Origin of the sequence: Nonomuraea coxensis DSM 45129 (genome assembly GCF_019397265.1) — a bacterium.
Classification (GTDB): Bacteria; Actinomycetota; Actinomycetes; order Streptosporangiales; family Streptosporangiaceae; genus Nonomuraea; species Nonomuraea coxensis.
The window spans coordinates 5820001-5876777 of record NZ_CP068985.1 but is presented as its reverse complement, the minus strand read 5'-3'; the positions used below and the strand labels follow the sequence as shown (position 1 = coordinate 5876777).

Here is a 56777-nt window from a genome sequence, read left to right as displayed (position 1 = left end):
GCCACCTACGAGTTCCAGCCCAAGGCCACGCCGAAGCAGATGCTCGCGCAGATGGTCCAGCGGTTCAACCAGACCGCCGAGCGCATCGACCTGGAAGGCGGCGCCAAGGCTCTCGGCCGCAAGCCGCAGGAGATCATGGTCATCGCCAGCATCATCCAGGCCGAGGCCGGGCGCGCCGAGGACATGCCGAAGATCGCCCGCGTCATCTACAACCGCCTCGCGCACAACCCGCCGATGACCCTGTCGATGGACAGCACGGTGATGTACGCGCTCGGCAAGTACCGCACCTACGCGACCCACGCCGAGCTGGAGACCAAGTCCCCGTACAACACCTACAAGCACCTGGGGCTGCCGCCGGGCCCGATCTCCAACCCCGGCGACCACGCGATCGAGGCCGCGCTCAACCCCGCCAAGGGCTCGTGGCTGTACTTCGTGGCCACCGACCCCAAGAGCTCGGTCACCAAGTTCGCCACCACCGACGCCGAGCGGCAGGCGCTGCTCGCCGAGTGCACCGCCAACGGCGGCTGCGGCGGCTGACCGGGCCTCCCGCCCGCCGACCCCGCCCACCTGCGACGACGTCCCGCAGGTGGGCGGCGTCGTACGGGGAGGCGCGCGGCCCGCGATAGGGTCGTGCTGTTCGTGAGGGGAAGGAGCAGCGGATGCGCGCCGCCGTCATGGGGTCGCCCATCGCCCATTCGCTCTCGCCGTTCCTGCACCGGGCCGCCTACCGCGAGATGGGGCTGTCCGGCTGGAGCTACGAGGCGTTCGAGTGCGACGAGGCCCGCCTGCCCGAGCTGCTGGCCGGGCTGACCCCGGTGCGCGGGCAGGGCTCCGCCGACGAGGACGCGTGGGCGGGGCTGTCGCTGACGATGCCGCTCAAGCGGGCCGTGCTGCCGTTGCTCGACACCGTCTCCGAGCTCGCCGTCGAGGTCGGCGGGGCCAACACGGTGGTCTTCAGCGACGGCCGCCGCCACGGCGACAACACCGACGTCCACGGCATCGTGCGCGCGCTGGAGGAGGCGGGCGTGCGCGCCCCGCGCTCGGCCGTCGTGCTGGGCGGGGGCGCGACGGCGGCCTCCACGCTCGCCGCGCTGCGCGCCCTCGGCCTGCACGCCGTCACCCTCCTGGTCCGCGAACCGGCCCGTGCGGCCGGGACGGCCGAGGTGGCCGAGCGGCTGGGCGTGGCGCTGGCCGTGGAGACGCTCGACAAGCTCGACGTGTTCACCGGAGCCGACCTGGTGGTCTCCACGCTGCCGGGCGGGGCGGCCGACGTCTTCGCCGACCGCCTGGCCCGGGTGCCCGCGCTGTTCGACGTGGTCTACTCACCCTGGCCGACGAGGACGGCCGCGGCCGTCGCGGCGGCGGGCGGCACGGTGGTCGGCGGCTTCGCGATGCTGCTGCACCAGGCGGTGCGGCAGGTGGAGCTGATGACCGGGCGGGCCGACGTGCCGGTGGAGGCGATGCGGGCGGCCGGCGAGGCCGAGATCCGCAGGCGCGCCACCGCTCGGGCCTGACGTTCCCGCACGGCGGCGGAAAGATTCGTGACCGGCGGGAAGATTCGAGCGAGCTCCGTGGTTGTGGTAATGTAGCTCTCTGATCGGTCCGGCATGTTTGCTGGACGCGCAAGCGGAGGTCTCCCTCCCACCTGAGTCGCCGAAAGGTGGCCGGGTCCAGGATCACGCCGGACTACTCCGGGGAGCTCGAGGCCACGAAAGCCGTAGAGCTCAGTGGCCCCGCATGCGCGACGTGCGGGGCTTTTCGCGTTAGGGGTAATGCGAAGGGCCTTGGGCACGACGAGCACGTAGGGATCGCAAACCTAGGAGGCCCCATCAGCACTGAGCCCCGCATCAACGAGCGTATCCGAGTTCCCGAGGTCCGCCTCGTGGGCCCGAACGGCGAGCAGGTTGGCATCGTCTCGATTCACGACGCCCTGAAGCTCGCCCAGGAAGCCGACCTTGACCTCGTCGAGGTCGCGGCCACGGCTCGACCGCCCGTGTGCAAGCTCATGGACTACGGCAAGTTCAAGTACGAGTCCGCGATGAAGGCGCGCGAGGCGCGCAAGAATCAGGCGCACACGATCATCAAGGAGATCAAGCTCCGGCCGAAGATCGACCCGCACGACTACGAGACCAAGAAGGGTCACGTGGTGCGGTTCCTCAAGGCGGGGGACAAGGTCAAAGTCACGATCATGTTCCGCGGACGCGAGCAGTCCCGGCCGGAGCTCGGGTTCCGGCTGCTGCAGAGGCTGGCGGACGACGTCCAGGAGCTCGGCTTCGTGGAGTCCCACGCCAAGCAGGACGGCCGTAACATGATCATGGTGATCGGTCCGCACAAGAAGAAGGCCGAGGCCAAGGCCGAGAAGGCAGCGGCCAAGGCACAGCGTGACGGCGAGGACGATTCCCCAGGGGAAGCGTGATCTCCGGCAGGGGTTAGCCTTACAGAGCGCCCCGAGCCAGCCGCCGGCAGACGAAAGACGCCGTGACCGGGTCGGCCGACCACCGGCCCGGCTACCGGCACGACCGAAACGAGGAGAGACGGCGACATGCCGAAGATGAAGACGCACAGTGGTGCGAAGAAGCGGTTCCGGTTGACCGGTTCCGGCAAGATCAAGCGTCGCCGTGCCAACCGCGCGCACTACAACGAGTGGAAGTCGTCCACGCTGACGCGCCGTCTCAAGAACGAGGTCGTCCTTTCCGACGCCGACACCAAGAAGATCAAGAAGCTTCTCGCCAAGTAGCGCGATTCCCCGGGGAGAAAAAACATGGCACGCGTGAAGCGGGCGCTCAACGCCAAGAAGAAGCGCAGGGTCGTCCTCGAGAGGGCCAGCGGCTACCGTGGCCAGCGGTCGAGGCTGTACCGCAAGGCCAAGGAGCAGATGCTCCACTCGATGACCTACGCCTACCGTGACCGCAAGGACCGCAAGGGCGCTTTCCGCCGCCTGTGGATCCAGCGGATCAACGCCGCGGCTAGGCAGAACGGCATGACGTACAACCGCCTGATCCAGGGCCTGCGCCTGGCCGGCATCGAGGTCGACCGTAAGATCCTCGCCGACCTGGCGGTGAACGACGGCCAGACTTTCGCCACGCTCGTCGAGGCCGCCAAGAAGGCGCTGCCGGCGAACGTGAACGCGCCGGCCGCGAGCTGAACACTTTTGACGAGGGCCCACCGTTGACGGTGGGCCCTTTGCTGTATCCGCACCACCGCCGTACGTGAACGTGGACGACCCAGGGGGAGACGCATGGCCGGGTCCGAGCTGACCAACGTGAAGTCGCCGCGGGTGAAGGCCGCCAGGCGGCTCACCAAGCGCGCCTTCCGCGACCAGGACCGCAAGTTCCTGGCCGAAGGGCCCCAGGCGGTGCGCGAGGCGCTGCGGCTGGCGGACGTCACCCTGGAGCTGTTCACCACGGCGGAGGCCGAGCTGCGCCACGCCGAGCTGATCACCGAGGCCACCCTCCAGGGCGTGCCGGTGCACCGGGCCAGCGGCGAGGTCATGGCCGAACTCACCCAGACCGTCACCCCGCAGGGCCTGGTCGCGGTCTGCCGGCTCGTGCACGTGCCGCTGGAGCGGGCGCTGGAGGGCACGCCGCGGCTGGTCGCCGTGCTCGCCCACGTACGCGACCCGGGCAACGCCGGCACCGTCATGCGGGCGGCCGACGCCGCCGGGGCGGACGCGGTCGTGTTCACCGACGCCTCCGTGGACCCGTACAACGGCAAGTGCGTACGCGCCAGCGCCGGAAGTCTTTTTCATCTGCCCGTCGTCATCGGTGCACCGGTGAGCCCCTCCGTGCGTCAACTCAAGGAGCGAGGCTTGCGCGTGCTGGCGGCCGACGGCGCGGGCAAGCACACGCTCGACGACGTCGATCTGTCGGGTCCCACCGCGTGGATCTTCGGCAACGAGGCCTGGGGACTGCCGGAGGAGATACGCGCCGAAGCGGATGATGTGGTCAGAGTGCCCATCTACGGACAGGCTGAAAGTCTCAACCTGGCCACCGCCGCGGCGGTATGCCTTTACTCCTCCGCCAGGGCTCAGCGAGTGCCCTAGGCGGCCGGAAACCCGCTATTGTCGGCGTTGTAGGCGGAGGAGGCGAGGTCGTGCACGGCGCAGAAACCGACGGGCAAGTAGTGGCCGCCGCGTGCACGATAGCCATCGACGACCTTCCTGACGGCCTCGTCGTGGCCGACCGATATGGGCGGGTGCTGGCCGTCAACCGCGCCGCCGCCCGGCTCACCGGCGTCCGCATGGAGCGCGCGGTCGGCCGCCACATGAGCGACGTCTTCCCCTTCCGCGACCACGACGGGCGCGACTGGTGGAAGGCGCTCGACCCCGAGGGCGGGCTGCGCAGCCGCGTCCGGGTGCCGGAGCGGCCGCTGCACCTGCCCGGCGGGCAGGAGCTCTACGTCGCCGCCCGGCTGGTCCGCGAGCCCGAGCGCGGCGGCGAGGTCGAGCGCGTCGCGATCACCCTGCGCGACGGCGGCGCCCGCGCCCGGCTGGAGCGCAGCCGGGCCGACCTGGTCTCGACCGTCGCCCACGAGCTGCGCTCGCCGCTGACCAGCGTCAAGGGCTTCACCGCGACCCTGCTGTCCAAGTGGAGCCGCTTCACCGAAGAGCAGAAGCTCGTCATGCTGGAGACGGTCAACAACGACGCCGACCGCGTCACCCGGCTCATCACCGAGCTGCTCGACGTCTCCCGCATCGAGTCCGGGCGGCTGGAGGTGCGCCGCCAGGTCGTCGACCTGCCGGCCCGCGCCCGCCGGATCGTCGCCGGGCGGGTCGCGGCGGGCGAGCCCGAGGACCGGTTCCGGCTCGTCGTCCACGACGACCTGCCCGAGACCTGGCTCGACCAGGACAAAGTTGACCAGATTCTGAGTAACCTGGTGGAAAACGCGCTGCGCCATGGCCGCGGCACCGTGACAATGGAGATCGAGTCCGTCGGATGGGGAGTTGCCGTGTCGGTCCGCGATGAGGGCGAGGGCATCGAGCCTGAGCTGGCCCCGCGCGTCTTCCGGCAGTTCTGGCGGGGCGGCAACAGCCGCCGCCGCGGCGGCACCGGGCTCGGCCTGTTCATCGTGAAGGGCCTGGTCGAGGCGCACGGCGGCACGATCACCGTGCAGCGGGCGCCCGAGGGCGGGGCGGAGTTCCGATTTACCGTGCCCACCGGCACCCCCGATTTCGCGACGTCCGCCTGACCGGCCCGGCAAGCGGGATTCGGGGCCGGTGGGCCGGCCCCACTAGACTCTTTTCCGCTCAAGCCCTGGATACGGAGCTCACTCTTGTCTGACTACGACCCCGTCGAGGTGACACCGTTGCATGCCGACGAGGTGTCCCGCATGGAGGCCGACGCCCTCGCGGCGATCAAGGCGGCCGACAGCCTCGACGCACTCAAGCAGGCCAGGCTGGCGCACGCGGGCGACCGCTCGCCCATCGCCCTGGCCAACCGCGAGATCGGCGCGCTGCCGCCGGCCGCCCGCGCCGAGGCGGGCAAGCGCGTCGGCGGCGCACGCCGAGCGATCAACGAGGCGCTGGCCGCGCGCCAGGCCGAGCTGGAGGCCGAGCGCGACGCGCGGGTGCTCGTCGAGGAGACCGTCGACGTTACCCTGCCGTGGGACCGCCGGCCGCGCGGCGCCCGCCACCCGCTCACCACGCTGCAGGAGCGCATCGCCGACGCCTTCGTCGCCATGGGCTACGAGGTGGCAGAGGGGCCCGAGCTCGAAGGCGAATGGTTCAACTTCGACGCGCTCAACATCGCCCAGGACCATCCGGCCCGCTCCGACCACGACACGTTCTTCGTCGGCTCCACCGGCTCCGGCATGGTGCTGCGCACGCAGACCTCGCCGGTGCAGATCCGCGCGCTGCTCCAGCGCGAGCTGCCGGTCTACGTCATCTCGCCGGGCAAGACGTTCCGCACCGACGAGCTCGACGCCACCCACACCCCGGTCTTCCACCAGACGGAGGGCCTCGCCGTGGACGAGGGCCTGACCATGGCCCACCTCAAGGGCACGCTCGACCGGTTCGCCGAGGTCATGTTCGGCAAGGGCATCACCACCCGGTTCCGGCCCAACTACTTCCCGTTCACCGAGCCGTCCGCCGAGATGGACCTCAAGTGCTTCGTCTGCCGCGGCGCCTCGGCCGTCCCCGGCAACCCGCCCTGCCGCACCTGCAAGTCGGAGGGCTGGATCGAGTGGGGCGGCTGCGGCATGGTCAACCCGCGGGTGCTGGTCGCCTGCGGCGTCGACCCCTCGCGTTACTCCGGGTTCGCCTTCGGCATGGGCATCGAGCGGACCCTGATGTTCCGGCACAACGCCGAGGACATGCGTGACATGGTCGAAGGAGACGTGCGCTTCACGCTCCCGTTCGGAATGGAGATCTGATGAAGGTCCCGCTCTCCTGGCTGCGGGAGTATGTCGATCTCCCGGCGGTCACCGCTCACGAGGTGGCCGACAAGCTCACCGCGGCCGGGCTCAAGCTCGAGGCCATCACCTCCCACGGCCACGACGTCAAGAACGTCGTCGTCGGCGAGGTGCTGGAGATCGAGGAGCTGACCGGGTTCAAGAAGCCGATCAGGCACTGCCGGGTCGAGGTGGGGGAGGCGACGCCGCGCGAGATCGTCTGCGGCGCCACCAACTTCGCCGCCGGCGACCGCGTGCCCGTCGTCCTGCCCGGCGGGGTGCTGCCCGGTGGGTTCGAGGTCGGGGCGCGCAAGACGTACGGGCGCATGTCCGAGGGCATGATCTGCTCCGAGCGCGAGCTCGGGCTGAGCGACGAGCACGGCGGCATCATGGTGCTGCCGCCCGACACGCCGGTCGGCGCCGACGTGGTCGAGCTGCTCGGCCTGCGCGACGACGTGATCGAGCTGGAGATCACCCCCGACATCGGCTACGCGCTGTCGATCCGCGGCGTGGCGCGCGAGGCGGCCACCGCGTTCGGGGTGGCCTTCCGCGACCCCGCCGACGTCGAGGTGCCCGCCACGGGCGAGCCGTCGTGGCCGGCCTCGATCGCCGACCCGACCGCCTGCGACCGGTTCGTGCTGCGCGAGGTGACCGGGTTCGACCCGGCCGCCACGAGCCCGCTGTGGATGCGCACCCGGCTGTCGCGCGCCGGCATGCGGCCGGTGTCGCTGGCCGTCGACGTCACCAACTACCTGATGCTGGAGCTCGGGCAGCCGCTGCACGCCTTCGACCGGGCCAGGCTGCAGGGCGAGATCGTCGTACGCCGGGCCCGGCCGGGCGAGCGGCTGGAGACCCTCGACCACGTCGTACGCGAGCTCGACCCCGACGACATCCTCATCACCGACCGGTCCGGCCCGATCTCGATGGCGGGCACCATGGGCGGGCTGGAGACCGAGATCTCCGAGGGCTCGACCGACATCGTCATCGAGGCCGCCCACTTCTCCGCCACCGGCATCTCCCGCGAGTCGCGGCGGCACGGGCTCGTGTCGGAGGCGTCCAAGCGGTTCGAACGCGGCGTCGACCGCGAGCTGCCGCTGGTCGCGTCCTGGAAGGCCGTGCGCATGCTGGCCGAGCTGGGCGGCGCCGAGGTCAGGCCCGGGGTCACGCACGCCGAGGTCGAGGTCACGCCCGCGCGCATCGCGATCCCCGCGAGCTACCCGGGCCGGGTCGCCGGCGTCCCCTACTCCAAGGACACCGTGATCGCCCGGCTGCGGCAGGTCGGCTGCGCCGTCGCCGAGGGCGACGACCCGGCGGTGCGCAAGGGCGGCGTCGCGCCGACCGGCGTCGTGACCGGCGGCGCGCTGGCGGCCAGGCTGGCCATCACCGGCGAGGACATGATCACCGTCACCCCGCCGTCCTGGCGGCCCGACCTCACCGACCCCAACGACCTGGCCGAAGAGGTCATTAGGCTGGAGGGCTACGAGAGCCTGCCGTCGGTGCTGCCCAGCGCCCCCGCGGGAGCCGGGCTCACCGAGGGGCAGCGGCTGCGCCGGCGGGCCGGGCGGGCGCTGGCCGAGGGCGGCTACGTCGAGGTGCTGAGCTACCCGTTCATCAGCCCCGACGACTTCGACCGGCTGCTGCTGCCGGCGGAGGACGCGCGGCGCGCGGCCGTACGGCTGGCCAACCCGCTGTCGGAGGACGAGCCGCTGATGCGCACCACGCTGCTGCCGGGGCTGCTGAAGACCCTGGTCCGCAACGTCGGGCGCGGCTTCGCCGACGTGGCGCTGTTCGAGACTGGGCCGGTCTACCGGCCGCGGCCCAACGCGCCCGAGGCCGCGCCGGTGCTCGGCGTCGAGCGGCGGCCCACGCCTGAGGAACTGGCCTCGATCGAGGCGGCGCTGCCCGACCAGCCGGTGCGGGTCGCGGTGGTGCTGGCCGGCGAGTTCGAGCGCTCCGGCTGGTGGGGCGGCGGACGCCAGGCGTCCTGGGCCGACGCCGTGCAGGCCGCGCGGCTGGTGGCCGAGGAGGCCCGGCTGGAGCTGTCCATCAGCGCCGACCAGCACGAGCCGTGGCACCCCGGCCGGTGCGCCGCGCTCTACGTCGGCGACACGCTCGTGGGACACGCCGGCGAGCTGCACCCGCGGGTCGTCGAGGCGTACGGGCTGCCGCCGCGCACCGCGGCCATGGAGCTGGAGCTGACCCGGCTGGAGCAGGCCATGCCGGGGCCGGTGCAGACGCCCGCGGTGTCGGCCTACCCGGTCGCCACGCAGGACGTCGCGCTGATCGTGCCCGACTTCACGCCGGTGGCCGACGTCGAGGCGGCGCTGCGCGACGGCGCCGGGGAACTGCTGGAGTCGATCCGGCTGTTCGACGTCTACGCCGGGGAGCAGGTGGGCGAGGGCAACAAGTCGCTCGCGTACACGATGCGCTTCCGGGCGCCGGACCGGACGCTGACGGTCGAGGAGACGACGGCGGCCAGGGACGCCGCGGTGGCGCTGGCCGCCGACCGCGTCGGCGCCCAGCTCCGCAGCTCCTGACCCGCTCGTGAAGGGCCGGCCCGGCGAGGACCCGGGCCGGCCCTTCACATGCGCTCGACCTCGCCGAGGTCGATGTCGAGATCGAAGGGGACGGTGAGCTTCAGCCGGTCGTGATGCAGGCCGGTGAGGGTGTAGAGGCCGGTCGCGGGGTCGAGCTCGTACACGTAGGCGACCGGCTTGCCGGCCTGCTCCTCGATCCGCCAGAAGTGCGGGATGCCGGCCTCCGCGTAGAGCACCGGCTTGCGCTTGCGATCCCGTACGCGCGACTCCGGCGAGACCACCTCGACCGCCAGAACCACGTCCTGTCCCCGGAAGAAGGTCTGCCTCCCACCCGTGACGGCGTCGGCCCGGACGACGCAGAGGTCCGGCTCGGGCCGCTGGGCAGGGTCGAGGATCACGCTCATCTCCCGCCGGACGCGGAGCTCCTCCGGGGCGGCGCGACGCAACTCGCCCTCCAGCAGCGACACCACGCACATGTGGAAGGAGGCTTGGGGACTCACGAAAACCAAGCTTCCATCAATCAACTCTGTGTGCGCGGGCAAATCCGGAATGTGATCAAGATCTTCTGCTGTGAAGCCGCGCGCAGGCGGAAACACCCAGTCGGGCAGTGAAGGAGAACTCATCTCAACGGTCACCGCTTCGGGAGTCATGACTCAACGCTACCAACCTATTCCCCTCACGCCGCGTGAACGGTCGGATACGGTGCCCCGGCTGGGAGAATGGGCGCATGACGGTGCTGCTGGTGTTCGGTGAGCGGGAGGACGCCGAGGAGGTGGCCGAGACGCTGGGGGAGTGGTTTCCCGGGCTCGGGGTGCCTCGGGTGGTGCGTGAGACGCTGGCGGGGGAGGACGACGCCGAGGACGCCCAGTGGCTCGTGGTGGCGGAAGGGCTGGGGGAAGGGCTGGACGAGGCGGCGCTGGCCGGGCTGGACGAGCTGGCCGAGCGTCACGACGGGTGGCGCGAGACGGGCTGAAGGTCTCCCCGAGGCCGGGGCGGGCGCGGGTCAGGTGGGCTGGGTGGCGACCTGGCGGCGGGCCTTCTCGGCCAGGGCGTGCTCGTCGGTGCGGGCGTCGTAGCGGCGGAACGACGGCAGCGCGGCCGACAGGGCGAGCACCGCGCCGACGCAGAGCAGGCCGCCCGCGCCGAGCGAGAAGCGGGCGCCGCCGAGGTTGGCCATGAGGCTCGACCGGGCGTTGCCCAGCATGGGGCCGCTGGCGTAGGAGAGCAGTTCGATGCCGGCCAGCCGGCCGCGCAGCTCGCTCGGGATCGTCTGGTTCCACATGGTCGTACGGAAGATGCCGCTGACCATGTCGGCGGCGCCGGCGAGGGCCATGCAGACGATGACGAGCCAGATGTTCGGCGCCAGCGCGGCGAGCGCCACGGCCGCGCCCCACAGGGCCGCCGCGATGATCACGCCGAGGCCGTGGCGGTGCACGCGGGCCGCCCACGCCCCGGTGAGCGAGGCGACCAGCGCGCCGATCGCGCCCGCCGAGTACAGCAGCCCGAGCGCCTGCGGCGCGCGCAACTGGTCGGCGAGGAACGGGAACAGCGCCGTCGACATGGCGAACACCATGGCCGCCATGTCCACCAGGTAGGTGCCCATGAGATCGCGGCGCCCCACCGCGTAGCGGACGCCCTCGACGAGGGAGCGCAGCGACGCGGGCGCGGCGTCCTCGGCGGGCGGCAGCGACCGGATCCGCCACAGCAGCGCCAGCGAGCCGAGGAACGTCAGCGCGTCCAGCCCGTACGCCGCCGCGACCCCCGCCGAGGTCACCAGCAGGCCGCCGAGCGCCGGGGCCACGATGGCGCCGAAGTTCCAGCGCAGGCTGGACAGCACCGCGGCCGCCCCCTGCTGCTCGTGCTTGACGACCTGCTGGAAGAACGCCTCCATGCTGGGCCGCTGGAGGCAGGCGATGCCGGTGGAGACGGCGCCCATCACGTAGAGGACCCAGATCTGGGGCGCCGGCAGCAGGGCGTTGACCATGAGCGCGAGCGAGGTGACCAGCAGGCCCAGCTCGCTCAGCACGATGATCCTGCGGCGGTCGAGGGCGTCGGCGATGGCGCCGCCCCAGAGCCCGCACACCACCATCGGCACGAACTCGGCCAGGCTGACCAGCCCGACCGCGAGGTAGGAGCCGGTGAGCTCCTTCATCTGGTACGGCACGGCCACCAGGGAGATGAACGTGCCGAACATCGTGATGACCCCGGAGGCGAACATCAGCCGGTAGTCCCGGGAGTCGCGCAGCGGGCTCACGTCGATGCGGAAGTGACGAAGGAAGCGTTTGACGAGGCCAGGCACGATCTCACATTGTCCGGGGCGGGGAAGGACTACCGCAAATCGTTTTCGGATCCCGGATCCGGGGCCCACCGGGCGAGGGCCCCCGGGAACGTTCCCGGGGCCCTCGCCGGACGTGCGGCGCGGGTCAGGCGGCCGGCACCCGGTCCAGGAAGCCCAGCACCCGCCGGATCCGCCCGTCCTCGGCCAGCTCGACCACGTCGAAGCCGACCGCGACCGGCTCCCCGCCCGCCGGGCCGAGGTGCCAGGTGAACCGGGCGATGTGGTGGTGGGCGTCGTACACCTCACCGGGGGTGAACACCAGGCCGGGGAACATGCCCTGCGCGCCCTCGATCACGGCGGCGATGCCGGCGTGCCCGGCCACGTCGGCCAGCGGGTCGGTGTAGGTGGCGTCCTCGGTCCACAGTTCGGCCACGGCCTTGGCGCGGGCCTCGGCGCCGGTCTCGTTCCAGGCGGCGACGTAGCGCTCGACCAGGGTGTTGTCCATGATCGTCATCTCCTCAAGGGGTTGCTTCAGCTGACGCGGGTCTTGCGCAGGCCCATGACCTGCAGTTCGGCGAAGCCGGCCACGGTGACGGCCTGGGCGATGACCCAGATCGCGCCCACGGTGGTGAGGTCCAGGACGCCGGTCACCACGGCGGCGAGGCTGCCGAGGGTCCAGACGGCGTTCATGGCGATCACGGTCCGGGGGCCGGCCTGTCCGAGGTCGCGGCGGGCGGCCAGCAGGCCGACGGCCACGCCGTAGACCAGGAGGAAGGCGCCGATCCCGCGCAGCAGGCCGGCGTCGGGACCGAGCAGGTCGGCGACGGGGCCGGCGAAGGCGAGGTAGACCAGGCCGTTGCCGCCGGTGACGACGGCGTCGGCGGCCAGGGCGAGGCGCAGGAACCTGGCCTTGTCGGCGGTGACGGTTACGGCGGTCATATCGGGCCCTCCTTGGGGTGGCTGTCCTTGCGACATCTCGACGATGTCAGCCACGGGGTAGGGGGCGCGATTACGCGTCAGGTAAGCGAAGGCGCGGGAACGGGGGTTGAGCTGGGAAGATGCGGGCGGAAATCACCACGAAGGCGCGGTCGCCCCCCACGGAGCGACTGCGCCCGCGGCAGGGAGGCGGGTCAGGACCGGCCGGCGCCGAGGACCTCGCGGCGCAGGTGCGTCTTGAGGACCTTGCCGCCCGGGTTGCGCGGCAGCTCGCCCTCGCGGAACCACACGTGTGCCGGGATCTTGAACTTGGCGAGCCGCCCGGCCAGGAACTCCCGCAGCTCCTCCGCCGTGGCCGAGGCGCCCGGCGCGAGGCGGACGACGGCGCCGACCTCCTCGCCCAGCTCGTCGTGCGGCACCCCGATCACGGCCACGTCGTCCACCGCGGGGTGTTCGAACAGGGCCGCCTCGACCTCGGCGCAGTAGACGTTCTCGCCGCCGCGGATGACCATGTCCTTGGCGCGGTCCACGATGTAGACGAAGCCGTCCTCGTCGATCCTCGCCAGGTCGCCGGTGTGCACCCAGCCGTCGACGAACGTCTCGGCCGTGGCCTCGGGCTTGTTCCAGTAGCCGAGGATGACATTCGGGCCGCGGATGCACAGCTCGCCGACCTCGCCGGGAGCGAGCTGGGCGCCCATCGGGTCCACGACGCGCACGTCCACGACGGGGGAGGGCAGGCCGATGCTGTCCGGCTTGGCGTGGTAGTCGGCGCCGCCGTTGCCGATCGCGAGCGCGCTGGTCTCGGTCATGCCGTAGCCGTTGGAGGGGGCGCGGTCGGGCAGGTTGGTGGTGATGCGCTCCAGCAGCTTGGGCGGGGCGGGGGCGCCGCCGTAGCCGAGCGTGGAGAGGGACGACAGGTCGTGCTTGCCGAAGTCGGGGTGCGACATGAGCTGCCAGGCGTTGGTCGGCACGCCGATCATGGCGCTGACCCGCTCCCGCTCGATGAGGCGCAGCGCCTGCCCGGCGTCCCACTTGTACATGAGCACCAGGCCGCCGCCGCTGAACATCGTCGTCGTCATGGCCGAGAAGCAGCCGGTGACGTGGAACAGCGGCACGGTCAGCAGCGTGATCCTGCGGGTCCCCGCCGCGGCGGCCGGGTCCTTGCCGGCCAGCGCCACCGATCGCATGAGGCCGTAGGCGACGGTCATGGGGGACTGGCCGATGTTGCGGTGGCTGCCGAGCGCGCCCTTGGGGTTGCCGGTGGTGCCGGAGGTGTAGAAGATCGTCGCCGGGTCGTCGGGGGACAGCTCGACCCCGGGCAGCGTCACGTCGGCGGTGACCTCGCCCAGGACCTCGTCGAACGCCCGCGCGCCGCCGGTGGCCGCGCCACGGGTGACGATCATGGGCACGCCGGTGGAGGCCAGCCGTTCGGCGCGCTCGCCGTCGGCGATGAGCACCTTCGCGCCGGAGTCGCGCACGCCGTAGGCCAGCTCGCTCTCGGTCCACCAGGCGTTGAGCGGCACGGCGACGGCGCCGGCGGCGAGCGCGGCGGAGAAGGAGATGACCCATTCCGGGTAGTTGCGCATGGCCACGGCCACGCGGTCGCCCTTGCGCACGCCGTACTCGTCGACGAGGCGGTTGGCCAGCGTCGCGGCGCGGCGGAAATGGTCCTCGAACGTGATGTGCTCGTCCTCGTAGACGAGGAAGACCTTCTCGCCGTGGAACCTGCTCATCTCCAGCAGCGCCCGGAAATGAGCGGGTGCGTGCTTCCACGTCCGTACCCCGGTGTCGCCTATCTCCTCCATCTCGAAGAGCTGGCCGGGGCCGGTGAGCTGGGCCTGGACCTGGGCGTGCGTGAGGGTCATCTGCAGAACGCTCCCCGCTGTGGACGATTATTCTGGATTAGCCACAGTACCGACCGGTCAGTACGTTGCGCTAGGGTCAACCGGCTCGTGAAACTTTCACGACTTCACCGATACTTTCACCCTCCCAACTGCTGCTTTAGTTGCCGGTGAGTTACGGCATTGACCCCGAACAGCCATGTCAATACCGTCTGCGATGCGATCCACAAGGGATCGAAACTTTCGGATCGAGTGCCCGCCCCCCGGAGGTCGATGTCCGTGCTTTCGTCCGCGCTCGTCAGAGTCCTCACCCTGCTGGGGATCGTCGCAGCCTTCCTGCTGCCCACCACCTCGGCCCAAGCGTCCGCGCCGCTGCGCACGCACGCCGCCGCCAAGGGCAAGTTCATCGGCACGGCGCTCGCCACCGGCCCGCTCGGCAGTGAGACCACCTACCGCACCATCGCGGGCAGCGAGTTCAACCAGATCACCGCCGAGAACGCGATGAAGTGGGAGTCCACCGAGCCCAGCCAGGGCCAGTTCACCTTCAGCGGCGCCGACCAGATCGTCAACTTCGCCACCCAGAACAACCAGCAGGTCCACGGCCACACCCTGGTCTGGCACCAGCAGACGCCCGGCTGGGTGCAGGGTCTCGGCGCCACCGCCATGCGCTCGGCGATGCAGAACCACATCGCCCAGGTCGTCGGCCACTACGCCGACAACCCGGCCGTGGTCTCCTGGGACGTCGTCAACGAGGTCTTCGACGAGAACGGCGGCTGGCGCTCGTCGTTCTGGTACAACACGCTGGGCCAGAGCTTCGTCGCCGACGCCTTCCGCGCCGCCCGAGCCGCCGACCCCGACGCCCGGCTGTGCATCAACGACTACAACGTCGAGGGCATCAACGCCAAGAGCACCGCGATGTACAACCTGGTCTCGTCGCTGCGCCAGCAGGGCGTCCCGGTCGACTGCGTCGGCTTCCAGAGCCACCTCGCCATCCAGTACGGCTTCCCGAGCGACATGCAGCAGAACATGCAGCGCTTCGCCGCCCTCGGCGTGCAGGTCCGGGTGACCGAGCTGGACGTGCGCATGCAGACGCCGCGCGACAGCTCCAAGGACGCCACCCAGGCCACCTACTACCGCAACGTCGTCAACGCCTGCCTGGCGGTGACCGCCTGCGCCGGCGTCACCATCTGGGGCTTCACCGACAAGCACTCCTGGGTGCCTGACACCTTCCCCAACGAGGGCTTCGCGCTGCCGTGGGACGCCAACTACCAGCAGAAGCCCGCGTACACGGCCGTGCACGACGCGCTGGCGGGCGGCACGAGCGGCGACACCACCGCGCCGAGCACCCCGGGCACGCCGGCGGTCGGCACCGTCACCTCCAACTCCGCCGCCCTGACCTGGAGCGCCTCCACCGACACCGGCGGCAGCGGCCTGGCCGGCTACAACGTCTACCGCGAGCAGGGCGCCACCGACACGCTGCTCGGCCAGAGCACCACGGCCTCGATCACGCTGACCGGGCTGAGCCCCAGCACGCAGTACCAGGTGTACGTGCGCGCCAGGGACGGCGCGGGCAACCTGTCGGGCAACTCCGCGCTCGCCACGTTCACCACCCAGTCCGGGCCTGGCGGGGGCGGCGGCTGCACCGCGGCCGGCACCGTGCAGACCCAGTGGGGCGGCGGCTACGTGATCCAGCCCGTGACCGTCACCAACACCGGCACCTCCGCCATCTCCGGCTGGACCGTCACCTTCACCCTGCCCGCCGGGCACACCCTGACCGGCTCGTGGAACGCCACGCTGACGGTGAGCGGCCAGACCGTGACCGCGAAGAACGCCGCCTACAACGGCAACCTGGCGCCGAACGCCAGCACCTCCTTCGGCTTCCAGGTGGCCCGCCCGAGCGGGGACACGCAGACCCCCTCCGCCTACACCTGCGCCTGACGGCCAGGCAGACCGGGCACCCCTGGACCGCGCTCCGGGGGTGCCCGTCCCGTTCAGCGCTCCAGCGTGATGCCCTCGCGGCGCAGGTCCTCGATGACGCCGTCGACCAGGCGGGTCGCCACCGTGTGGCGCAGCCGGCCCTCCTCGCGCAGCTCGCGCACGGCCGGCACCGGGTCGGGGTCGGCGAACAGCCGCTCGTCGGAGTGGTCGGCCGGGCGGCCGGTCGGGTCGAGCGTCCACCAGGACGCCTCCAGGGCGATCCCGTTGGGGTCGCTGAAGTAGATCGAGCGCAGGAAACCGTGGTCGATGACGTCGGTGACCTCGCAGCCGTGCGCCTTCAGCCGGTCGCGCATGCGGTGCAGCGCCTCCTCGTCCGGCAGGTGCAGCGCCAGGTGGTCGAACTGGGCGGCGCGCGCGTACGGGACGCCCGCGGGTTTGGCGAAGCTGTCGAGCGGCTGGTCGGCGTACTCGAAGAAGGCGACCGTGTTGCCGGGCGCGACGTCGAAGAAGTAGTGCTTGAACGCGGGGACGGCCAGGGTGGCGACGAGGCGGGCGCCGAGGACGTCGTGCCAGAAGCGCACGGTGGCGTCCATGTCCGCGGTCACCAGGGCGAGATGGTGCACGCCACGCCAGTGCACCTGATCGGGGGTCTCAGCCATACCCCAACCGTACGCCTTTCAACTATTGCCGGTAAGCCCCCTGGCCGTGGTGGCGAGTTCACGACAAGTCGTGATCTGGCCAGGCCATCGCATGGACATCCCCTCTTAGGGATCACTAGGAATTCGGTATTCGTGCTTACCGATTCTCGGGGAGGTCGTCCATGCCGGGCAGATTGGGGCGGGCGGGCCGCCGGCGGCGGGGGGCGGTGACGGCCGCGGTCCTGGCCGTGGCCGCCTCGCTGCTCACGGCGCCCGCCGCGCGTGCGGGCGCCGCGGCGCCGGTGGAGTTCACCGGGACATTCACGGGGACGTTCACCGGCCTGCCGCAGGGCGAGGAGATCACGCTCGTCACCGGCGACCGGGTCCGGGTGCGGGCCGTGGACGGCGGGCACAGCACCGTGACCGTCACGCCCGCGCCGCGCGCCGACGGCTCGGTGCCCGCCTTCCAGGTGCTGGAGTCGGACGGCGCGGTGAGCGTCATCCCCGACGACGTCGCCGCGCTGGTGCCCGGCCGGCTCGACGCCGCGCTGTTCGACGTGACCGCGCTGGCCGAGCAGGGGTACGGCGACGCCGTCCCGCTCATCCTCACCTACGCCGCCGACGCCCCCAAGGCCGTGCTGCCGGCCCTCAAGCAGGTGCGCACGCTGGAGAGCATCGGCGGCGCGGGCGTCACCCTGGCCGCCGCCGACGCGGCCGGGCTCGGCGCGGAGCTGACCAGGCTCGCCGCCGCCCCGCGGGCGCGTACGGCCGGGCCGCTGTCCGGCGTCACCAAGATCTGGCTCGACCGCAGGATCCGGCCGGACCTCGCCGCCAGTGTCCCGCGCATCGGCGCGCCGCAGGCGTGGGCCGCCGGGTTCGACGGGACCGGCGCCACCGTCGCCGTCCTCGACACCGGCGTGGACGCCACCCACCCCGACCTGGCCGGCCGCGTCGCCGACCGGCGCGACCTGACCGGCGGGGAGACCGCCGGCGACCCGCACGGCCACGGCACGCACGTGGCGAGCACGGTGGCCGGGGCCAAGGGCGTCGCGCCCGGCGCGAAGCTGCTCGACGGCCGGGTGCTGGACGCCGACGGCTACGGCCTGTCGTCGTGGATCATCGACGGCATGGAGTGGGCGGCCGCCGAGAAGCACGCCGACATCGTCAACCTCAGCCTCGGCTCGCCGGAGCCCGGCGGCCCGCTCACCGACGCGCTCTCCCGGCTCAGCGCCGCGCACGGCACGCTGTTCGTCGTGGCCGCCGGCAACGACGGCTGCGAACGCTGCGTGGGCGCGCCCGGCGACGCTCCAGAGGCGCTGACCGTCGGCGCCGTGGACGACGCCGACCGGCTGGCCGACTTCTCCAGCCGCGGCCCGGCCGGCGCCGGCGACGACGTCAAGCCCGACGTGACCGCCCCCGGCGTGGACATCACCGCCGCCAAGGCGGGCGGCGGCGAGCTCACGATGTCCGGCACCTCGATGGCCACCCCGCACGTGGCGGGCGCGGCGGCGCTGCTGCGCCAGGCCCGGCCCGGCGTCACCGCCGCCGAGCTGAAGGCGCTGCTCATGGCCTCCGCCGTGCCCGGCGCGGACATCCCGGCGGACGCCCAGGGCGCGGGCCGCATCGACGTGGCCGCCGCGCTGAAGGCGGGCGTGGTGGCCTCCTCCGGAGGCTCGGCCGCGTTCGGCCGGGTCGCGCCGGGCGAGCGGCCGGCCAGGACCGTGACCTACCGCAACCTCGGGCAGACCCCCGCCGAGCTGGACCTGAGCGCGGGGAACGGCTTCGCCGTCGAGCCCGCCGCGCTGACGGTCCCCGCAGGAGGGACCGCCCAGGCCACGGTCACCGTCGAGGCCGCCGGGCCGGGCGCGCTGCGGGAGGAGCTGACCGCCGCCGTCGCGGGCGGCCCGCCCGTACGCACCCTGCTGACCGCCACCGTCGACGAGAAGCGGGTCGAGCTGCGCGTCCGCGGCATCGCCAGGGACGGCCGCCCGGCCCGCGGCGGCTTCACCGTGCTCGACCTGGACGAGGGCACCCTGGCCGGCCGCCTGCTGCCGGGCGACCCCGCCGAGCCGTGCACCGACCAGAAGTACGGCAGCGGCACCTGCCTGCTCGTCCGGCCCGGCACGTACTCGGTGCTCGGCCACGTCTTCACCATGCCCGCCGACCAGGACAGCACCGCGAGCGGCAAGCCGCTCAACGAGAGCCTGCTCGGCGACCCCGAGCTGCGGATCACCGAGGACACCGAGGTCGTGCTGGACGCCCGCGAGGCCGTCGAGGTGCTGGTCGACACCCCCGACCACGAGACCAAGCGCAACACCGGCGCCGCCGCCGCGCTCATGTGGTACCGCAGCGGCGGCCAGGGGACGGCGCTGCGCGGCGGCACGACCATCACGCCCGGCTCGCAGATCGAGGAGCGGCTGTTCGTGCAGCCGACGCGGAAGGTCACCAAGGGCACGTTCGTCGTCGCCACCCGCTGGCGGCTGCAGGCCCCCGCGATCGCCTTCACCGCGCCCGGGCTGAGACTGACCCCCGAGTACGTCGATCCCGTCCACTTCAGCGACTTCGCCGCCGAGTACCCCCGCCTGGACGGCACCCGCGCGCTCCTCGCCGTGGACGCCGGCCGGGGCAGCGCGAAGGAGATCGAGGCCCGTGACCTGCGCGGCCGGCTCGCGGTCATCCGCCGCACGGCGGACGTGCCGGTCGCCACGCAGGCCAACGCCGCCGCCGCGGCGGGCGCGGCGATGGTGGCCGTCTGGGCCGACCGGCCCGGCGCCGACGCCGGCGCCGGCGGCAGCGGGGTGAAGCTGGCCGTGCCGACCGTGCGGCTCAGCCACGAGGAGGGGCTGGCGCTGACCGCGCGGCTGCGCCTGCTGCCGCTGCCCGTCGTCGCCAAGGGCGTGACCGCAAGCCCGTACGCCTACGACCTGTACCTGCGCGAGCAGGGCCGGGTGCCGGACCGGCTCCGCTACACCGTCCGCGCCCGCTCCCTGGCCAGGATCGACACCGCCTACCACAGCCAGCTCGCCGGCGACGTGACCGCGAACGAGGCCCGCTTCGCCTTCGAGCCCTGGGACGCCGTCTCCGTCGCGACGAACCTGCCCCTGGCGAAGGTGCCGCGCACCCGGGCCGACTACGTCACGCCCGATCCCGGAGTGCGCTGGACCACCTCGGCGATCAGCCCGGAGCGTCCCTACAACACCATGTGGCCGCATCCGCAGACGCCGCGCCTGTCGATGGCCTCGCCCGAGTTCCGCGCGTACGAGGCGGGGGAGCGCGGCGAGCGGAGCGTGTTCCGGCAGCCGCTGCTGCCCGGCGTCAACCCGCGCAACCCGGTCCGCCGGGAGGGCGACCTGCTGCGGATCTCCATGCAGGGCTTCGTCGACGCCGGGGGCAACTTCGGCGAGGCCTACACCAGCGACTTCGAGCACGGGCTGAAGACCGACTTCCGGGTCTACCGCGACGACACGCTGATGTGGCGGACGAACTACCTGCCGGCGGGGTCGGGCGTGGTGCCGGCCGGGCGGGCGCGCTACCGCATCGAGTACGACGTGGCCAACGAGGCCGTGTGGGCGAGGATGTCCACCAGGACCAGGGCGGTGTGGACGTTCGCCTCCGCGCACGCGGCGCAGGCCGAGGTGCTGCCGCTGCTCATGGCCCGCTTCGACGCGCCGGTCGACCTGCGCAACCAGGCCGGGTCGCGAACGCTGCGGCTGACGGTGTCCCACCAGGAGGGGGCCGAGGCGAGCGCGGTCAAGGACGTGGCGCTGGAGGTGTCGTACGACGACGGCGCCACGTGGAGCGCCGCCCGCCTGCGGAGCACCGGCGGGGGCGGCTACACGACGACGCTCGGCCACGCCCGCCCCGGTTTCGTCTCGCTCCGGCTCACGGCCGCCGACGCCGCCGGCGGCACGCTGTCCCAGGAGGTGATCCGCGCCTACGCCCTGCGCTGAGCGGGTCAGCGGGCCGCCGTCCAGAGCGCCGGGTCGTAGGAGGAGGAGACCCGCTCCGGCTCGGGGGCGCGGGTGAGCAGCGCCTGGGAGACGCCGGCCTTCATCAGGGCGGCGAGCCGCAGCACCGGCATCAGCGTCAGCGCGAACAGCACGCCGATGCCGGTGTTGACGAGCACGACGGCCAGATCGCCCGCGACCAGCCACTCGGGCAGCCCCAGCCAGGAGGGCAGCGGCGACTCGACGCCGGGGATGCGGGCGATGATCCAGCCGTACAGCGGGAAGGTGAGGCCGGCGATCGTCCCGGCCCACCAGGTCACGCCCAGCACGAACGAGACCAGCGCGAACGGGAAGGCGACGATCCCGTGCAGCAGGTCCATCCACGCCTGCCCGGAGGCGAGCGGGTTGAGCAGCCGGCGCAGCCGCCCCGCCTCCGGCGGCACCGGCGTGTAGCGGGGGCGGCCGACCGGGTGGCCGAGGACGGCGGGCAGCGCGGCCCGCTCGGCGTCGGCGAGGCCGCGGGCCGCGAAGGCGGCCCCGGCCAGCAGAGGCAGCCCGACGAAGGCGACGGCCGCGCCGAGCCCGGCCGACAGCCCGGCGACGGCGACGACGAAGTGGACCACGGCCACGGGCAGGCCCAGCAGGACGTAGCGGGTGTCGGCGGCGACACGGCGCAGGAAGGAGGTCATGCCGCTCACGCTACGGGCGGCGGCCCCGCCCGCTCGATCCCGCGCACGCCCCAACCCTTGGTAGGGCCAGCCCTACCGGAAGCCGCGCTCGGACCGGTCCTGGCGGAAGGCGTCCAGACGGCCGAAGTCCAGCTCGTGGACCGAGACGGCGGCGTCCGGCGGACCGGTGAAGAACTCGGTGTGGGTGCGCGGGCAGGGGTTGGCCAGGCCGGTCACGCCCGCGCACGGATGCCCGTGGTAGGTGGTCTCGTGGTGCCAGTCGCTCACCGCCACGTACGTCGTGAACTCGTAGGCGCGGGCGACGCTCATGTGCTGCCAGAGCTGCCGGGCGGGGGCGGGCCCGTCCCAGCGGGTCACCGAGAAGGCGGGCACCAGCACGGCGTCCGGTTCGTCCGCGCCGGCCAGGCTGGAGGAGTACCACAGGTCGGCGCAGAGCAGTACGTGCAGGCGGCGGCCGTTCAGCTCGAAGCCGCCGCCGGGACGGCCGGGGACGACGCCCGAGCGCAGCTCCAGCCCGTACGGGTGGGCCTTGTCGTACGCGGCCAGCAGGGTGCCGTCCTGGCCGGCCGCCACGCCCCTGTTGACCCGGCCGCCCGGGCCGGAGTCGTCGTAGTGGGAACCGCCGACCACGGCCATCCCCGAGCCCCTGGCCAGCTCGCGCACCCGGGTTAAGTAGTCGGCGCGCGGCAGGGTGGCGCCGGCCAGCTCGGGCAGGATCATCAGGTCGGCGGAGCCGGGGGTGACCAGCGACTCGACGGCGTCGAAGTTGGCGTGGCCGTCGGAGGAGTAGCGCGGCGGCTGCACAAGGAGGATCTTCACCTCTCCTACTCTGTCCCCCTGGGGATGGCGGCCAGCAGTTCGCGGGTGTAGCCGTCGGCCGGCCGGTCGAAGATCTCCTCCGTCGTGCCGCTCTCCACGATCCGCCCGCGCCGCATCACGTGCACCTGGTGCGAGATCATCCGGACCACCGCCAGGTCGTGGCTGATGAACAGGTAGCTGAGGCCCAGCTCGCGCTGCAGCTCGCCGAGCAGCTCCAGGATCTGGGCCTGGACCAGCACGTCGAGCGCGGAGACCGCCTCGTCGAGCACCACCAGCTCGGGCGACAGGGCGAGGGCCCGCGCGATGGCCACCCGCTGGCGCTGGCCGCCGGACAGCTCGTGCGGCAGCCGCTCGCCCATCGAGGCCGGCAGCGACACCTGCTCCAGCAGGCGGGCGGCGGCCGCGCGGCGCTCGGCGGCGGTGCCGACGCCGTGCACGCGCAGCGGCTCGGTGATCGACTTCTCGACGGTGTAGCGGGGGTCGAGCGAGGCGTACGGGTTCTGGAAGACCGGCTGCACCCGGCGGCGGAAGGCGAACAGCTCGCGCCGCCCCAGCCCGGCCAGGTCGGTGCCGTCGAAGCGGATGCGGCCGGCCGTGGCCGCCTCCAGCCCGAGCACCAGGTTGGCGGTCGTGGACTTGCCCGAGCCGGACTCGCCGACGATCGCCACCGTACGGCCGCGCGGGATCCGGAAGGAGACCTCGTCCACCGCGACCAGCTCCTCGCCCGTGCCGCGCAGCGGGAAGACCTTGCGCAGCCCCTCGACGACGACCAGGTCCTCCGGCGGCGGCCCCGGCGGCTCGGCCACCCGCACCGACGACAGGCTCGGCGCCGCGCGCAGCAGCCGCCTGGTGTAGTCGTGACCGGGCGCGGCCAGGATCTCCGCCGCCGGCCCCGTCTCCACGATCTCGCCCTGGTACATCACGGCCACCACGTCCGCCCGCTCGGCCGCGAGCGCCAGGTCGTGCGTGATGAGGAGCACCGCCGTGCCCATCTCCGCCGTGAGCGCGGCGAGCTGGTCGAGGATGCGCCGCTGCACGGTCACGTCCAGCGCGGAGGTGGGCTCGTCGGCGATGAGCAGCCGCGGCCGGCAGGCCAGCCCCATGGCGATCAGCGCCCGCTGGCGCATGCCGCCGGAGAACTCGTGCGGGTACTGCCTGACCCGCCGCTCCGGATCCGGGATGCCGACCAGGTCCAGCAGCTCCAGCACCCGCGCGCGGGCCGCTCTGCCGGTGGCCGTGCCGTGCACCTCCAGCGCCTCGGCGATCTGGTCGCCGACCCGCATGAGCGGGTTGAGGTTCGACATGGGGTCCTGGGGGACCAGGCCGATGCCCGCGCCGCGGATCGCGGTCATCTCCCTGCGGCTCGCCCGCGCCAGGTCGCGCCCCTCGAACAGGATCTCGCCGGCGGTGATGCGGCCGTTGTCCGGCAGGAGCCGGTTGATCGCGGCGGCCGTGGTGGACTTGCCCGAGCCCGACTCGCCGACGACCGCGACGGTCTGGCCGGGCAGGATCTCCATCGAGACGTCCCGTACGGCGGTGACGTCCTGCTTGCGGGTGCGGAAGGCGACCGACAGGCCGCGGATCTCCAGGAGCGGGGTCATGCGTTCCTCGTCTGTCGCGTGACGGCCTGCAGCAGGCCGTGCCAGAGGTCGTCGGTCGGCGTCGGCTCGCCGGTGACGAGCAGGCGGTTGCTCGCCACGACCAGGGCCACGTCCCGGCCGGGGACGAAGCCGATCGCGCAGCCGACGTACCCGGGATGGCCGAGCACGGTCACGCGCTCGCCGCCCAGGTCGAGGGCGTAGCGGCGGAAGCCGAGCGCCTGCTCGGGATCGGGGCCGGGGGCGAGGAACTCGCGGACCGTCTCCGGCCGCCACAGCCGGTCGTGCTCCTCGTACCGGGACATCGCCAGGCAGTACCGCAGCAGGTCGGGGACGGTCGAGAAGAGCCCTGCGTGGCCGGCGACGCCGTCGAGGGCGTGGAAGGCGTTGCCGTCGGCCGGCTCGCCCACCACCGGCCCGCGCCGCCAGCCGGCGAAGTCGGCGCTGCGATAGGGGACCGGGTAGGGGCGGCCGGTGTCCAGCATGGTCATCTCCACCCGGTCGTCGAGGGCGCTCATGGCGACCTCGGTGCCCGTGGGGCGGGCGTAGGTGGTGCGGGTCAGGCCGAGCGGCCTGGTCACCAGCTCGGCCACGGCCCGGTCGAGCCGCAGCCCGGTCACGGCCGAGACGATCCGGCCGAGCAGGATGAAGCCGAGGTCGGAGTAGTGCCGGGCGCGGCCGGGCCGGTAGCGCGGCGGCGGCAGGTCCGCCCGCACGTACAGCGGCCACCACTCCCACAGGCCGCCCCGGTGCAGCAGCAGGTCCCGCACGGTGATCGCCTCGTACGAGTGCGGCAGGTACGCGCTGAGCGGCGCGTCCAGGTCCACGAGCCGCTCCGACACCAGCCGGATGAGCGCCGTGGTGGTCGCCACGACCTTGGTGACCGAGGCGAGGTCGTGGTGGGTGTCCGGCGTCATGGGGTCCTCGCCGGCCAGCGCCCCGCCCTCCTGGCGGACGGTGCGGTGGCCGGTGCACTCGTCGAGGTCGAACCACGGCGTGCGCGCGGCGGTGACGAGGCCCGGCGGCGGCTCCGGCGGCCGTTCCGCGAGGGCCGGGTCCCCGCCGCTCACCGGGCCAGCACCAGCGAACGCGGTGGCACGGCCGCCGGCGCGGGCAGGACCAGCGGCCCCGCGCCGGGCGTCAGCGTGCCGAGGACGCGCGGCGCGGACGCGCCCGTACCGCCGGGGACGGTGCCGGGCAGGCCGTGCGCGCTCAGCCAGCCGATCAGCGCGAACGCGATGGCCTCCTTGTCGTCGGCGGGCGCCCCGTAGGCGTCGGACACCGACACCCGCACGCCGGGCAGGGCCGCGCGCAGGCCGTCCATGACGACCGGGTTGTGGCAGCCGCCGCCGGAGACGACCAGCGTCGCCACGCCGGCGGCCCGCACGTCGGCGGCCACGGTCCGCACGGTCAGCTCGGTGAGGGTCGCCACCAGGTCGGCGTCGCCCACGTCCCCTTCCCGCAGGCCCGCCAGGGCGGCCTCCACGTAGTCCAGGTGGAACAGCTCCTTGCCGGTGCTCTTCGGCGGGGCCAGCCGGTAGTAGGGCTCCTCCAGCAGCGCCGCCAGCAGGCCGGGGTGCACCCGCCCCGAGGCCGCGATCGCGCCGCCGGCGTCGTAGCCCCGGGGGTCCAGGCCGCGGGCGGTCACCACGGCGTCGATGAGCGCGTTCGCCGGGCCGATGTCGTAGGCGTGCACCCGGCCGTCGCGCAGCACGGTCATGTTCGCGATGCCGCCCAGGTTGAGCGCCGCGGCGCCGGCATCGGGGCCGTCCTCCAGGCCGCCCAGCAGCAGCTTGTCCAGCACCGACACCAGCGGCGCGCCGTGCCCGCCCGCGGTGATGTCGCGGACGCGCACGTCCGACAGCACCGGTACGCCGGTCCGCTCGGCGATCCAGGCCGGCTGCCCGATCTGCAGGGTGCCGCGCGCGTGCGCCCCCTCCACCCAGTGGAACACCGTCTGCCCGTGGGAGACGATCAGGTCGACCGGGCCGCCCGCCTCGATCGCCGCCGCCGCGGCCTCGGCGAAGCACTGCCCGATGAGCGTGTCCAGCACGCACACCTCCGCCAGCGTCACGGGCGCGGGCGGCAGCGCCGCGAGCAGCCGCGCCCGCAGCTCCGCCGGGTACGGCGTGCTCGCCGTGTGCCCGACCCGGCCGCGCAGCACCTCGCCCTCCGGCGTGAAGTCGACGACGGCCACGTCGATGCCGTCGTGCGACGTGCCGGAGATCATCCCGAGAATCCTCATGCGCGCTCCCCCAGAGCCGCCCGCAGCCGCCCGCCGGCCCCGGCCAGCCGCGCCGCGGCCTCCTGGGGCGTCAGGTCGAACCGTGAGGCGACGACCGCCTGTTTGACGTTGAACCCGTTCTGGCGGAGCGCGGTCAGCGCCTCGGCGCGGCCGGCCCCGGTGATCGTCCGCACGATGCGCACGGCGCGCTCGCGCAGCTTGCCGTTGCTCGGCCGCACGTCCACCATCAGGTTCCCGTACGTCTTGCCGAGCTGGACCATGACGATGGTCGAGAACATGTTGAGCACGAGCTTCTGCGCCGTGCCCGCCTTGAGCCGGGTCGAGCCGCTGATCACCTCGGGGCCGACCGGCACCTCGACGGCGTGGGCGGCCGCCGCGCCGAGCGGCGTCCCGGTGTTGCAGGCGAGCCCCACGGTCAGCGCGCCGCGCTCGGCCGCCCGCCGCACGGCGGCCACCACGTACGGCGTCCGCCCGCTGGAGGCGATGCCCACGACGGTGTCGAGCGGCCCGACGCCGGCCTCGTCCATGGCGGCGGCGCCGGCCTCCTCGTCGTCCTCGGCCCCTTCGCAGGGCGCGACGATCGCCCGCGGGCCGCCCGCGATGATCGCGAACACCTGGTCGGGCGGTGTCCCGAAGGTCGGCGGGCACTCGGAGGCGTCCAGCACGCCGAGCCGTCCCGGCGTGCCCGCCCCCACGTAGACCAGCCGCCCGCCGCGCCGCATGCGCTCGGCGGTGGCCTCGATCGCCGCGACGATCTGGGGCAGCGCTCCCGCCACGGCGGCGGGGACGGTGGCGTCGGCCGCGTTCATGGTCGCGGCGAGCTCCGCGACGCTCATCGTGTCGATGCCGGAGAAGCGGGGGTCGGCCGCTTCCGTGGTCAGGTTCGTCAGATTCACCGCTTGCCTCGGTTTCGCGGGTCGAGAGTGTCACGCAGGCCGTCGCCCAGCAGGTTGAGCCCCACCACGAGCAGCACGACGACCGCGCCGGGCGCGATCAGCGTCCAGGGGGCCACGAACACCAGGCTGCGCGCCTCGAAGATCATCGAGCCGAGCGACGGCGCGGGTGGCGGCGTGCCGAGCCCCAGGAAGCTCAGCGACGCCTCGGTCAGCACCGCCCACGACAACGACAGGGCGACCTGGATGACGATGATCGAGGTGATGTTGGGCAGCACGTGCCGGAACATGATCTGGGCGCGGCTCTGGCCGGTCGCGACGGCGGCCCTGACGTACTCGATCTCCCTGAGCGACAGCACGGGGCCGCGGGTGACGCGGATGAAGATCGGCACGTACACGACGGCGATGGCCACCGCCACGGTGAACCAGTTGCGCTCCAGCACCGACGCCAGCGACAGCGCCAGCAGCAGCGGCGGGAACGCGAACAGCACGTTCGTCACCCCGCCGATCGCGCCGTCGGCGAGGCCCCGGTAGAAGCCGGACACCAGGCCGCCGAGCGTGCCCGCCACGGTCGCGAACGCCACCGCGACGACCGCGATGAGCGCCGAGTTGCCCACCCCGGCCGCCACCCGGGAGAACACGTCCCTGCCGAACTGGTCGGTCCCGAACAGGTGAGACCCCGACGGCGCGAGGAAACGCTCCGGCGGGTTCTGCGCGATCGGGTCGTAGGGCAGCAGCCCGAGGAACGACAGCGCCGCCACCACGGCCAGCAGCACCAGGATCACCGTGCCCGACACCGCGGCGGGGCTCCTGCGCAGCGCGTTCACGACGCCCTCACCCGCGGGTCGATCACCCGGTAGAGCACGTCGGTCAGCAGGTTCACCAGCACGAACGCCAGCGCGATCACCAGCACCGTGCTCTGCACCACCGCGTACTCCTTCTGCTGGATGCCGAGCAGCACCTGCCGCCCGATGCCGGGCACGGAGAAGATCTGCTCGACCACGACGGCCCCGCCGAGCAGGTAGCCGAACTGCAGCCCGGTCATGGTGACGATGGGCACGAGCGCGTTGCCGAGCACGTGCCTGACCTGCAGCCGCCGTTCCGGCACGCCCTTGGCGCGGGCGGTGCGGACGAAGTCCTCCGAGCGCACCTCCAACACCGCCGCGCGGGTGGTGCGCAGGATCGGCGCGGCGATGCCGAAGCCCAGCACGAGCGCGGGCAGGACCATCTGCCGCAGGTTGAGCAGCGGGTCCTCGGCCAGGGTCGCGAAGCCCTGCCCGTTGGGGTTGAAGCCGAACGAGGCGGCGAACACCGACAGCAGCGTCGTGGCCAGCAGGAACGCCGGGATCGACAGCCCGGCGAGGCTTACGACCTGCCCGAGCGCGTCGCGCGCGGAGTTGGCGCGGGAGGCGGCCAGCATGCCGAGCGGCACCCCGATGAGCAGCGCCAGCACGATCGACAGCACCGCCAGCTCGACCGTCACCGGCAGCGAGCGCAGCGTGAGGTCGAGCACGCTCTGCTGGTTGCGGGCGGAGTAGCCGAAGTTGCCGGTGAACATGTTGCCGAGCCAGGCGAAGAACTGCGCGACCAGGGGGCGGTCGAGCCCGTAGTAGCGCTCCAGCGCCGCCTGCTGGGCCGGGGTGAGCGCGGCGGCCTCGGTGCCGAGGCCCGCGGTGATCTGGTTGCCGGGGATCGCCCGGAGCATGACGAACACGAACACCGCCACCCCGAACAGGGTGCCGGCCGTGCCCGCCGCGCGCCGGACGACCCGGTTGCGGAGGAGCGCGCGCATGTCAGGAGACGGACGTGGCGCGCAGCGACTGGAGTGAGCCGTTGGCCATCGGCGTGAAGCCCTGCACGCCCGCGGTCGTCGCCGTGTAGGTGTAGCCGGAGAACAGCCAGATCCAGGCCGCGTTGTCCTCCAGCTCGGCGGCCACCTGGTCGTAGATCGCCTTGCGGGCGGCCTGGTCGGTGGTCGCCTTGCCCTCGGCGAACAGCTTGTCCAGCTTGTCGGAGCTGTAGCCGGCGACCTTGTTGAGGTTGCCGTCGCTGGTGAAGTAGCGGCCGTAGGAGCCGTCGGGGTCGGGACGGCCGCCGTTGAGCGCCACGGCCGCGTCGAAGTCGGCGGCCACCCAGCGGTCCACGAACGCGCCGGACTCCAGCACCTCCAGGTCCAGGTTGATCTTGGCCTCGGCGAGCTGGGCCTTGAGGTTCTGGGCCTCGTTGACGGAGGTGGCGTACTCGCCCTGGGAGACGATGGTCTTGATGGTCACCCCGCCGGACTTGCCGGCCTTGCCGAGGTAGTCGGCGGCCTTGGCCAGGTCGCGGGCAGGGCAGGGCCGCTTGTCCGGGTCCGACTTGAAGGCCGGCGCGGTGTTGGGGCCGGTCACCTCGCCCTGGCCCAGCGCGGCGGTGTCGAGCACCTGCTTGCGGTCGATCGCGCACTGCACGGCGAGGCGCACGTTGACGTCGCCGAGCTCGCCGCGGCGCGCGTTGAGCTGGAGCACGTGGTAGTTGAGCTGCGGCGTCTTCGCGACGGTGATCGTGCCGCCGCCCTCGGCGGTCTGCGCCACCAGCGGGTCGTTGAAGACGGCGAGCTGCACGTTGCCCGACTGCATGGCCGAGACGATGGACGACTCGTCGGGGATCACCCGGAACTCGACCGCCGGCGACTTCGCCTTCTCCGCGCCCCAGTAGGCGTCGTTCCTGGTCAGGGTGAGCGACTGGCTCGGCACCCGCTTGCCCAGCTTGAAAGGGCCGGTCCCGTTGGGGGTGGCGGACAGCTTCTCCTCGGTGTCGTCGGAGGAGAGCATCGCCATGTTCACCGTGGCCAGGTTGGCGGGCAGCGCGGCGTCCGGCGTGGACAGCGTGAGCACCACCGTGGCCGCGTCGGGCGCCTCGACGGACTTCACCGACGACAGCGAGGCGCGGGCCACGGCCGCGGTCTTCTCGTCCATGATCTTGTCAAGGGAGGACTTGACGTCCGCGGAGTCGAAGGCGCTGCCGTCGGCGAAGGTGACGCCCTGGCGCAGCTTGAGCGTCAGGGTCTTGCCGTCCTCGGAGGCGTCCCACGACTCGGCGAGCCCGGGGACCACGTTGAGGTCCTTGTCGAACTCGGTCAGCGTGCCGTACAGGTTCTGCAGCACGTTGACGGCCTGGAACTGGGTGGCCTTCCAGGGGAACAAGGTGTCCGGGTCGGAGGTCACGCCGACGACCAGCGGCTTGCCGCCGCCCGTCCCCTCCGCGCCGGGGGCGGGCTCCGAGGAGGACGAGCAACTGGCGAGGGCAAGGGAAAGCGTCGCGGCGAGGGCGGCCGCGGAAAGCGCGCCACGGGGCATGTGGCCTCCTCAGGGCATTAGGTTATAAAATTACCCAGACCCTACCACCAGGGTATTTTCTTTTCCTGACCGGGATGGTTGACCATGGCCGAGGACGCCGGAACCCTGCTGATCCGCATCCGCGCGGCCATGCCCGGCCTGCGCCCGTCCGAGCGGCGCATCGCCGAGGCGTTCGCGGCCGCCCCCGCGGCGGCGAACCTGTCGATCGCCGACCTCGCCGCCCGCTGCGCCACCTCGACCACCTCGGTCGTCCGCTTCTACCGGCGCATGGGCTACGCCCACTACAAGGACTTCACCATCGACCTGACCAGGGCGCTGGCCAGGGAGGAGCTGGCGACCTCCGGCCTGGCCGAGGCGCCTGGCGACATCGACCGCAACGACAGCCTGGCCGGCATCGTCTCCAAGGTCGCCACGAACGAGACGCTCTCCATCGCCGACACCGCCCGCTCCCTCGACCTGGACGCCCTCGCCCGCGCGGTCGAGCTGGTCGGGGCCGCGCGCCGCATCGACACCTTCGGCGTCGGCGCGAGCGCCCTGGTCGGTCTCGACCTGCAGCAGAAGCTCTCCCGCATCGGCCGCACCGCGATCAACTGGCACGACGCCCACTCCGCGTGGACCTCGGCCGTCACCCTGGACGGCACCTGCGTGGCGGTGGCGGTCTCGCACAGCGGCACCACCGTGGACACCACCGAGTTCCTGGCCATCGCCCGCAAGTCCGGCGCGGCCACGGTCGCCATCACGAACTTCCTGGACTCGCCGCTGGCCCGCGCCGCCGACGTGACCCTCACCACGGCCGCCCGCGAGACCGCGTTCCGCTCCGGCGCGCTCGGCAGCCGCATCGCCCAGCTCATGGTGGTGGACTGCCTCTTCACCGGAGTGGCCCAGGCGTCGTACGACGCCTCGATGGCGGCGCTGCGCGACACGTACGCGGTGGTGCACACGAGGGTGGTCAAGCGCGGGTAGCGGTGGGCGGCGGACCGGAACGTCCGATATGGTCCCGTCGTGATCAACGGGCCCTCCCGCCGCGCTCTCCTCACCGGAACGCTCGCCGGTCTCGCCGCCGCCACGCCGTCCGCCGCGTCCGCGTCGGTGAGGGGCGGCTTACCCTTCCGCCCCAACATCGTGGTCATCCTCGCCGACGACCTCGGATGGGGAGAGCTCGGCAGCTACGGCCAGCGCCTGATCAGGACGCCGAACCTGGACCGGATGGCGGCCGAGGGCGTGCGCTTCACCGACGCCTACGCGGGCGCTCCGCTCTGCGCCCCCTCCCGCTGCGCGCTGCTCACCGGCTTGCACGCCGGCCACGGCACCGTACGCGAGAACCCCGGCGGCGGCCCCCAGCACGCGCTCACCTCCGCCGACCTCACCTTCGGCGAGCTGCTGCAGCTGTCCGGCTACCGCACCGCCTGCATCGGCAAGTGGGGCTTCGGCCCCGACCGGGCCGGGCAGCCCTCGCACCCCAACGAGCGCGGCTTCGAGGAGTTCTACGGCTACATCGGCCACAGGCACGCCCACCAGTACTTCCCGAAGTACCTCTGGCACAACGGCGAGAAGGTCCGCCTCGACGGCCGTCAGTACGCCCCCGACCTGTTCCGCCGGCGCGCCGTCAGCTACATCGAGCAGCACCGCGACGAGCCGTTCCTGCTCTACTACCCGACGAACCTGCCGCACGCGCCGAGCGCGGTCCCCGGCGACGCCGGCCCCTACGAGAGCCGCCCCTGGAGCGAGGCCAACCGCCGCCACGCCGCCCAGGTCACCCGCCTGGACCGGGACGTCGCCGCGCTGACGGGCGCGCTGCGCGCGAGCGGGCTGGCCGAGCGCACGCTGGTGCTGTTCCTCAGCGACAACGGCCCGCACCACGAGCAGGGCGTGACGCCCGACCTGTTCGACGCCAACGGCCCCTACCGGTCGGGCAAGCGCGCGATGTACGAGGGCGGCCTCCGCGTGCCGTTCATCGCCTGGTCCCCGGCGCTGCGGCCCCGGGTGGTCCGGCAGCCCGTGGCGGGCTGGGACCTGATGCCGACGCTGGCCGACCTCGCCGGGGTTCCGGTGCCCGCCCGGCTGGACGGCGTCTCCTTCCGCGGCCTGCTCACCGGCGCGGGCGCGCCCAGGCACAAGCACCTCGTCTGGAACCGGCCCAGGAAGGCGCAGGCCATCCGCCGCGGCCGGTGGAAGGCCGTGCGCCTCGCCCCCGACGTCGCCGGGGCCGAGCACGAGTGGCGCGTCGAGCTGTACGACCTGACCACCGACCCGGGGGAGCGCCACGACCTGGCCGCCGCCCGCCCCGACCTGGCCGCCGAGCTCGCGGCCACGCTCGACGCCGCGATCGGCGACGACCCGCGGATCCCGTACGGGCTGCGGAGCGAGGTCGTCGGCGACGAGATCGTGGTCACCCTGGAGAACGGCTCTGGCGTGCCCTGGAACGACGTGGTGCTCGGCGTGGACGGCCCGCGCAAGGCCCGCGCGAGCAAGGTGGAGCGGGTCGAGCCCGGCATGGCGATCTCGGTCGGCTTCCCGCTGCCCGCCGCCGGCCCCGGCCGCCTGGTGGCCCGCGCCGCGTTCAGGGCGCTCGGCCGCTCGCAGCTCTTCCGCCGCCCGCACGCGAGGAGCGCCCTGGCCTCCCGCTGACCTCCGCGACAGCCGTACGTCACCGCTCTCCGCCACCAGAGGCGTGAAGATCCACTACACCGGCGGCAAGGTGGCCGCCGACCTCGTGCCCCGGCGACCCCCTCTACCGCTGGCTGCGCGCCGGAGCCGGACGCCCGTGACCGCTCAGGACAGCCGGCCCACCTGGGCGAGTGCCTGCTTGAGCAGCACGCCCTGCCCGCCCGTCATCTCCTGCTGCACCGCCGGTGAGCCCGCCTCCTCCGGCGTGAACCACACCAGGTCGAGCGCGTCCTGCCGGGGCCGGCAGTCGCCCGCGACGGGCACGATGTAGGCCAGCGACACCGCGTGCTGGCGCGGGTCGTGATAGGGGGTGACGCCCGGCGTCGGGAAGTACTCGGCGATCGTGAACGGCTGCGGCGACGCCGGGATCCGGGGGAGCGCCACGGGGCCGAGGTCCTTCTCCAGATGGCGCAGCAGCGCGTCGCGCACCCGCTCGTGGTGCAGCACCCGGCCCGAGACCAGCGCCCTGCTGACCGTTCCGTCGGACGCGATGCGCAGCAGCAGGCCGACGTGGGTGACCACGCCGAATTCGTCGACCCGCACCGGTACGGCGTCGACGTAGAGGATCGGCATGCGGCCGCGTACCGACTCCAGCTCTTCCGGTGACAGCCAGGCGGGCGTCGTTTCGGTCTTTTCGGTCATTGCTTGATCGTACGGCCTAGGTCCTCAGCGCCGTGCCCTGACCGCCGGTGGCGGCAGAGTGCGCCCCGCCAGCCACGACGCCGCGCAGACGGCCAGCACGATGCCGAGGAACGGCAGATAGTCGACGATCTTCTTGCTCATGCGCCCTCACGCTCCGCTCGCGGAGGAGCCCCCGATGGCCCCGGTCCGACTTCTGCCCGGCCGGTCGCGGCCGGAAACCGGCAGGCCGCCCGGCCCGCTCAGGCCGCCTGGGTGAAGACGCGGGAGGCGGCCTCGTCCCAGGCGCGGGCGTCGCCCGAGGGCTCGTAGCGGCGCAGCGGCCCGGCCGCGGCCACCAGCGCCCGCATCTCGTCCAGGCCCGACACGAGCCCGGCGGCGCGCGCCTGCACCAGCACGTTGCCGAACGTCGTCGCCTCGGCCGGACCGGCCACCACCGGCAGGCCGCAGGCGTCCGCGGTGAGCCGGCACAGCAGCTCGTTGCGCGAGCCGCCGCCCACCAGGTGGACGACCTCGACCTCGCGCCCCGACAGCTCCATGGCCTGCCGCACCGCCCGCCGGTGCCCGAGCGCCAGGCTCTCCAGCACGCACCGCACGTAGCCGGCCTCGGTGACCGGCGGGGCCTGGCCGGTGCGGCGGCACTCGGCGGCGATCCTCGCCGGCATGTCGCCCGGCGGCAGGAACACCGGCTCGTCCGGGTTGACCACGGCGGCGAAGGGCGGCTCGCCGGCCGCCGCCTTCAGCAACTGCCCCAGGTCGGCGCCCCGCCAGGCGCGCAGGCACTCCTGCAGCAGCCACAGGCCCATCACGTTGCGCAGATAGCGCACGGTGCCGTCGACGCCGGCCTCGTTGGTGAAGTTCGCCGCCCGGCTCTCCGGCGTCAGCACCGGCTCCGGCAGCTCCACCCCGGCCAGCGACCAGGTGCCGCACGAGACGTAGGCGAACGCGGGGCCGGTCGCGGGCACGGCGGCGACGGCGGAGGCGGTGTCGTGCGAGCCGACCGCCCGCACCGGGGCCGACCAGCCGAGCTCGGCGGCCACGTCGGGCCGCATCCCGCCGATCTCCTCGCCCGGCTGTCGCAGCGGCGGGAACAGCCGGGCGGGCAGGCCCATCCGCTCGATCAGCGGGTACGCCCACGTCCTGCCGCGCACGTCGAGCAGGCCCGTGGTGGAGGCGTTGGTGACCTCCGCGCCCACCTCGCCGGTCAGCCAGTACGCCAGCAGGTCGGGCACCAGCAGCATCGTGGCCGCCCGGTCGAGCCGGTCGGCGAGCAACTGGTAGACGGTGTTGAACGGGAGCACCTGGAGCCCGTTGGTCTCGTACAGGGTCTCCGCGCCGACCTCGGCGGCCACCCGCTCGGCCACGCCCTGGGTGCGGTCGTCGCGGTAGTGCACCGGGTTGCCGAGGAGCGCGCCGCTCTCGTCGAGCAGGCCGTAGTCGACGGCCCAGGAGTCGACGCCGACGGAGGAGACCGGCCCGGCGGCCCGCAGCCCGGCCAGGATCTCCCGGTAGAGGCCGAGGACGTCCCAGTGGAGCCGGCCGGCCACGCGGACCGGGCCGTTGGGGAAGCGGTGGGCCTCGGTCAGCGTGAGGCCGTCCGACAGGTCGGCCAGCATCACCCGGCCGCTGGAGGCCCCGAGGTCGACGGCGGCGAATCGGCGGCTCATTGGGTGGACTCCCTCGCGACCAGCTCGGGCTGGAACATGATGTGCTGGTGCGCGTGCGTGTCGGGGTTGTCGCACTCGTCCAGCAGCAGCTCGGTGGCGATGCGCCCGAGCTGGTACGTCGGCTGCCGCATCGAGCTCAGCGACACCGTCGAGGCGGCGGCGAAGTCGATGTCGTCGTAGCCGATCAGCGCCACGTCCTCGGGCACCCGCACGCCGGCCCGCAGCAGCGCCCGCAGCACGCCGAGGGCGAGCAGGTCGTTGGCGCAGAAGACCGCCTCGGGCAGGGCGCCGGCCGCCAGCAGCTCGGCGGCGGCCTTCTCGCCCGCGCGGGCGGTCATCGTGGCCGCCTCCACGACGCGCAGCTCCGCCGGGTCGAGCCCGGCGCCGCGCAGCGCCGCCCGCGCCCCGTCGCGGCGCTCCACGCACTGGCGGATGGTCAGCGGGCCGGTGACGCAGGCGACGCTCCGCGCGCCCTGGGCCAGCAGGTGCGCCACGGCGGCCCGGCCGCCTGCCACGTCGTCCACGGCGACCGCGCACTGGTCGGGCCGATGCGCGGGATGGTCCACGAGGACCACGCTGATGCCGTGCTCGCGCAGCCGGTCGAGCCGGCCGGGGTCCTCGCCGGACGGGGTGATCAGCACGCCGCGCACCCGGTGCTCGGCCAGCACCCGCAGGTTGCGGTCCTCCTTGTCGGGGGAGCCCGCCGAGTTGCCGAGGATCACGGCGTAGCCCAGGTCACTGGCGACGTCCTCGACGCCGGCGGCGACCTCGGTGAAGAACGGGTTGCCGATGTCGATCACGCTCAGGCCGATCGTCCTGCTGTGCCCGGCGCGCAGCGTCGAGGCCGAGCCGTGCCGGACGAACCCCAGCTCGCTGATGGCCGCCTCGACGCGCTCCCTGGTGGCGGGGGCGACCTTGCCCGGCCGGTTCAGGACGTTGGAGACCGTGCCGGGGGAGACGCCGGCGTGCGCGGCGACGTCCTTGATGCTGACCATGGCCATGAAGCCTCATTAAAACGTACCAACAGGCGGGGCGCCAGTCAGCCCGCAGCCGTCCGGCCGAGCCGCCCGCCGACGTCGGTGCGATGCTGCTGAAACGCTCTCCTCCCTGCGACGGACATTGAACGACGGCATTGAATCGTTCTTCGACCCGGCGCGCACCCGTCGTCCTCCGCCTCGAGCGTGAACGACGGGAAACGGCCATTTCCCCTGTGCCGACCAGCGCCGACAGCCTTGCCCGGCCCGCGTGCCCTTGTGCCACGATGGCCAGGAACGTTTTAATCCCCGGTGAATCTCATGGACGAAAGGCAGGCTCATGCCGGATGTCATCGCCTACGGCGGCGACTGGAATCCCGAGCAGTGGCCCGAGGAGACGTGGCACCAGGACGTCGCGCTCATGCGCGACGCCGGCGTCAACCAGGTCAGCCTCGGGATCTTCTCCTGGTCCGTGCTGGAACCCGCTGAGGGGGTGTTCGACTTCGGCTGGCTCGACCGCGCCATGGACCTGCTGGCCGCGAACGGCATCAGCGCCGGCCTGGCCACCCCCACAGCCTCGCCGCCGCCGTGGTTCGCCGCCTCCTACCCCGAGGCGCTGCCGGTCGACGCCGACGGCCGCCGCCTCCACCACGGCAGCAGGCAGGGCTTCTGCCCCAGCTCGCCCATCTACCGCGACCGGGCCCTGCGCGTCGCCGGGAGGATCGCCACCCGCTACGCCGGCCATCCCGCGCTGACCCTCTGGCACGTGCACAACGAGTACGGCTGCCACAACGCCCGCTGCTACTGCGACACTTCGGCGGACGCCTTCCGCGCCTGGCTGCGCGCCCGCTACGGCTCGCTCGACGCGCTCAACGACGCCTGGGGCACCGCCTTCTGGTCGCAGCGCTACGGCGACTGGACGCAGATCCTGCCGCCCCGCGCCACCCCCAGCTTCACCAACCCCGGCCAGCAGCTCGACTTCCGCCGGTTCAGCTCCGACGCCCTGGTGGAGCTCTACACCGCCGAGCGCGACCTGCTGAGATCCATCACCCCGGACATCCCCGTCACCACGAACCTCATGGCCGGCGCCCACTGGGACATGGACTGCTGGGCCTTCGCCGCCGAGGTCGACGTGGTCGCCACCGACCACTACCTGATCGGGGCGCGCGCCGAGCCGCACATCGACCTGGCCTTCGCCGCCGACTACGCCCGCTCGCTGAACGGCGGCCGGCCCTGGCTGCTGATGGAGCACTCCACCAGCGCCGTCAACTGGCAGCCGCGCAACCTCGCCAAGGCCCCGGGAGAGCTGCGCCGCAACTCGTTCCAGCACCTGGCCAGGGGCGCGGACGGCATCATGTTCTTCCAGTGGCGGGCCTCCCGCGCCGGGGCCGAGAAGTGGCACTCGGCGATGCTGCCGCACGCCGGCACCGACACGAAGATCTTCAGGGAGGTCACGGCGCTCGGGGCCGAGCTCGCCGGGCTGGACGGCGTGCCGGGCAGCCGGGTGACGGCCGAGGCCGCGATCCTGCTCGACCACGCGAGCGTCTGGGCGCAGGACCACCCCGCCCAGCCGAGCTCCGAGCTGGACCCGGTGGAGGAGGCCAAGCGCTGGCACGCCGCCCTGTGGCGGGCGGGGATCACCTGCGACCTGGCCCACCCCGAGGGCGACCTGAGCGGCTACCGGCTGGTCCTGGTCCCCATGCTCTACCTGGTGAGCGACGCGGGGGCGGCCGGTCTCGCGGACTTCACCCGCGCGGGTGGCGTGACGCTGGTGGGGCCGTACAGCGGGATCGTGGACGAGCACGACCGGGTCCGCCTCGGCGGCTACCCGGGCGCCTGGCGGGAGCTGCTCGGGGTGAGCGTCGAGGAGTTCTTCCCCCTGGAGGGGCCGATCGCGCTGGAGTCGGGCGGCACCGGGACGGTCTGGAGCGAGCTGGCGCACGTCACCGGGGCCAAGGTGCTGGACGCGTACGCGACGGGCGGGCCCGCCTGGACCCGCCACGAGCAGGGCGGCGGCGCGGCCCACTACCTGACCACCCGCTTGGACGACGCCGCCCTGGCCCGCGTGCTCGCGGCGGTGTGCGCCGAGGCCGGCGTGCGCCCGGCCGCGACGGCCCCGCCGGGCGTCGAGGTGGTGCGCCGAGCGCACGCCGGCGGCCGCGCGTTCCTGTTCGCGATCAACCACACCGGCGCGGACGCCGAGGTGACGACGCCTGGCGGGGCCCGCGTCGCCGTGCCCGCCGGCGACGTGCTGATCCTGCCGGAGGATTAAAACGGTTCACCGCCCCGGGCGGACCCTCCGGGGCGGTGAACGCATTGACAGCACGGACCAGGGATCATAGTTTCCCGCATGGAGGATTAAAACGTTTTGAAAGGAGTGCCGGTGCAACGGATCTGCTTCCTGCTGAAAGTCCGCCCCGAACGGCTGGCGGAATACCGCGAACGCCACCGGGACGTCTGGCCCGAGATGCGAGAGGCGCTGTCCCGCACCGGCTGGCACAACTACTCGCTGTTCCTCCGCGACGACGGCCTGCTCGTGGGCTACCTGGAGACCGACGACTTCGAAGCCGCCAGGAAGGCCATGGCCGAGACCGAGGTCAACGCCCGCTGGCAGGCCGAGATGGCGCCGTTCTTCGAGGAGCTCGACGGGCGGCCCGACGAGGGCATGACGCCGCTGACCGAAGTGTTCCACCTGGATTGATCGGGGAGCTATGACTGACATCAAGGCCGCGCTGCGCGCGCAGCGCATCGAGACGCCGTCCTGGGCGTACGGCAACAGCGGCACCCGCTTCAAGGTCTTCGCGCAGCCGGGCGTGCCGCGCGACCCGTACGAGAAGCTCGCCGACGCCGCCCAGGTGCACGCCTGCACCGGCATCGCGCCCACCGTGGCCCTGCACATCCCGTGGGACAAGGTGGACGACTACGCCGACCTCGCCCGCCACGCCCGCGAGCTCGGCGTCGGCATCGGCGCCATCAACTCCAACGTCTTCCAGGACGACGACTACAAACTGGGCAGCGTCACCCACCCGGACCCCCGGGTGCGCCGCAAGGCCACCGGCCACCTGCTCGAATGCGTCGACATCATGGACGCCACCGGCTCGGACACGCTCAAGCTGTGGTTCTCCGACGGGATCAACTACCCCGGCCAGGACGACCTGCGCGCCCGCCAGGACCGCCTGGCCGAGTCGCTGGCCGAGGTCTACGACCGGCTCGGCGAGGGCCAGCGCTTCCTGCTGGAGTACAAGCTGTTCGAGCCCGCGTTCTACGCCACCGACGTGCCCGACTGGGGCACCGCCTACGCCCACTGCGTCAGGCTCGGCCCGAAGGCCCAGGTCGTCGTGGACACCGGCCACCACGCGCCGGGCACCAACATCGAGTTCATCGTCGCCTTCCTGCTGCGCGAGGGCAAGCTCGGCGGGTTCGACTTCAACTCCCGCTTCTACGCCGACGACGACCTGATGGTCGGCGCGGCCGACCCGTTCCAGCTCTTCCGCATCATGTACGAGGTCATCAGGGGCGGCGGGTTCACCGACGAGGTCGCGTTCATGCTCGACCAGTGCCACAACATCGAGCCCAAGATCCCGGGGCAGATCCGCTCGGTCATGAACGTCCAGGAGGCCACCGCCAAGGCGCTGCTCGTGGACCGCGACGCCCTGGCCGCCGCGCAGGCGGCCGGCGACGTGCTCGGCGCCAACGCCGTCCTCATGGACGCCTACAACACCGACGTGCGGCCGCTGCTCGCCGGGCTGCGCGAGGAGATGGGCCTCGCGCCCGACCCGATGGCCGCCTACGCCGGGTCCGGCTACTTCGAGAAGATCGCCGCCGAGCGCGTCGGCGGGCAGCAGGCGGGCTGGGGAGCCTGAGAAAGATCATGCCTGACACCACCATGCCTGACACCACCACGGACGTCGTGAACGAACTGCTGGGCCGCTCGCACCGCCTCGGCGCCGACCCGCGCAACACCAACTTCGCCGGCGGCAACACCTCCGCCAAGGGCCGCGCGCCCGACCCGGTCACCGGCGAGGACGTCGAGCTGCTGTGGGTCAAGGGCTCAGGCGGCGACCTCGGCACGCTCAAGGAGCCCGGCCTCGCGGTGCTGCGCCTGGACCGGCTGCGCGCGCTCAAGGACGTCTACCCGGGCGTCGAGCGCGAGGACGAGATGGTCGCCGCCTTCGACTACTGCCTGCACGGCAAGGGCGGCGCCGCGCCGTCCATCGACACCGCCATGCACGGCCTCGTCGAGGCCGCCCACGTCGACCACCTGCACCCGGACGCCGGCATCGCCCTCGCCACCGCCGCCGACGGTGAGGAGCTGACCCGGCGGGTCTTCGGCGAGCGCGTGGTGTGGGTGCCCTGGCGGCGGCCCGGCTTCCAGCTCGGCCTGGACATCGCCGCGATCGCGGCGGCCAACCCGACGGCCATCGGCTGCGTCCTCGGCGGCCACGGCATCACCGCCTGGGGCGAGACCTCCGAGGAGTGCGAGAGCCGCTCCCTGGAGATCATCCGCACCGCGGAGGCGTACCTCGCCGAGCACGGCCGCCCCGACCCCTTCGGCCCGGTCGTGCACGACCCGCTGCCCGAGGCCGAGCGGCACGCGCGCGCCGCCGCGCTGTTCCCGATCGTGCGCGGCCTCGCGGCCACTGACGCGCGCGTCGTCGGCCACTACACCGACACGCCCGAGGTGCTGGACTTCCTCTCCCGCGCCGAGCACCCGCGCCTGGCCGCCCTCGGCACGTCCTGCCCCGACCACTTCCTGCGGACCAAGGTCGCGCCCCTGGTGCTCGACCTGCCGCCGGACGCGCCCCTGGAGCGGGCCGCCGAGCGGCTGCGCGAGCTGCACGCCGCCTACCGCGCCGACTACACCGCCTACTACGAGCGGCACGCGGGGCCGGACTCGCCGCCGATGCGCGGCGCGGACCCCGCGATCGTGCTGGTGCCGGGCGTCGGCATGTTCTCCTTCGGCAAGGACAAGCAGACCGCCCGCGTGGCCGGCGAGTTCTACGTCAACGCCGTCAACGTCATGCGCGGCGCCGAGTCCGTCTCCACCTACGTCCCCATCCCCGAGTCGGAGAAGTTCCGCATCGAGTACTGGGAGCTGGAGGAGGCCAAGCTCCGCCGCCTGCCGAAGCCCAAGCCCCTCGCCACCCGGGTGGCGCTGGTCACCGGCGGCGGCTCCGGCATCGGCGCGGCCACCGCCCGCCGCCTGGCCGCCGAGGGCGCCTGCGTCGTGGTCGCCGACCGCGACCTCGGCGCGGCCGAGAAGGTGGCCGCCGAGATCGGCGCCGGCGCCTACCGCCCCTCCGACACGGCCGTGGCCGTCGGCGTGGACGTCACCTCCGAGGAGCAGGTCGCCGCCGCCGTGCGGGCCGCCGTGCTCGCCTTCGGCGGCGTGGACCTCGTGGTCAACAACGCTGGCCTGTCGCTGTCGCGCTCGCTGCTGGAGACCAGCCTCGCCGACTGGGACCTGCAGCACGACGTCATGGCGCGCGGCTCGTTCCTGGTCGCGCGGGAGACCGCCAAGGTCATGATCGACCAGGCCATGGGCGGCGACATCGTCTACATCTCCTCCAAGAACGCCGTCTTCGCCGGCCCGAACAACGTCGCCTACGGCGCGGCCAAGGCCGACCAGGCCCACCAGGTGCGCCTGCTCGCGGCCGAGCTGGGCGGGCACGGCATCCGCGTCAACGGCGTCAACCCCGACGGCGTGGTCCGCGGCTCCGGCATCTTCGCCTCCGGCTGGGGCGCCAACCGGGCCAAGGTGTACGGCGTGGAGGAGGAGCGGCTCGGCGAGTTCTACGCCCAGCGCACCCTGCTCAAGCGCGAGGTGCTGCCGGAGCACGTGGCCGCGGCCGTCTTCGTGCTGGCCGCGAGCGACCTCTCCCACACCACCGGCCTGCACGTGCCGGTGGACGCGGGCGTGGCCGCCGCGTTCCTGCGCTGAGCGCGCGGGTCCCCTGCCGGTGCGCCGGCCGGTAGGGGACCCCTACCCGCGACCCCAGAAGATGCGTTCATTCGCCGTTCATTCTGGATTCACCCGGTGGGGTGTGCGAGACATGGGAGCGAGTCCGGCGGCGCAGTCGTCCCCGCCGACTGGCAACACCTCTCGCAACAGGAGGCGATCTCCCATGTCAGCACCGGTGTCCCGTCGTTCGTTCCTTCGCCACAGCGCCGCAGGGGGTCTGGGGATCGCTCTCGCGGGCAGCGTCGAGGCCATCGCCGAGACCGGCACCGCCAGGGCCGCCACCCGCGCCCTCACCGGGTACGGGCCGCTCGTCCCCGACCCGGCCGGGCTGCTCAGCCTGCCCTCCGGGTTCTCGTACCGGATCGTCGCCGAGGCGGGCGTCACCCTGCTGGAGAGCGGCCAGCCCACCCCGAGCGACCCCGACGGCATGGCCTGGTACGCCGGCCGCAACGGGGCCGGGTCCCTCGTCTGCAACCACGAGATCGTCTTCGACGAGCCGTACGCCGTCCCGACGCTGCCCGGCCTGACCTACGACCCCGGCGCGCGCGGCGGCACCACCACCATCGACCTCACCGCCGGCGGCGCGCGCGTGCGCGAGTACGTCAGCCTCGCCGGCACGCTCAACAACTGCGCCGGCGGCCGCACCCCCTGGAACTCCTGGCTGAGCTGCGAGGAGGCCGAGTACCTGGCGCAGGGGCCGCTGCAGAAGGACCACGGCTACGTCTTCGAGGTGCACGCCTTCGACCGCGAGGCCAACCTGGACCCCGTCCCGCTGAAGTTCCTCGGCCGCTACGCGCACGAGGCCGTCGCCGTGGACCCGCTCACGTACGCGATCTACCTGACCGAGGACGCCGAGGACCCCAACGGCCTGTACTACCGCTGGCTGCCCCCGCGCGGCTTCCGCGGCGGCAAGGGCTCCTTACGCGCGCTGGCCCTCGCCTCCGGCGGCGACACGGCCGGCCGGCTGCAGGCGATGAGCTGCTACGACGGCCGCAGGCACGTCGGCGACCTGTCGGAGGCGACCCGGCCGGGCACCACCTACCAGGTGCGCTGGGTGGACGTGCCCGACCGCGACGCCCGCACCACCTCGATCCGCCGCCAGTTCGCCGCCGGCGAGGTCACTCACGCCCACAAGCTGGAGGGCGCCTACTGGGGCGAGGGCGGCGCGTACCTGGTCTCCAGCTTCGCCCGGGCCGGCGACGGCAGCGCCCGCGAGCACGACGGCCAGGTGTGGTTCTACGACCCCCGTACGGCCACGGTCACGCTCAAGACCATCTTCGGCGTCAACCCCGACCCCGCGAGCGGCTACGGCGGGCCGGACAACATCGCGTTGTCGCCGCACGGCGGGGTGATCCTGGCCGAGGACGGCGAGGGCTACAACCACCTGGTGGGGGTGACGCGGTACGGCACGCCGTACCTGCTGGCCCGCAACGAGGCCAACGAGAGCGAGTTCGCCGGCCCCACCTTCAGCGGCGACGGCTCGACCCTGTTCGCCAACATCTACTCGCCGGGCCACGTCCTCGCCATCACCGGCCCCTGGCAGCGCACCTGACGCGCGCCCGGCCGGTCAGGCGTAGGCCGCGACCACCCCGACCAGCATGCCCGCGGTGCCCGCCGCCGTGACCAGCCACCCGCCGATCACGGCGGCCCGCCGCCCGCGCCGCGCCCCCTTCCAGTACATGATCACGTACGGCAGGAACCCCAGCCCGCCGAACCCGACCGACGGCAGCGCCAGCGCCGCCAGCACCCCCTTCGTCCCCGCCGGCGCCGCCCGGTCGCCCTCCGGCGTGAGCTGCGCCCGCAGCACGTCGCCCGCCGAGGAGTCCGGGGAGGCGTCCACCGGCACCGGCGCGCCTCCGCCGTCCGGCGTGAACTCCCCCTCGCAGTCGTAGCGGCCCTCGCCGAGGTCCTCGCACGCGATCACGCGCAGCGTCCCCGGCGTCCCGGCGCGCCCGGTCGCGAGCTCCAGGTCGCCGACGGCGAGCCACATCGGCAGCAGGCAGACCGTCAGCCAGAGCAGGACGAGCACGGCGCGGCCCCACCGGCCGGGATCCCGCCCCGGCCCCGGCTGCGGTGTGACGAAGGGCACATCGGACAAGAAATCGCTCATAGGCTCATCATTCCGGCCGCCACTTGGTGTTCACCTGCATCCCGCTGGGAAGGGCGGCTTGCGTATCCCCGTCGCGACGTGCATCATTCTCACCAGCAAGGTCATGAGCTATGATGCATGAATATGCAGGAGGGGCGCGCATGAGAGCGGCGATAGCGGGAGCCAGCGGCTACGCGGGCGGAGAGCTGCTGCGCCTCCTGCTCGGCCATCCCGAGTTCGAGATCGGCGCGCTCACCGCCGCCTCCAGCGCCGGCGACCGCCTCGGCGCCCACCAGCCCCACCTGCCGCAGCTCGCCGGCCGGGTCATCGAGGAGACCACCGCCGCCACGCTGGCCGGCCACGACGTCGTCTTCCTGGCCCTGCCGCACGGCCACTCTGCCGCCGTCGCCGCCCGGCTCGCGGAGCTCGGCGGCGACACCGTCGTCGTCGACTGCGGCGCCGACCACCGGCTCGCCGACCCCGCCGCCTGGCAGGAGTTCTACGGCGGCGAGCACGCGGGCACCTGGCCCTACGGCCTGCCCGAGCTGCCGGGACAGCGTGAGAGGCTGCGCGGCGCGCGGCGCGTCGCGGTGCCCGGCTGCTACCCGACCTCCGTCCTGCTCGCCCTCTTCCCCGCCTTCGCCGCCGGCCTGGCCGGGCCCGACGTGGTCGTCGTCGCCGCCAGCGGCACCAGTGGCGCGGGCAAGGCCCCGAAGGCACACCTGCTCGGCAGCGAGGTCATGGGCTCGGTCAGCGCCTACGGCGTGGGCGGCGTCCACCGCCACACCCCCGAGATGGAGCAGGGCCTGTCGGCCGTCGCAGGCACGCCGGTGCGCGTCTCCTTCACCCCGACGCTGGCCCCCATGAGCCGCGGCATCCTCGCCACCTGCACCGCCCCCGCCGCGCCCGGCCTCACCCGGGAGGCGTTGCGAACGGCGTACGAGGTGGCGCTCAAGGACGAGCCGTTCGTCCGCCTGCTGCCCGACGGCCTCTGGCCGGCCACCTCCATGACCTACGGCGCCAACACCGCCGCCCTTCAGGTGACGCTCGACGAGCGCGCCGGCCGCGTGATCGCCGTCATCGCCATCGACAACCTCACCAAGGGCACCGCCGGGGGCGCGATCCAGAGCGTCAACCTCGCCCTCGGCCTGCCGGAAGAGCTCGGCCTTCCCCTGACAGGAGTCGCACCTTGAGCGTCACTGCTCCACTCGGTTTCAGAGCGGCAGGCGTCGCCGCGGGCATCAAGCCCGGCGGCGCCCGCGACCTCGCCCTCGTCGTCAACGACGGGCCCAGCCGCGCCGCCGCGGGCGTCTTCACCGCCAACCGCGTGAAGGCCGCCCCCGTCCTGTGGTCGCAGCAGGTCCTCGCGGGCGGCCGGCTGCGTGCCGTGGTGCTCAACTCCGGCGGCGCCAACGCCTGCACCGGCACCGAGGGCTTCCAGGACACTCACGCCACCGCCGAGAAGGTCGCCGCGGCGCTGGAGGACTCCGCCGGCGAGGTCGCCGTCTGCTCCACCGGCCTCATCGGCGAGCGGCTGCCCATGGACGCGCTGCTGTCCGGCGTCGAGACCGCGGCGGGCCAGCTCTCCCGCGACGGCGGCCTGGCCGCGGCCGACGCCATCCGCACCACCGACACGGTCAGCAAGATCTCCTTCAAGCGGGCCGCCGGCTACATGGTGGGCGGCATGGCCAAGGGCGCGGGCATGCTCGCCCCCGCCCTCGCCACCATGCTCTGCGTGATCACCACCGACGCCGACCTCACCAGCGAGGAGCTCGACGCCGTGCTGCGCCGGGCCACCTCCCGCACCTTCGACCGGCTCGACACCGACGGCTGCATGTCCACCAACGACACCGTGCTGCTGCTGGCCAGCGGCGCCGCCGGCGTCAAACCGGACCTCGCCGAGTTCGAGCAGAAGGTCCACGAGGTCTGCGCCGACCTGGCCCGCCAGCTCCTCGTGGACGCCGAGGGCGCCTCCAAGGCCATCGCCATCGAGGTCGTCGGCGCCGCCTCCGAGGCCGACGCCGTCACGGTCGGCCGCGCGGTCGCCCGCTCCAACCTGCTCAAGTGCGCCGTCCACGGCGAGGACCCCAACTGGGGCCGCGTCCTCGCCGCCGTCGGCACCACCGACGCCGTCTTCGAGCCCGACCGGCTCAACGTCGCCATCAACGGCATCTGGATCTGCCGCGGCGGCGCGGTCGGCGACGACCGCTCCAAGGTGGACATGCGCCCGAGGGACGTCACGATCACCGTCGATCTGTCGGCGGGACCGCACACCGCGACCGTCCACACGACCGACCTGACCGCGGACTACGTCCACGAGAACTCGGCGTACAGCTCATGAGGCGCAGCGCGGCCGAGACGAAGGCGGGCACGCTGATCGAGGCGCTGCCCTGGCTCACCCGCTTCCACGGCGCGACCGTCGTCGTCAAGTACGGCGGCAACGCCATGACCGACGAGGCGCTGAAGGCCGGCTTCGCCGAGGACGTCGTCTTCCTCCAGCACGCCGGCCTGCGCCCGGTCGTCGTGCACGGCGGCGGCCCGCAGATCAGCAGCGCCCTCGACCGGCTCGGCATCGCCTCCACCTTCACCGCGGGCCTGCGGGTCACCACGCCCGAGGCCATGCAGGTGGTGCGGATGGTCCTGGTCGGCCAGGTCAACCGCGACATCGTCGGCCTGATCAACCGGCACGGCCCGTTCGCGGTCGGCATGTCCGGCGAGGACGCCCACCTGTTCACCGCCGTGCGCAAGCACGCCGTGGTGGACGGCGAGCCCGTCGACATCGGCCAGGTCGGCGAGATCATCAAGGTCGACCCGGGAGCGGTCCGCGCCCTCATCGCCGACGGCCGCATCCCCGTGATCTCCAGCGTCGCCCGCGGCGACGACGGCGAGGTCTACAACGTCAACGCCGACACGGCCGCCGCCGCGCTGGCCGTGGCGCTCCAGGCGCAGAAGCTGATCGTGCTCACCGACGTCGAGGGCCTGTACGCCAACTGGCCCGACGACACCGACGTGATCGACCAGCTCGCGGCCGACGAGCTGGAGACCCTCATGCCCACGCTGTCCAGCGGCATGGTGCCCAAGATGGAGGCGTGCCTGACGGCCGTGCAGGGCGGGGTGCCGCGCGCCCACGTCCTCGACGGCCGGGTGCCGCACTCCCTGCTGCTGGAGATCTTCACCAATGAAGGAATCGGAACGATGGTGATGCCCTGATGAGCCTGTTCGAGAGGTTCGAAGACGCCTTCATGCCCAACTACGGCGTACCCCCGATCGCGCTCGCGCGCGGCGAGGGCAGCCGGGTCTGGGACGTTGAGGGCAGGGAATACCTCGACTTCATCGCCGGCATCGCCACCAGCTCGCTCGGCCACGCCCACCCCGCCCTGGTCGAGGCCGTCACCCGGCAGGTCTCCACCATCGCGCACACCAGCAACCTGTTCCTGCACGAGCCCGAGGTGCTGCTCGCCGAGCGGCTGCGCGCCCTGCTCAACGCGCCCGCGCGGGTCTTCTTCGCCAACTCCGGCACCGAGGCCAACGAGGCCGCGTACAAGCTGGCGCTCAAGTACGGCCGCCGCGAGGGCCGCACCTACTTCGTCGCCGCCGAGAACGGCTTCCACGGCCGCACCATCGGCGCGCTGTCGCTGACCGGCAAGGCGGCCATCCGCGAGCCGTTCGGCCCGTTCCCCGTGGACGTGCGCTTCGTCCCCTACGGCGACGCCGACGCGCTCAAGGAGGCCGTGACCGGCGACTGCGTCGCGGTCTTCCTGGAGCCCACGCAGGGCGAGGCCGGCGTGGTCCCGCCCCCTGACGGCTACTTCGAGGCGGCCCGCGAGATCTGCGACTCCACCGGCGCGCTGCTGGTCGCCGACGAGATCCAGTCGGCCATCGGCCGCACCGGCCACTGGTTCGCCCACCAGGCCGACGGCGTCACCCCCGACATCCTCACCCTGGCCAAGGGGCTCGGCGGCGGCCTGCCGATCGGCGCCTGCGTCGGCTTCGGCGAGATCGGCGGGCTGTTCGCCAAGGGCGACCACGGCTCGACCTTCGGCGGCAACCCGGTCTCCTGCGCCGCCGCCCTCGCGGTGCTCGACAACGTCGACCTCGCCCACGTGCGCGAGGTCTCCGCCCGGCTGCGCGCCGGTCTGGAGGCGGTGCGCCACCCGCTGCTGAAGGGCGTGCGCGGGCGCGGCCTGTGGCTGGGCGCCGTGCTGCGCGAGCCCCGCTCGGCCCAGCTCCAGCAGGCCGCGGCGCGGGCCGGGTTCCTGGTCAACGCGCTCCAGCCGGACGCGGTGCGCATCGCGCCCCCGCTGGTGGTGACCGCAGAGGAGGTGGACGCCTTCGTGACGGCGTTCCCCGCGATCGTGGAAGAGGCGGCGAAGTGAGCAGGCGAAGCCAGGACCCCGCGCCGATCCGGCACTTCCTCAAGGACGACGACCTCACGCCCGCCGAGCAGGCGGAGGTGCTCGACCTGGCCGAGGCCATGAAGAAGGACCGCTTCGGCTACCGCCCCTTCGAGGGCCCGCGCAGCGTCGCCGTCCTGTTCGACAAGCCCTCGGCCCGCACCCGCGTCTCCTTCCACACCGGCATCGGCGAGCTCGGCGGCCTGCCGCTCGTCGTGGACAACGTCGCCGCGCTCATGGGCCGCGGCGAGCCCGCCAAGGACCTCGCCCGCGTGCTCGACCGGCAGGTCGCCGCCATCGTCTGGCGCACCGGCGGCCAGGAGCTCATCGAGGAGATGGCCGCCCACGCCCGCGTCCCGGTCGTCAACGCCCTCACCGACTCCTACCACCCCTGCCAGATCCTCGCCGACCTGCAGACCGTGCGCGAGCACCTTGGCCGCACCGCCGGCCTGACGCTCGCCTACACCGGCGACGGCGCCAACAACATGGCCCACTCCTACCTGCTCGGCGGCGCCACCGCCGGCATGCACGTACGGATCGCGGCCCCCGCCGGCTACCTGCCCGACCCGGCCGTGCTCGACCGGGCCGCCGCCGTCGCCGCGGGCACCGGCGGCTCGGTGAGCGTCGTCGACGACCCGGCCGCCGCGGCCGAGGGCGCCCACGTGCTCGCCACCGACACCTGGGTGTCGATGGGCCAGAGCGGCAAGGAGGAGCGGGTGGCCGCGCTCATGCCGTACCAGGTGGACACCGCGCTGGTGGCGCGCGCCGCCCCCGAGGCGATCGTGCTGCACTGCCTGCCCGCCTACCGCGGCTACGAGATCACCGAGGACGTGCTCGAAGGCCCGCGCAGCGTCGTGTGGGACCAGGCCGAGAACCGCCTGCACGCCCAGAAGGCGCTGCTCCACTGGCTGGTGACCAGGCCGTGACCATCCCGATGACCAAGGCGGCCCGGCAGGCGCGGATCACCGACCTGCTGCGGCGGCAGGTGGTGCGCTCCCAGCCGGAACTCGCCAAGCTGCTCGCCGACAGCGGCGTCGAGGTCACCCAGGCCACGCTCTCCCGCGACCTGGACGAGCTCGGCGCGCTCAAGCTGCGCGCCGAGGACGGCTCGCTGGTCTACGCCCTGCCCGGCGAGGGCGGCGGCCGCATCCCGGTCGCCAGGGTCGGCGCCGGCGAGCCCCCCTCCGCCCGCCTCCAGCGCGTCGCGGAGGAGCTGCTGGTCAGCGCCGAGGCCTCGGCCAACCTGGTCGTCGTGAAGACCCCTCCCGGCGCGGCGCAGTTCATGTCCTCCGCCATCGACCACGCCGACTGGGAGTCCATCCTCGGCACCGTCGCGGGCGACGACACGATCCTCGTCATCACCCGGGACCCGCAGGGCGGGCAGGCGGTCGCCGAGGCGCTGCTGAAGGTCGCCGACCGGCGCGGCTGAAAAACGGACCGGCCCCCACCGAAGATCGCGCCGCCCGTGACGCGAACGGGGGCCGACGTGCACTATGGTCGCGGGGGACACGAAGGAGATGACGGTGAGTGAAGGCAAGCCGATGCGGCTGTGGGGCGGACGCTTCGAGAGCGGCCCGTCCGACGCGCTGGCCCGGCTGTCGGTGAGCGTGCACTTCGACTGGCGGCTCGTGCCGTACGACCTGGCGGCGTCCAGGGCGCACGCGCGGGTGCTGCACAGGGCGGGGCTGCTGAGCGACGAGGAACTCGGGCGCATGATCGGCGCCCTCGACGACCTGGACCGCGCCTGCAAGGAGGGCGAGTTCCGGCCGACGGTGGCCGACGAGGACGTGCACACCGCGCTGGAGCGCGGCCTGCTGGAGCGGCTCGGCTCGCTCGGCGGCAAGCTCCGCGCCGGCCGCTCGCGCAACGACCAGATCGCCACCGACCTGCGTCTCTACCTCCGCGACCACGTCCGCATGGTCGTCTCCCGGGTGGTCGAGCTGGAGACGGCGCTCATGGCCCAGGCCGAGCAGCACGCCGAGACCGCCGCGCCCGGCATGACCCACCTGCAGCACGCGCAGCCGGTGTCGTTCGGCCACCAGCTCCTCGCGCACGTGCACGCCTTCGCCCGCGACGTCGACCGGCTCACCGACTGGGACAAACGCGCCGCCGTCTCCCCGCTCGGCTCCGGCGCGCTGGCCGGCTCGTCGCTGCCGCTCGACCCGCAGGCCGTGGCCGAGGAGCTGGGCTTCGCCGCCGCCGCGCCCAACTCGATGGACGCCGTCGCCGACCGCGACTTCGCCGCCGAGTTCCTGTTCGACGCGGCCATGATCGGCGTGCACCTGTCGCGGCTGGGCGAGGAGATCGTCCTGTGGGCCTCGCAGGAGTTCCGCTGGATCGAGATGGACGACGCCTACTCCACCGGCTCGTCGATCATGCCGCAGAAGAAGAACCCCGACGTGGCCGAGCTGGCCCGCGGCAAGTCCGGGCGGCTCATCGGCAACCTCATGTCGCTGCTGACCACGCTCAAGGGCCTGCCGCTGACCTACAACCGCGACCTGCAGGAGGACAAGGAGCCGGTGTTCGACGCCGTCGACACCCTGCTGCTGGTCCTGCCCGCCATGGCGGGGCTGGTCGCCACCATGCGGGTCAACACCGCCCGCATGGAGGCCTCGGCCCCCGACGGGTTCGCGCTCGCCACCGACCTGGCCGAGCTGCTGGTGCGGCGCGGCGTGCCGTTCCGGGAGGCGCACGAGGCCGTCGGCCACCTGGTCGTGTGGTGCCAGGTCAACGACAAGGACCTCGGCGAGCTCGGCGACGACGAGCTGCTCAAGGTCTCGCCGCACCTCACCCCCGACGTGCGCGACGTGCTCAGCGTGCCCGGCGCGCTCGCCGCCCGCAAGGCGCACGGCGGCACCGCCCCCGACCGCGTACGCGACCAGCTCGTCGCGCTGCGCGAGGCGGTCGACGCGCAGGCGGCATGGGCGGCGCAGAGCTGAGCCCCGCGCCGCTGCCGCGGAGCTTCTTCGACCGGCCCTCCCACGAGGTCGCGCCCGACCTGCTCGGGCGCGTCCTCGTGCACGGGCCCGTCGCTGTGCGCCTCACCGAGGTCGAGGCGTACGGCGGCCCCGGCGAGGACCCGGCCGCGCACACCTACCGCGGCAGGACGCCACGCAACGCGGTCATGTTCGGCCCGCCCGGCCACCTCTACGTCTACTTCACCTACGGCATGCACTTCTGCGCCAACCTCGTCTGCCTGCCCGAGGGCTCCGGCTCGGCCGTGCTGCTGCGGGCCGGCGAGGTGCTCGACGGCCTGGACACCGCCCGCGCCCGCCGCTCCTCGCGCGGCAAGCCGCCGCCCGACCGCGACCTCGCCCGCGGCCCCGCGCGGCTCGCCGTCGCCCTCGGCCTGGCCCGCGAGCACAACGGCCTCGACGCCGTGCTGGAGGGCTCACCCGCCGGGCGCCCCCACCAGTCGGCCACCGTGCTCGAAGGCCGGCCGCCCGCCCCCGGCCTCGTCAGGTCCGGGCCGCGCACCGGCATCTCGACCGCCAAGGAGGTGCCGTGGCGGTTCTGGATCGACGGCGACCCGACCGTGTCCCCCTACCGGGCTCACGTGCCGCGCCGGCGCAGCGCCGCCGCCACCTCCGTCGGAGAGGCGCCCAGCTCGTGAGGGCTGAAGAGGTGCAGGTGGTCGCCGGTGTCGATCTCCAGCATCTCGCTGCGCCGTCCCCAGCGCCTGCGCACGTCCACCGTGACGTCCCGGATCTCGTCCCAGGGCACGTGCCGGTGCCCCGCGAACCCGTGCACCACCGTGATCCCGCTCTCGTCGGCCGCCAGCCGCACCGGGACCAGCAGGTCCCGCAGCCCCATGGCCCCGAGGAGCACCACGGCGGGGGCGGCCAGGATCACGCCGCGATAATCGGCGCCGGCCCACCAGTAGACGGCGAGACCCGCGCACGCGAGAGCCCCTAAGATCTTGAAAACGGCCAGCTCGCGACGGACCCTCCACATGGGCACAGAGCGTATCCAAGTGGCGGGCTACCCGGGCGATCGGGCACGCTGTACCCATCCGAAACGTCTCACTCTCCTGGAAAGCCCGCACCGTGACCGACATTCTCGATGACCTCGCCTGGCGGGGCCTGATCGCGCAGTCCACCGACCTCGACGCCCTGCGCGCGTCCATGGCCGAAGGTCCGATCACGGTCTATGCCGGGTTCGACCCGACCGCCCCCTCCCTGCACGTCGGTCACTTCGTGCCGCTGCTCACCCTGCGCCGGCTCCAGCTCGCCGGGCACCGGCCGATCGGCCTCGTCGGCGGCGCCACCGGCCTCATCGGCGACCCCAGCGGACGCAACAGCGAGCGCTCGCTCAACCCGGCCGAGACCGTGGCGGAGTGGGTGGAGCGCCTGCGCGGCCAGGTCGGCCGCTTCCTCGACTTCGACGCCCCGTCCAACGCCGCCCTCATGGTGAGCAACCTCGACTGGACCGGCGAGATGAGCGCCATCGGGTTCCTGCGCGACATCGGCAAGCACTTCCCGGTCAACCGCATGCTGGCCCGCGAGTCCGTCTCGGCCCGGCTGGCCGGCGAAGGGCTCAGCTACACCGAGTTCAGCTACCAGATCCTCCAGGCCAACGACTACCTGGAGCTGCACCGCCGCTACGGCTGCGCGCTGCAGATCGGCGGCAGCGACCAGTGGGGCAACATCACCGCGGGCGTCGACCTCGTACGCCGCATCGAAGGCGCCCACGTCCACGCGATGACCCTGCCGCTGATCACCAAGGCCGACGGCACCAAGTTCGGCAAGACCGCCGGCGGCGCGCTCTGGCTCGACCCCGAGATGACCTCGCCGTACGCCTTCTACCAGTACTTCCTCAACTCCGACGACCGCGACGTGATCCACTACCTCAAGGTGTTCACCTTCCGCGGACGCGAGGAGATCGAGGCGCTGGAGAAGGCCGTCGCCGAGCGGCCCTTCGCCCGCGAGGCGCAGCGGGCGCTGGCCGAGGAGCTCACCGAGCTGCTGCACGGCAAGCAGGAGCTCGACGCCGTCGTGGCCGCGTCCAAGGCGCTGTTCGGCCAGGGCACGCTGGAGGAGCTGCCCGCCTCCACCCTCGGCGCGGCGCTGGCCGAGGTGCCGAAGGCCGTGGTGCCCGCGCTCGGGGCGACCTTCGTCGACCTGCTGGCCGACAGCGGGCTGGTCGAGTCCAAGTCGGCGGCCCGGCGGGCGGTCAAGGAGGGCGGGGCCTACCTCAACAACGTCAAGATCACGGACGAGGCGTACGTGCCGGGGGCCGAGGACCTGCTGCACGGGCGGTTCATGGTGCTGCGGCGCGGCAAGAAGTCGATCGGCGGCGTCGAGGTCGGCTGACCGCGACGACGACCGCGGGCTCCTCCCCGTACGGAGGGGCCCGTTTCGTTCATGGGTTGTCGGCGGGCCGCTGGCGGGTGAACAACGCCACCGTGAGCCCAGGCAGCTCGGCCGAGTGCTTGGCCAGGCTCAGCCCGAACCCCGCCCGCTCGACCTCCGCCACCCGCGGCACGGCGTCCCCCTCCAGGCCCGACTGCTTGCTGCCGCGCCACACCACCCACACCCGTTCGCGGCCGTCGAGCGCCGCGGCCACGTCCGCCCGCTCGGGATAGCCGAACCCGCTGGGGGAGGGCTCGTCGCCGGAGCGGAGCACGTCCACCGGCATGAGCGAGTCCGCGTAGTAGTCGAAGCCGGTGCGGAGCTGGCTCTGGCCGTACACGATCGCGTCGTCCCGCTCGGCCCTGATCACGCGCAGCGCCCACGGGATGTTCTCGAAGCGCCCGTTCTCCTCCCGGACGTCCACATGGTCCGGGAACGACAGCGCGCACCCGAGCACCACGACCGCCACCCCGGCCGCCACGGAAAACCGGGGGACCGCCGCCACCGCCAGGCCCGCGAGCAGCGCCAGCGCGGGCGCGGTCACGAACAGGTAGCGGTCCACGTACACGGGCGTCACCAGGTGCGAGACCGCGAGGAGGAGCAGCGGCGGCAGCACCAGCCACCCCGCCAGCGCCAGGGCCCACGCCCGCTCCTGCCGCCGGGCGTACAGGTGGACGGCCCCGGCCACCGCCACCGCGAACAGCAGCACCCCGAACGCGTTCGTCCCCGCCGCCATCTTCGGGAACTTCAGCCACACCTCCGGCCCGCGCTGCGGGATCCAGCTGATCGCGTGCCGCTCGCCGAACCCGATCAGCCCCAGCACCACCGCCGGGACACCGCCCAGCGCGAGCGCGCCCAGCATGCGCGTCACGGCCCCGCGCCGGGCCAGCGCGAGCTGCGCCGGGAGCACCAGGACCGCGAACAGGTGCGTCGAGCACACCAGCGCGACCGCCACCCCGTACAGCACCCACCGTCGGGCCGCCGCGGGCCGTTCGAGCGCCCGGTGCAGCGCCCAGAAGGACAGCACCGCCGCGGCCGCCGCGAACGCGTACGACCTGGCGAAAGCGCCGAAATAGGAGACGGACGGCAGGACCGCGAAGACCGCCGCGGCGAACACCCCCGCCCTGACCGAGTGCAGCCGGCGGCCCAGGTCCGCCAGCAGCCAGGCCGCCACGCCGATCGCCAGCGCCGACGGCAGCCGCAGCCACAGCTCCGCCGTGCCGGCCATCGTCCAGACGTGCATGAACAGGTAGTACGGCAGGAAATGACCGTCGATGTTGAGCGCCAGCTCCCACATGCCCGCGAGCGAACGCCGGGCGGCGCTGAGCGTGGCGAGCTCGTCGCCGTTCAGCGTGGCGGAGCCCGTGCCCGAGAACGCCGCGGCGGTGGCGAGCAACGCCATCCACCACGGACTCCACGAGCGGGGGGCCGTGACATGGCGGGCCTGGGGAGTGAGGGTGGCGGCAGTGGTCACCGGGGCAGGATACGCGGCCCCGCACGGGATGATCGCCCGCCGGCGGGACCGCCCACCGCTCACCCGCCCGCCCGCCTACTGGCTGGTGGTGTGCGTCGGCCGCACCACGATCACCACCCGCCGCTCGGCGTCACCGACCGGGCGCTCGTACTCCAGGCCGTACCGCCTGGCCAGCACGTCGAAGAAGTTGCCCGCAGGGTCCGGCTCGACCCGCTCGACCACGCCCCGGATCTCCAGATACCGGTAGGGCCGCTCGGGATCGTTGATCGAGACCGCCACCCGCGGATCCTCCACCACGTTCCGGTGCTTGCGCCGGTCCGTCGTCGTGGTGAAGCGCAGGAACTCCCCGTCCCACACCGTCCACACCGGGTTCACGTTGGGCCGGCCGTCGCCGGTGGTCGCCAGGTGCGCGAACAACGGCCGCTCCAGCAGGTCGAGATGACTCTCAGGCACGACCGCCCGCTTCTCGCCACTCATCTGTCACCCATCCTCTCCGTCATGTTCCTTCGGGGTGACGGCACATTATCAAAACCTTGATAAGCATCAAGGCTGGAACGACTATCCGCGCTTGTACGATCGCGTCCATGGCGTCACACAGGGACGAACGACCGGCCGAGGGCCTGCCCCCGGCCGAACGCCTCGGCATGGACATCAAGCGGGCCGAGCAAGCCCTGATCACCGCCAAGCAACTCGCCGTACGCCCGGCCGGGCTGACGGTCCCGCAGTACGCGGCCCTGCTCGCGCTCGCCGACAGTCCCGGCATCTCGGGCGCGGCCCTCGCGCGTACCTGCCTGGTGACCCCGCAGGCGATGACCGTCGTCCTCAAGAACCTGGAGGAGCGCGGCCTCGTCGAACGCTCACCCCACCCCTGGCACGGCAACGTCCTGGAGACCCACCTCACGGAGGCCGGCCGCGCCGCCCTCGCGACGGCGGACGCGCGGGCCGTGCTGATCGAGCGCGCGCTCGCCGACGAGTTCACCCCGGAGGAACGCGCCACGCTGCGGAAACTCCTGGCCCGCTGCGGCGCTGCCATCGGCCGCGCCGCAGCGGACCTGTGACCGCCGGGCCCGGCGATTTGACGAGTCGCGAATCGCGACTTAATGTTTGACCTCGCCGCGGGAGTGAGCCGGACGCCGACATGGCGGACGGGCCCCGGGCAAGCCCCTTGAATGACGAGCCACTCGGCAGAGCTGCTACGGCATGCTCATGCTCCGAGACCTCCAGGGCGCGCCGAAGCAGCCGGAAAATCGGTTGATTCGACAAGCCGCGGATGTCACGGTAAGTTGAGAGGGTTGCCCCAGAAACGGGGCGCGCAATACTAGGCAGGCAAGGCTGATTGTCTCAAGTCTCCGGATTTGACACGAAATTGGACGAACTGCTAAGATTGCGGAAGACGAGATAGCGCCTCCGAGGCGGATCCGAGATGATCTGGCCGACGAAGCTCGCGTCCGTTTCTTGAGAACTCAACAGTGTGTT

Annotated in this window: 51 protein-coding genes (1 of these 51 running past the window's edge); 29 read left to right on the top strand and 22 right to left on the bottom strand. The window is 72.9% G+C overall.

Annotation, left to right across the window (positions count from 1 at the left end; translation table 11 throughout):
• The 9 genes from mltG to Nocox_RS27435 all read left to right on the top strand — a co-directional run.
• Window positions 1-537: the 3' end of an endolytic transglycosylase MltG gene (gene mltG / locus Nocox_RS27475; protein WP_020547120.1), read on the top strand. It extends 621 nt beyond the left edge of the window; the window shows 537 of its 1158 coding nt (coding positions 622-1158); the start codon falls outside the window, past its left edge; it ends in the stop codon at window positions 535-537.
• A 122-nt stretch (window positions 538-659) separates the two neighbouring features.
• The gene (locus Nocox_RS27470) at window positions 660-1514 is read left to right on the top strand and encodes a shikimate dehydrogenase (protein WP_020547119.1); all 855 of its coding nucleotides are present in this window, start codon (window positions 660-662) and stop codon (window positions 1512-1514) included.
• 368 nt (window positions 1515-1882) lie between these two features.
• The gene (gene infC / locus Nocox_RS27465; RefSeq protein WP_020547118.1) at window positions 1883-2416 is read left to right on the top strand and encodes a translation initiation factor IF-3; all 534 of its coding nucleotides are present in this window, start codon (window positions 1883-1885) and stop codon (window positions 2414-2416) included.
• Window positions 2417-2542: 126 nt separating this feature from the next.
• Complete coding sequence (rpmI, locus tag Nocox_RS27460) at window positions 2543-2737, top strand: 50S ribosomal protein L35 (RefSeq protein ID WP_026215152.1); 195 nt, start codon at window positions 2543-2545, stop codon at window positions 2735-2737.
• A gap of 24 nt (window positions 2738-2761) precedes the next feature.
• A complete protein-coding gene (gene rplT, locus Nocox_RS27455; protein WP_020547116.1) occupies window positions 2762-3145 on the top strand; it encodes a 50S ribosomal protein L20 in 384 nt (127 codons plus the stop codon).
• 93 nt (window positions 3146-3238) lie between these two features.
• Window positions 3239-4042: a TrmH family RNA methyltransferase gene (locus tag Nocox_RS27450; RefSeq protein WP_020547115.1), complete on the top strand. Its 804-nt coding sequence runs from the start codon at window positions 3239-3241 to the stop codon at window positions 4040-4042.
• A 50-nt stretch (window positions 4043-4092) separates the two neighbouring features.
• On the top strand, window positions 4093-5187 hold the full coding sequence (locus Nocox_RS27445) for a sensor histidine kinase (protein ID WP_026215151.1): 1095 nt from the start codon (window positions 4093-4095) through the stop codon (window positions 5185-5187).
• A 141-nt stretch (window positions 5188-5328) separates the two neighbouring features.
• A complete protein-coding gene (gene pheS / locus Nocox_RS27440; protein WP_020547113.1) occupies window positions 5329-6369 on the top strand; it encodes a phenylalanine--tRNA ligase subunit alpha in 1041 nt (346 codons plus the stop codon).
• Window positions 6369-8924, top strand: a complete 2556-nt coding sequence (locus tag Nocox_RS27435) for a phenylalanine--tRNA ligase subunit beta (RefSeq protein ID WP_020547112.1) — start codon at window positions 6369-6371, stop codon at window positions 8922-8924. The genes pheS and Nocox_RS27435 overlap by 1 nt, the downstream gene beginning before the upstream one ends.
• 44 nt (window positions 8925-8968) lie before the next feature.
• On the opposite strand, the gene Nocox_RS27430 is transcribed toward Nocox_RS27435, so the two are convergent.
• Window positions 8969-9547 (bottom strand): Uma2 family endonuclease, encoded by a 579-nt coding sequence (locus Nocox_RS27430; RefSeq protein WP_026215150.1) that lies wholly within the window; start codon window positions 9545-9547, stop codon window positions 8969-8971.
• Window positions 9548-9651: 104 nt separating this feature from the next.
• On the opposite strand from Nocox_RS27430, the gene Nocox_RS27425 reads away from it, so the two are divergent.
• Window positions 9652-9897 carry a hypothetical protein gene (locus tag Nocox_RS27425; protein ID WP_020547110.1) on the top strand — a complete coding sequence of 82 codons (246 nt, stop codon included), beginning with the start codon at window positions 9652-9654 and terminating at the stop codon, window positions 9895-9897.
• Window positions 9898-9927: 30 nt separating this feature from the next.
• Here Nocox_RS27425 and Nocox_RS27420 read toward each other — a convergent pair whose 3' ends face one another.
• The 4 genes from Nocox_RS27420 to Nocox_RS27405 all read right to left on the bottom strand — a co-directional run bounded on the left by Nocox_RS27420 (window position 9928) and on the right by Nocox_RS27405 (window position 14003).
• Window positions 9928-11223: an MFS transporter gene (locus tag Nocox_RS27420; RefSeq protein WP_020547109.1), complete on the bottom strand. Its 1296-nt coding sequence runs from the start codon at window positions 11221-11223 to the stop codon at window positions 9928-9930.
• A gap of 124 nt (window positions 11224-11347) precedes the next feature.
• Window positions 11348-11707, bottom strand: a complete 360-nt coding sequence (locus Nocox_RS27415) for a nuclear transport factor 2 family protein (RefSeq protein ID WP_211212835.1) — start codon at window positions 11705-11707, stop codon at window positions 11348-11350.
• A gap of 26 nt (window positions 11708-11733) precedes the next feature.
• Window positions 11734-12141 carry a hypothetical protein gene (locus Nocox_RS27410; protein WP_020547107.1) on the bottom strand — a complete coding sequence of 136 codons (408 nt, stop codon included), beginning with the start codon at window positions 12139-12141 and terminating at the stop codon, window positions 11734-11736.
• A 191-nt stretch (window positions 12142-12332) separates the two neighbouring features.
• Window positions 12333-14003: a class I adenylate-forming enzyme family protein gene (locus tag Nocox_RS27405; protein ID WP_020547106.1), complete on the bottom strand. Its 1671-nt coding sequence runs from the start codon at window positions 14001-14003 to the stop codon at window positions 12333-12335.
• Window positions 14004-14252: 249 nt separating this feature from the next.
• Between Nocox_RS27405 and Nocox_RS27400 the strand changes: the two genes are divergently transcribed.
• Window positions 14253-15917, top strand: coding sequence for an endo-1,4-beta-xylanase (locus Nocox_RS27400; RefSeq protein WP_020547105.1), 1665 nt, complete (start codon window positions 14253-14255; stop codon window positions 15915-15917).
• A gap of 53 nt (window positions 15918-15970) precedes the next feature.
• Here the strand turns inward: Nocox_RS27400 and Nocox_RS27395 are convergent, their stop codons facing one another.
• Window positions 15971-16576, bottom strand: coding sequence for a VOC family protein (locus tag Nocox_RS27395; protein ID WP_020547104.1), 606 nt, complete (start codon window positions 16574-16576; stop codon window positions 15971-15973).
• A gap of 161 nt (window positions 16577-16737) precedes the next feature.
• Here Nocox_RS27395 and Nocox_RS27390 point away from each other — a divergent pair, with 161 nt between their 5' ends.
• The gene (locus Nocox_RS27390) at window positions 16738-20505 is read left to right on the top strand and encodes a S8 family peptidase (protein ID WP_157383454.1); all 3768 of its coding nucleotides are present in this window, start codon (window positions 16738-16740) and stop codon (window positions 20503-20505) included.
• A 5-nt stretch (window positions 20506-20510) separates the two neighbouring features.
• Here Nocox_RS27390 and Nocox_RS27385 read toward each other — a convergent pair whose 3' ends face one another.
• The 9 genes from Nocox_RS27385 to Nocox_RS27345 all read right to left on the bottom strand — a co-directional run bounded on the left by Nocox_RS27385 (window position 20511) and on the right by Nocox_RS27345 (window position 30084).
• Window positions 20511-21191: a sensor domain-containing protein gene (locus Nocox_RS27385; protein ID WP_020547102.1), complete on the bottom strand. Its 681-nt coding sequence runs from the start codon at window positions 21189-21191 to the stop codon at window positions 20511-20513.
• Window positions 21192-21263: 72 nt separating this feature from the next.
• Window positions 21264-22010 carry a carbon-nitrogen hydrolase family protein gene (locus tag Nocox_RS27380; RefSeq protein WP_020547101.1) on the bottom strand — a complete coding sequence of 249 codons (747 nt, stop codon included), beginning with the start codon at window positions 22008-22010 and terminating at the stop codon, window positions 21264-21266.
• 5 nt (window positions 22011-22015) lie between these two features.
• Window positions 22016-23611, bottom strand: a complete 1596-nt coding sequence (locus tag Nocox_RS27375; protein ID WP_020547100.1) for an ABC transporter ATP-binding protein — start codon at window positions 23609-23611, stop codon at window positions 22016-22018.
• A complete protein-coding gene (locus tag Nocox_RS27370) occupies window positions 23608-24678 on the bottom strand; it encodes a serine hydrolase domain-containing protein (protein ID WP_020547099.1) in 1071 nt (356 codons plus the stop codon). The genes Nocox_RS27375 and Nocox_RS27370 overlap by 4 nt, the downstream gene beginning before the upstream one ends.
• Window positions 24675-25853, bottom strand: a complete 1179-nt coding sequence (locus tag Nocox_RS27365) for an anhydro-N-acetylmuramic acid kinase (protein WP_026215149.1) — start codon at window positions 25851-25853, stop codon at window positions 24675-24677. The genes Nocox_RS27370 and Nocox_RS27365 overlap by 4 nt, the downstream gene beginning before the upstream one ends.
• Window positions 25850-26749, bottom strand: a complete 900-nt coding sequence (gene murQ / locus Nocox_RS27360; RefSeq protein ID WP_020547097.1) for an N-acetylmuramic acid 6-phosphate etherase — start codon at window positions 26747-26749, stop codon at window positions 25850-25852. Before murQ ends, Nocox_RS27365 begins: the two co-directional genes overlap by 4 nt.
• Complete coding sequence (locus Nocox_RS27355) at window positions 26746-27573, bottom strand: ABC transporter permease (RefSeq protein WP_020547096.1); 828 nt, start codon at window positions 27571-27573, stop codon at window positions 26746-26748. The genes murQ and Nocox_RS27355 overlap by 4 nt, the downstream gene beginning before the upstream one ends.
• Window positions 27570-28538 carry an ABC transporter permease gene (locus Nocox_RS27350; protein ID WP_020547095.1) on the bottom strand — a complete coding sequence of 323 codons (969 nt, stop codon included), beginning with the start codon at window positions 28536-28538 and terminating at the stop codon, window positions 27570-27572. Before Nocox_RS27350 ends, Nocox_RS27355 begins: the two co-directional genes overlap by 4 nt.
• A gap of 1 nt (window position 28539) precedes the next feature.
• Complete coding sequence (locus Nocox_RS27345; protein WP_020547094.1) at window positions 28540-30084, bottom strand: ABC transporter substrate-binding protein; 1545 nt, start codon at window positions 30082-30084, stop codon at window positions 28540-28542.
• Between the two features lie 84 nt (window positions 30085-30168).
• Between Nocox_RS27345 and Nocox_RS27340 the strand changes: the two genes are divergently transcribed.
• Both Nocox_RS27340 and Nocox_RS27335 read left to right on the top strand, forming a co-directional pair.
• On the top strand, window positions 30169-31047 hold the full coding sequence (locus tag Nocox_RS27340; protein WP_020547093.1) for a MurR/RpiR family transcriptional regulator: 879 nt from the start codon (window positions 30169-30171) through the stop codon (window positions 31045-31047).
• Window positions 31048-31086: 39 nt separating this feature from the next.
• A complete protein-coding gene (locus tag Nocox_RS27335; protein ID WP_020547092.1) occupies window positions 31087-32712 on the top strand; it encodes an arylsulfatase in 1626 nt (541 codons plus the stop codon).
• 144 nt (window positions 32713-32856) lie between these two features.
• On the opposite strand, the gene Nocox_RS27330 is transcribed toward Nocox_RS27335, so the two are convergent.
• From Nocox_RS27330 to Nocox_RS27320, 3 genes are all read right to left on the bottom strand, one after another.
• The gene (locus tag Nocox_RS27330; RefSeq protein ID WP_020547091.1) at window positions 32857-33393 is read right to left on the bottom strand and encodes an NUDIX hydrolase family protein; all 537 of its coding nucleotides are present in this window, start codon (window positions 33391-33393) and stop codon (window positions 32857-32859) included.
• A 239-nt stretch (window positions 33394-33632) separates the two neighbouring features.
• Window positions 33633-35057 carry a rhamnulokinase gene (locus Nocox_RS27325; protein ID WP_020547089.1) on the bottom strand — a complete coding sequence of 475 codons (1425 nt, stop codon included), beginning with the start codon at window positions 35055-35057 and terminating at the stop codon, window positions 33633-33635.
• Entirely contained in the window at window positions 35054-36058 is a 1005-nt protein-coding gene (locus Nocox_RS27320; RefSeq protein WP_020547088.1) for a LacI family DNA-binding transcriptional regulator, read from the bottom strand. Before Nocox_RS27320 ends, Nocox_RS27325 begins: the two co-directional genes overlap by 4 nt.
• Before the next feature lie 313 nt (window positions 36059-36371).
• Between Nocox_RS27320 and Nocox_RS27315 the strand changes: the two genes are divergently transcribed.
• The 5 genes from Nocox_RS27315 to Nocox_RS27295 all read left to right on the top strand — a co-directional run bounded on the left by Nocox_RS27315 (window position 36372) and on the right by Nocox_RS27295 (window position 43545).
• Window positions 36372-38303: a beta-galactosidase gene (locus Nocox_RS27315; RefSeq protein WP_020547087.1), complete on the top strand. Its 1932-nt coding sequence runs from the start codon at window positions 36372-36374 to the stop codon at window positions 38301-38303.
• A 111-nt stretch (window positions 38304-38414) separates the two neighbouring features.
• The gene (locus tag Nocox_RS27310) at window positions 38415-38732 is read left to right on the top strand and encodes an L-rhamnose mutarotase (protein WP_020547086.1); all 318 of its coding nucleotides are present in this window, start codon (window positions 38415-38417) and stop codon (window positions 38730-38732) included.
• Window positions 38733-38742: 10 nt separating this feature from the next.
• A complete protein-coding gene (gene rhaI, locus Nocox_RS27305) occupies window positions 38743-39894 on the top strand; it encodes an L-rhamnose isomerase (protein WP_020547085.1) in 1152 nt (383 codons plus the stop codon).
• An 8-nt stretch (window positions 39895-39902) separates the two neighbouring features.
• Entirely contained in the window at window positions 39903-41972 is a 2070-nt protein-coding gene (locus Nocox_RS27300; protein WP_020547084.1) for a bifunctional rhamnulose-1-phosphate aldolase/short-chain dehydrogenase, read from the top strand.
• A gap of 184 nt (window positions 41973-42156) precedes the next feature.
• The gene (locus tag Nocox_RS27295; protein ID WP_033411212.1) at window positions 42157-43545 is read left to right on the top strand and encodes an alkaline phosphatase PhoX; all 1389 of its coding nucleotides are present in this window, start codon (window positions 42157-42159) and stop codon (window positions 43543-43545) included.
• A gap of 15 nt (window positions 43546-43560) precedes the next feature.
• Here Nocox_RS27295 and Nocox_RS27290 read toward each other — a convergent pair whose 3' ends face one another.
• A complete protein-coding gene (locus Nocox_RS27290; protein ID WP_033411209.1) occupies window positions 43561-44103 on the bottom strand; it encodes a hypothetical protein in 543 nt (180 codons plus the stop codon).
• 140 nt (window positions 44104-44243) lie between these two features.
• Here Nocox_RS27290 and argC point away from each other — a divergent pair, with 140 nt between their 5' ends.
• The 8 genes from argC (at window position 44244) to Nocox_RS27250 (ending at window position 52089) form a co-directional block, all read left to right on the top strand.
• Entirely contained in the window at window positions 44244-45275 is a 1032-nt protein-coding gene (argC, locus tag Nocox_RS27285) for an N-acetyl-gamma-glutamyl-phosphate reductase (RefSeq protein WP_020547081.1), read from the top strand.
• On the top strand, window positions 45272-46423 hold the full coding sequence (argJ, locus tag Nocox_RS27280) for a bifunctional glutamate N-acetyltransferase/amino-acid acetyltransferase ArgJ (protein ID WP_020547080.1): 1152 nt from the start codon (window positions 45272-45274) through the stop codon (window positions 46421-46423). The genes argC and argJ overlap by 4 nt, the downstream gene beginning before the upstream one ends.
• Entirely contained in the window at window positions 46420-47292 is an 873-nt protein-coding gene (argB, locus tag Nocox_RS27275; RefSeq protein ID WP_020547079.1) for an acetylglutamate kinase, read from the top strand. The genes argJ and argB overlap by 4 nt, the downstream gene beginning before the upstream one ends.
• A complete protein-coding gene (locus tag Nocox_RS27270; protein ID WP_020547078.1) occupies window positions 47292-48458 on the top strand; it encodes an acetylornithine transaminase in 1167 nt (388 codons plus the stop codon). Before argB ends, Nocox_RS27270 begins: the two co-directional genes overlap by 1 nt.
• Window positions 48455-49402 (top strand): ornithine carbamoyltransferase, encoded by a 948-nt coding sequence (argF, locus tag Nocox_RS27265; RefSeq protein ID WP_020547077.1) that lies wholly within the window; start codon window positions 48455-48457, stop codon window positions 49400-49402. Before Nocox_RS27270 ends, argF begins: the two co-directional genes overlap by 4 nt.
• An 8-nt stretch (window positions 49403-49410) precedes the next feature.
• Window positions 49411-49905 (top strand): arginine repressor, encoded by a 495-nt coding sequence (locus Nocox_RS27260; protein WP_246649904.1) that lies wholly within the window; start codon window positions 49411-49413, stop codon window positions 49903-49905.
• 88 nt (window positions 49906-49993) lie between these two features.
• Window positions 49994-51415, top strand: a complete 1422-nt coding sequence (argH, locus tag Nocox_RS27255) for an argininosuccinate lyase (protein ID WP_026215146.1) — start codon at window positions 49994-49996, stop codon at window positions 51413-51415.
• A complete protein-coding gene (locus tag Nocox_RS27250; protein WP_020547074.1) occupies window positions 51397-52089 on the top strand; it encodes a DNA-3-methyladenine glycosylase in 693 nt (230 codons plus the stop codon). Before argH ends, Nocox_RS27250 begins: the two co-directional genes overlap by 19 nt.
• Here Nocox_RS27250 and Nocox_RS27245 read toward each other — a convergent pair.
• Window positions 52029-52430, bottom strand: coding sequence for a PH domain-containing protein (locus Nocox_RS27245; RefSeq protein ID WP_020547073.1), 402 nt, complete (start codon window positions 52428-52430; stop codon window positions 52029-52031). The genes Nocox_RS27250 and Nocox_RS27245 overlap by 61 nt on opposite strands.
• A gap of 92 nt (window positions 52431-52522) precedes the next feature.
• Here Nocox_RS27245 and tyrS point away from each other — a divergent pair, with 92 nt between their 5' ends.
• Complete coding sequence (gene tyrS, locus Nocox_RS27240; protein WP_020547072.1) at window positions 52523-53788, top strand: tyrosine--tRNA ligase; 1266 nt, start codon at window positions 52523-52525, stop codon at window positions 53786-53788.
• Window positions 53789-53837: 49 nt separating this feature from the next.
• Here tyrS and Nocox_RS27235 read toward each other — a convergent pair whose 3' ends face one another.
• Both Nocox_RS27235 and Nocox_RS27230 read right to left on the bottom strand, forming a co-directional pair.
• Window positions 53838-55301: a glycosyltransferase family 39 protein gene (locus tag Nocox_RS27235; protein WP_211212834.1), complete on the bottom strand. Its 1464-nt coding sequence runs from the start codon at window positions 55299-55301 to the stop codon at window positions 53838-53840.
• A 75-nt stretch (window positions 55302-55376) separates the two neighbouring features.
• Entirely contained in the window at window positions 55377-55778 is a 402-nt protein-coding gene (locus Nocox_RS27230; RefSeq protein WP_020547070.1) for a PPOX class F420-dependent oxidoreductase, read from the bottom strand.
• A gap of 107 nt (window positions 55779-55885) precedes the next feature.
• Here Nocox_RS27230 and Nocox_RS27225 point away from each other — a divergent pair, with 107 nt between their 5' ends.
• Window positions 55886-56359, top strand: coding sequence for a MarR family winged helix-turn-helix transcriptional regulator (locus Nocox_RS27225; protein WP_020547069.1), 474 nt, complete (start codon window positions 55886-55888; stop codon window positions 56357-56359).
• Window positions 56360-56777: the final 418 nt, after the last annotated feature.

Bases quoted from the DNA above. Each gene is read 5' to 3' on its own strand.
- Nocox_RS27410 (WP_020547107.1), bottom strand. From the start codon at position 12,141: ATGACCGCCGTAACCGTCACCGCCGACAAGGCCAGGTTCCTGCGCCTC.
- Nocox_RS27400 (WP_020547105.1), top strand. From the start codon at position 14,253: ATGTCCGTGCTTTCGTCCGCGCTCGTCAGAGTCCTCACCCTGCTGGGG.
- Nocox_RS27435 (WP_020547112.1), top strand. From the start codon at position 6,369: ATGAAGGTCCCGCTCTCCTGGCTGCGGGAGTATGTCGATCTCCCGGCG.
- argH (WP_026215146.1), top strand. From the start codon at position 49,994: ATGACGGTGAGTGAAGGCAAGCCGATGCGGCTGTGGGGCGGACGCTTC.
- Nocox_RS27385 (WP_020547102.1), bottom strand. From the start codon at position 21,191: ATGACCTCCTTCCTGCGCCGTGTCGCCGCCGACACCCGCTACGTCCTG.
- Nocox_RS27450 (WP_020547115.1), top strand. From the start codon at position 3,239: ATGGCCGGGTCCGAGCTGACCAACGTGAAGTCGCCGCGGGTGAAGGCC.
- Nocox_RS27295 (WP_033411212.1), top strand. From the start codon at position 42,157: ATGTCAGCACCGGTGTCCCGTCGTTCGTTCCTTCGCCACAGCGCCGCA.
- Nocox_RS27230 (WP_020547070.1), bottom strand. From the start codon at position 55,778: ATGAGTGGCGAGAAGCGGGCGGTCGTGCCTGAGAGTCATCTCGACCTG.
- Nocox_RS27340 (WP_020547093.1), top strand. From the start codon at position 30,169: ATGGCCGAGGACGCCGGAACCCTGCTGATCCGCATCCGCGCGGCCATG.
- Nocox_RS27315 (WP_020547087.1), top strand. From the start codon at position 36,372: ATGCCGGATGTCATCGCCTACGGCGGCGACTGGAATCCCGAGCAGTGG.
- Nocox_RS27260 (WP_246649904.1), top strand. From the start codon at position 49,411: ATGACCAAGGCGGCCCGGCAGGCGCGGATCACCGACCTGCTGCGGCGG.
- Nocox_RS27245 (WP_020547073.1), bottom strand. From the start codon at position 52,430: ATGTGGAGGGTCCGTCGCGAGCTGGCCGTTTTCAAGATCTTAGGGGCT.
- Nocox_RS27300 (WP_020547084.1), top strand. From the start codon at position 39,903: ATGCCTGACACCACCATGCCTGACACCACCACGGACGTCGTGAACGAA.
- rplT (WP_020547116.1), top strand. From the start codon at position 2,762: ATGGCACGCGTGAAGCGGGCGCTCAACGCCAAGAAGAAGCGCAGGGTC.
- Nocox_RS27270 (WP_020547078.1), top strand. From the start codon at position 47,292: ATGAGCCTGTTCGAGAGGTTCGAAGACGCCTTCATGCCCAACTACGGC.
- rpmI (WP_026215152.1), top strand. From the start codon at position 2,543: ATGCCGAAGATGAAGACGCACAGTGGTGCGAAGAAGCGGTTCCGGTTG.
- Nocox_RS27325 (WP_020547089.1), bottom strand. From the start codon at position 35,057: ATGAGCCGCCGATTCGCCGCCGTCGACCTCGGGGCCTCCAGCGGCCGG.
- Nocox_RS27250 (WP_020547074.1), top strand. From the start codon at position 51,397: ATGGGCGGCGCAGAGCTGAGCCCCGCGCCGCTGCCGCGGAGCTTCTTC.
- Nocox_RS27350 (WP_020547095.1), bottom strand. From the start codon at position 28,538: ATGCGCGCGCTCCTCCGCAACCGGGTCGTCCGGCGCGCGGCGGGCACG.
- Nocox_RS27375 (WP_020547100.1), bottom strand. From the start codon at position 23,611: ATGACCCCGCTCCTGGAGATCCGCGGCCTGTCGGTCGCCTTCCGCACC.
- Nocox_RS27425 (WP_020547110.1), top strand. From the start codon at position 9,652: ATGACGGTGCTGCTGGTGTTCGGTGAGCGGGAGGACGCCGAGGAGGTG.
- Nocox_RS27290 (WP_033411209.1), bottom strand. From the start codon at position 44,103: ATGAGCGATTTCTTGTCCGATGTGCCCTTCGTCACACCGCAGCCGGGG.
- Nocox_RS27390 (WP_157383454.1), top strand. From the start codon at position 16,738: ATGCCGGGCAGATTGGGGCGGGCGGGCCGCCGGCGGCGGGGGGCGGTG.
- pheS (WP_020547113.1), top strand. From the start codon at position 5,329: ATGGAGGCCGACGCCCTCGCGGCGATCAAGGCGGCCGACAGCCTCGAC.
- argC (WP_020547081.1), top strand. From the start codon at position 44,244: ATGAGAGCGGCGATAGCGGGAGCCAGCGGCTACGCGGGCGGAGAGCTG.
- Nocox_RS27345 (WP_020547094.1), bottom strand. From the start codon at position 30,084: ATGCCCCGTGGCGCGCTTTCCGCGGCCGCCCTCGCCGCGACGCTTTCC.
- Nocox_RS27430 (WP_026215150.1), bottom strand. From the start codon at position 9,547: ATGAGTTCTCCTTCACTGCCCGACTGGGTGTTTCCGCCTGCGCGCGGC.
- Nocox_RS27330 (WP_020547091.1), bottom strand. From the start codon at position 33,393: ATGACCGAAAAGACCGAAACGACGCCCGCCTGGCTGTCACCGGAAGAG.
- Nocox_RS27365 (WP_026215149.1), bottom strand. From the start codon at position 25,853: ATGAGGATTCTCGGGATGATCTCCGGCACGTCGCACGACGGCATCGAC.
- argB (WP_020547079.1), top strand. From the start codon at position 46,420: ATGAGGCGCAGCGCGGCCGAGACGAAGGCGGGCACGCTGATCGAGGCG.
- Nocox_RS27405 (WP_020547106.1), bottom strand. From the start codon at position 14,003: ATGACCCTCACGCACGCCCAGGTCCAGGCCCAGCTCACCGGCCCCGGC.
- Nocox_RS27225 (WP_020547069.1), top strand. From the start codon at position 55,886: ATGGCGTCACACAGGGACGAACGACCGGCCGAGGGCCTGCCCCCGGCC.
- Nocox_RS27415 (WP_211212835.1), bottom strand. From the start codon at position 11,707: ATGGACAACACCCTGGTCGAGCGCTACGTCGCCGCCTGGAACGAGACC.
- Nocox_RS27395 (WP_020547104.1), bottom strand. From the start codon at position 16,576: ATGGCTGAGACCCCCGATCAGGTGCACTGGCGTGGCGTGCACCATCTC.
- Nocox_RS27320 (WP_020547088.1), bottom strand. From the start codon at position 36,058: ATGGCCATGGTCAGCATCAAGGACGTCGCCGCGCACGCCGGCGTCTCC.
- rhaI (WP_020547085.1), top strand. From the start codon at position 38,743: ATGACTGACATCAAGGCCGCGCTGCGCGCGCAGCGCATCGAGACGCCG.
- Nocox_RS27470 (WP_020547119.1), top strand. From the start codon at position 660: ATGCGCGCCGCCGTCATGGGGTCGCCCATCGCCCATTCGCTCTCGCCG.